This window comes from Caulobacter endophyticus (assembly GCF_003116815.1).
In the GTDB taxonomy this organism is placed as follows: Bacteria; Pseudomonadota; Alphaproteobacteria; order Caulobacterales; family Caulobacteraceae; genus Caulobacter; species Caulobacter endophyticus.
Genome location: NZ_QDKQ01000033.1, coordinates 1 through 53711, shown reverse-complemented (window position 1 = coordinate 53711; position 53711 = coordinate 1). Strand labels below are relative to the sequence as shown.

Sequence of the window (53711 nt, the reverse complement as noted above, 5' to 3'; positions counted from 1 at the left end):
ACGCCGTACTGGGCGGCCAGGTCTTCCAGGGTGGTCGGGTCGTCCTTCAGGCGACGCTCGGTCAGGATGTGCCGCTCGCGGTCGGTCAGCTCGACCATGGCCTCCTCCAGGAGGGTCATGCGGAGCGACTTTTCCTCGTTCTCGGCGACGATGGTCTCTTGCGAAACCTGGTCGTCGTCGGCCAGCCAGTCCTGCCATTCGCTTTCGCCGTCGGCGCGCAGCGGCGCGTTCAGCGAGGCGTCGGGGCCCGACAGGCGGCGGTTCATCGAGATGACCTCGCTGTCCAGCACGCCCAGCTTGGTGGCGATGGCGCTGACCTGTTCGGGACGCAGGTCGCCGTCCTCGAAGGCGCTGATCTGGCTCTTGGCCTTGCGCAGGTTGAAGAACAGCTTCTTCTGCGCGGCGGTCGTGCCCATCTTCACCAGCGACCACGAGCGCAGGATGTATTCCTGGATCGAGGCGCGGATCCACCACATGGCGTAGGTGGCCAGGCGGAAGCCCTTTTCGGGCTCGAACTTCTTGACCGCCTGCATGAGGCCGACATTGCCCTCGGAGATCACTTCGCCGATCGGCAGGCCGTAGCCGCGATAACCCATGGCGATCTTGGCCACGAGGCGCAGGTGGCTCGTCACCATCTTGTGCGCGGCGTCGCTGTCCTGATGCTCCTTCCAGCGCTGGGCGAGCATGAACTCCTCATCCTTCGCCAGCATCGGGAACTTGCGGATTTCGGTCAGGTAGCGCGACAGGCCGCCGTCCGGCGACATCACCGACAAGGAATTCACAGCCATGAGTTCAATATCCCCTGGACTCGGAGCCAACGCGGCTCCCGAAGCCCACTTTCGAATGGGTGAGATAGGTACGGGTTGCGGTTAAGGTAAGGGCGATAACGCATTTGTAATGTCCGACACCGTGGCTCAGGTATTGGACATTTCGATGGCGGAATGAACGTTCATTCTCAAAAAAATGAACGATCATTCTCAAAATTGCAAGCGGGGCCTGAAGGGGGGCGGCGGCGCGCGTCCTTCGAGGCTCGGCGAGGCCTCGCACCTCAGGATGAGGACGTCAGTGCAATCGGCGTCCTCATCCTGAGGCGCGCCGCGCAGCGGGCCTCGAAGGACGCAGCGCCTGCCGGCTCAGCCCGCCGGCGCGTCCAGTTCGGCCCGCACGCCGGGATTGTTGTCGTGACAGGCCAGGGTTCCGGCCAGCTGGCGGACCATGGCGTCCATCATCTTGCTGCCGAAGCCGATGCGCGGACCCTGCTTGCCGCCGCCCTGGTCGGCGACCGAGATATGCACGCGGCCGCCCTGTTCGGTGAGGCCGATGTCGATCCGGCCGGGCCGCCCGCCATAGGCGTACTTCACCGCATTGATCACCAGCTCGGTGACCACCAGGCCGATTGTCACGGCCTTGTCGGTCGAGACCGTGGCCGGGGCGGCGTCGACGCGGATCATCCGCGCCCATTCCTGGCCCAGAGACTCCACCAGCTCCTCGGCCAGTTCCACCAGGTAGCGGTCGAGCGAGACGGTCTCCAGCTGGTCGCCGCGATAGAGGCGGCGGTGGACCAGGCCCACGGCGGTGAGGCGGCGGCTGGCCTCCTCCAGCGGGGCGCGGGCGGCCGGGTCGTCGATGGCCTTCATCTGGATGGTCAGGAAGCCGGCGGCCAGGGCCAGGCTGTTCTGGACCCTGTGATTCACCTCGCGCAGCAGGAAGTCCTTCTGCCGCAGCAGGTCGTCCTTGTCGTCCAGCGTGGCGCGCAGCTGGGTGTTCAGCTCGGCGGTGCGGCGGGCGCGGCGCAGGTCCAGCAGGTCCTGGCGCAGGCGCAGGGCGGCTTCGGTCTGCGAGGCGCTCCACGGCCGCGAGCGGCCGCGCACCGTCTCGGTCCAGGCGTCGAACGAGGCGCGCGGCGTCAGGGCGCCGTCGCCGCCGGCCGCCTTGGCGGTGCGGTAGGGATCGCCGGCCCAGCGCACGACCTCGACCTCTTCGGCGCGGGTCCACAGCACCGCCAGCAGCGGCGTGCGCTCGACCACCACGCCCATCAGGCCCGAGGCCCAGCTCTTGAAGGCGCTGGCGCCGGGGAAGGCGTTCTCGCTGCGATCGGTGGCGATCACCCCGCCGGCGTCGACGTCGAGCAGCCAGTCGCGCAGCATGGCCAGGGCCGTGTGCGGCGGGGTCTTGCCGGCGGTCTCGATGCGGTCCTCGCGGAACACCGCCACGCCGTCGGCCTCGCCCAGGGCGACCAGGTCGGCGGCGTGCTCCTCCAGAGACAGGTCGCCCTCGTCCGACTGGGCCAGCACGGCCGTCAGGTCGTCGCCCAGCGAGCGCAGGCGCAGCTTCTCGCGCCAGGTCTCGGCCTCTTCCTTGGCCTTGATCTGGCGGGCCAGGCCCCCGGCCAGCGCGCGGCAGGCGGCGCGGATCTCGTAGGGCAGCAGGCGCGGGCTGTCGTTGTGACAGGCCACCAGGCCCCACAGCCGGCCGTCCTTGACGATCGACACCGAGGCCGAGGCCGCCACGCCCATGTTGCGCATGTACTGCATGTGCACCGGCGAGACGCTGCGCAGGGCCAGGTCGCTCATGTCGAGCGGCGTATCGGGCGCGGGCTCCAGCGGGGCGGGCGCATAGGCGCAGTTGGGGATCACCCGCACCAGGTTGCGCACATAGAGGGCGCGGGCCTGGCTGGGAATGTCGGAGCCCGGGAAGCGGTGGTTGAGGAAGCTCTTCAGGTGATGGGCGCGATCCTCGCCGACCACCTCGCCGGCGTCGTCGTCGCCGAAGCGGTAGATCATCACCCGGTCGAAGCCGGTCAGGCGGCGGAATTCCAGGGCGGCGCGGTCGTACAGCGTCTTCAGGCCGGGGCAGCGCTCGAAGGCGGCGGCCGCCGCCTCCAGGTGGGTCAGGATCTGCGAGCCGGCCATCGGACGGTCGAGGCCGGGCTCGATCTCCAGAAGCACGAGGTCGCCCTGCACCGTGGCGCTGAGGTCGAGGTTGCGGCCGCCCCGATGCAGCACGCCGATGAAGCCGCCGGCCGGGCGCGAGTTGGAGATGGCCGCGGCCTGTGCCGCCAGACCGTCGCCGATCAAGGCGCCGGCGCTCTGGCCGATGACGGACGAAACCTCCAGCAGGCCGGGGACGTCGCCGGCCGTCATGCGCACCGCAAGGCTGTCGCGGTCGAGGACCAGCAGGCCGCCGTGGGGCTGGATGGCGCCGGGGATGTGGATCGGTTCGCGGTCGCAGGCCTGAATCTGGTCAGACGTCGGGCTCGCGGTCACGCGCGGGGCCGATCGGGGATGAGAATGCGCGGCAGGCGGGCTGTGGTCACGGCGGCGGCTCCATGCGGCCTTGGCCGGTGCTGAACAGTACGCGTCATTGAACAGGTTCACCGTCGTCTTGTCGACATTTCGCATGTCGGGACGCGAAGGGGACTTGTGCGCACCTTTTGCGGGCGTCAGGGTCGGCGCCGACTTCGGGGAGCTTCACATGACCGGCTTTTTCCTGCGCGCCCTGTTCGCGGGCCTGGGCCTGTGGCTGGCCTCGCGCATCGTGCCCGGCATCCACGCCGGCGGCTGGCAGACGATCGCCATCGCCGCCGTGCTGCTGGGGCTGGTCAACGCCGTGGTGCGCCCCGTCGTGGTGCTGCTGACCCTGCCGATCACCCTGGTGACGCTGGGCCTGTTCCTGCTGGTGGTGAACGCCGCCATGCTGGGGCTGGTGGCGTTCATCCTGCCTGGGTTGGCGGTGAACGGCTTCTGGGCCGGAATCTTCGGGGCGATCGTGGTCGGCGTGGTCAGCTGGTTCGGCCACCTCTTGCTGGGCGAGGGCGCCGAGCGGGACTAGCTGGCGGCGACCTCGATCCGCACGCGGACGCGGCCGTCCTCGCCGCGCGTGACCTGGCCCTTGCCGGCGCGGCGGGCGGCGACCTTTTCCTTCATGCCCTCGGGCCAGCGCGAGACCTGGGCCAGGCGCACCTTGCGCGGCACCCGGGCGGCGGCCTTCAGCGGCAGGTCGTCGGCGCTGGCGAAGGTCTTGTCCATGAAGTGGGCCGGGTTCAGCGGCCGGCCCTTGCGGCTGATCTCGAAATGCAGGTGCGAGCCGGTCGAGCGGCCGCTGTCGCCGACCACGGCGATGGGCGTGCCGCGCTTCACATAGACGCCCTTCTTCATGCCGAGGTTGCGGCCAAGGTGCGCGTACAGCGTGGTGAAGCCGTCCTTGTGCCTGACCTCGACGAACCGGCCATAGCCGGGGTCGGTCCCGGTGCGGGCGACGATGCCGTCGGCGGCGACCTTCACCGCCGTGCCGGACGGGGCGGCGATGTCGACGCCCTCGTGCAGGCGGCCGCCTTCTTCCCACGGCAGCTGGCGCAGGCCGAAGGGCGAGGCGACCTCACGGCCGGGCAGGGGCGCGTCGAAGGCGTAGGCGGGCGGGGGCGGAGCGGGTTGCGGCGGCGCGGGGGCGGCGGCGACCGGTTCGACGATCGGGGCCGGCGCGATCAGGTCGGCCAGCGCGCGGGCGGCCGGAACCGAGGCTGCGGCGACGGCCACGGCGAAGCCGAGCGCCAGCGGCAGGGCCAAGTTGCGGGCGGGCGGGGCCTGGATGTCTGGCGCCAAGAAGGAAACCTCGTGGGTCGGTCGCGTGCAATGACCGGCGAGCCGCGCCGTCTTAGAGGCTTGGCCTTTCGCGATCGTGAACGCGGCTATCTGCCCGAGCGATCGGGCGGAAAGGCGGCAGCTGCGCCGTGAAGTCATTTGGAACTTCGCCGATGGTTGTCGCGAAGCTGTCAAACATTACACGAAGTTTAGAACATTAAATACAGTCAATACTGTGAATATGGAGTCATGAACGACACTTAACGGGACTCTTCAAGTATCGTTCAGTACACCTTTGTCCATGGAGGCGCGGCGGACGCGCCCTGGAACAGAGGGAAGACCCCGATGCGCAAGTTCATGATCAGCCTCACCACCATCGCCACCCTGACCCTGGCCGCCGTGCCGCTGATCGGCATCACCCAGGCCGCCCACGCCGGCGAGCGCCCGGTGACCGTGCGGGTCGGCGACCTGAACCTGGCCAACCCGGCCGACGCCGCCGAGTTCGAGGCCCGCTCCAGCCAGGCCGTGCAGAAGTTCTGCCGCGCTCGCGCCAGCAAGGAACGCCTGGACCTGCTGTCGCGCCGCGCCTGCGTCATCGAGGTTCGCGCCGAGATCAACGACAAGCTGTCGGCCAACCAACGCAAGGCCCTGGCCTCGACCGGCCATCAGGCCCCGATCGCGGTGGCGGCCTACTGAGCAGCCCATGCCGATCGATCCGCCGCGGAGGCCCCGGTGAAAACCGGGGCCTTTGCTTTACCGGAAACGAAAAAGCCCCGGCCTTGCGGCCGGGGCCTTCGTCTGTCCGGAGCGTCGCGGGCTCAGAGGCCCTTGACGATGCCTTCGACCATCTTCTTGGCGTCGGCGAACAGCATCATGGTGTTGTCCTTGAAGAACAGCTCGTTCTCGACGCCGGCATAGCCCGAGGACATGCCGCGCTTGACGAAGAGGACAGTGCGGGCCTTCTCGACGTCCAGGATCGGCATGCCGAAGATGGCGCTGGTCGGGTCGGTCTTGGCCGCCGGGTTGGTGACGTCGTTGGCGCCGATCACGAAGGCCACGTCCGCCGTCGAGAACTCGCTGTTGATGTCCTCCAGCTCGAACACTTCGTCATAGGGCACGTTGGCTTCGGCCAGCAGCACGTTCATGTGGCCCGGCATGCGGCCGGCGACGGGGTGGATGGCGTACTTCACCTCCACGCCCTCTTCCTTCAGCTTGTCGGCCATTTCGCGCAGGGCGTGCTGGGCCTGGGAGACGGCCATGCCGTAGCCCGGGACGATGATCACCTTGCTGGCGTTCTTCATGATGAAGGCCGCGTCGTCGGCCGAGCCCTGCTTGACGGGGCGCGTCTCGACCTTGCCGCCCGCGCCGGCCGCCGCGGCGTCGGCGCCGAAGCCGCCCAGGATCACCGAAACGAACGAGCGGTTCATGCCCTTGCACATGATGTAGGACAGGATCGCGCCCGAAGAGCCGACGAGAGCGCCGGTGATGATCAGGGTGGTGTTCTCGAGCGTGAAGCCCAGCGCCGCCGCCGCCCAGCCCGAATAGCTGTTGAGCATCGACACCACGACCGGCATGTCGGCGCCACCGATCGGGATGATCAGGGTGACGCCGATGAGCAGCGAGAGGGCGAAGATCCCCCAGAAGGCCCACTTGGCGTCGCCGCCGGTGATCACCAGCACCACGATCAGGGCGACGATGGCCAGGGCGATCACGATGTTCAGCAGGTGGCGGGCCGGCAGCAGGATCGGCGCGCCGCCCATGTTGCCGTTCAGCTTGGCGAAGGCGATGACCGAGCCGGTGAAGGTGATGGCGCCGATGGCCAGGCCCAGCGACAGTTCGATCAGGCTATTGAGGTGGATATGCCCGTCCTCGCCGACGATGCCGTAGGCGGCGGGCGTGTAGATGGCGGCCACGGCGACCAGGCAGGCGGCCATGCCGACCAGCGAGTGGAAGGCGGCCACGAGCTGGGGCATCGAGGTCATCGGCACCTTGCGGGCGATCACCGCGCCCACGCCGCCGCCGACGGCGACGCCGCCGACGATCAGGCCCAGGGTGACGGCGTCCAGCGCGCCCTGGCTCCACAGCGTGGCCAGGGTGGTGACCACGGCGATGGCCATGCCGACCATGCCGTAGGTGTTGCCCTTGCGGCTGGTCTCGGGGCTGGAGAGCCCGCGCAGCGCGAGGATGAAGAGCACCCCGGAGACGAGGTACAGGACGGCGGCGAGATTGGCGTTCATGTCAGGCCTTGCCCCCCAAGAGCGTTGTCGTGATCGCGGCCGGGCCGCTGTGATTGTCGGTCATTGCGCGCCCGCCTGCTCGGCATGCAGGTCGCTCAGCTTGCGCCGGATCCGCTCGATGTCGCGCTCCAGGGTGGCGCGCTCTTTCATCAGGGCGGCGGTCTCCTCGGCGCGATGGGCCTTGGTCTCGGCGTCGCGCTGCACGTTCGTCACGTGCAGCAGGCCCGCGCCCAGGAACAGGCAGGCGATGGATGTCGCGCGGCGCGACAGGGCGACGGAGCGGCCCGTGCGGCGGGCGCGTGCGGCGTCCAGAAACATCAGGCCAAAACCCGCTGCAGCGGCCGCGAGACCACCCGCCGCCATAAGGGCGAGGTTCACTTCGCCTTGTCCTTCTTCTTGTACATGGCCAGCATCCGCTGGGTGACGAGGAAGCCGCCGAAGATGTTGACCGCCGCGAAGGCCGCGGCGACGGCGCCGGCCCCCTTGGAGATCCACACCGAACCGGCGGCGGCTTCACCCGACGCGCCGTGCGCGGCGGCGGCGAGCAGAGCGCCGACGATGATCACCGACGAGATGGCGTTGGTCACGGCCATCAAGGGGGTGTGCAGCGCGGGCGTCACGCTCCAGACCACGTAGTAGCCGACGAAGATGGCGAGCACGAAGATCGCCAGGCGGAACACGGTGGGGTCGACGGCTTCCATTTACGGCTCCTGAGACGTGGCGGGCGGCGAGACCCGGATTTCAAACGAGGCCTGCTGGACCCGCACGCCCTCGATCTTATGGGGGCTCATGATGTCCAGGGCCGGGTCGCGGAACACCGCCTGGGCGTCGCGGGCCAGGGCGTTGCCGGCGGCGGCGAGCACCTGGAGGTGATCGTCGCGGCCGAAGTTCAGGACCTTGAGCGCGTTGCGCTTCTTGGCTTCATACATGTCGGGGACGAAGGCGACGCTGTTCTTGATGCGGCCTTCGGCCAGCAGGGCGCCCGAGGCGGCGTCCTCGATCCGGAAGCTGCCGCTCAGGATGGTGTTCTTGATCGGAAGCACCTGACCCGGCAGTTTCATCACCGGAAACTTGGCCTGGTCGATCACGATCGACAGGCGCGCGCGGCGGGCCGTCGAACCATCGTCCTTCAGGCGGCCGGCGATGTTGTCGATGGTGAAGAACTCGGCCAGCCGCTCAGCGGCGGTGTCGTCGGTCAGCGTGCGGGTCGCGACGAAGGCCTCGTACCGCGCCTTCTGGTCGGCGGGCATCCGCTGCTCGACATAGGCCTTGGCCTGCACATCGCTGCTGACCGGGATCAGCCCGTCCTTGATCGACACGTCGACCGCGGAGACGGCGAGCGTCTCGCCATAGGCCTGGACGAAGGCGTTCGGCTCGGCCGCGGCGCTCAAGGCCCCGCCGGCCAGGGCGACCGCGGCGCCCAGGAAGAGGGCGGCGCGGCTCATCCCTGCAAATTCGGGTGCACGATCGTCCCGCCCTTGGTGACGACGGCGGCCTGCAGGATCTCGTCCTCGAAGTTGGGCGCGAAGGCGCCTTCCTTGTTCAGGAACAGGGACGACAGCGCGAACAGGTTGCGCGAGTAGAGCGCCGATGCGTCGGCGGCGATGCGGCCGGGCAGGTTGGCGTGGCCGAGGATCTTGGCGCCGTTGGCGGTGACCACGGTCTCGTTCAGCCTGGCGCCTTCCACGTTGCCGCCCTGCTCGATGGCCAAGTCGACCAGGATCGAGCCGGCCTTCATCGACGCCACCTGGGCGGCGCTGACCAGCTTGGGCGCCGGGCGGCCCGGGATCAGGGCGGTGGTGATGACGATGTCCTGCTTGGCGATGTGGCTGGAGACCAGCTCGGCCTGCTTGGCCTGGTACTCGGCCGACATTTCCTTGGCGTAGCCGCCGGCGGTCTGGGCGTTCTTGAACTCCTCGTCCTCGACGGCCAGGAACTTGGCGCCCAGGCTTTCGACCTGTTCCTTGGTGGCGGGGCGCACGTCGGTGGCGGTGACGACCGCGCCCAGGCGGCGGGCGGTGGCGATGGCCTGCAGGCCGGCCACGCCCACGCCCATGATGAACACCTTGGCCGCGGCGACGGTGCCGGCGGCGGTCATCATCATCGGCAGGGCCTTGCCATAGGCCTCCGCGCCCTCGATCACGGCGCGATAGCCGGCGAGGTTGGCCTGGCTGGACAGCATGTCCATCACCTGGGCCCGCGTGATGCGCGGGATGAACTCCATGGCGATCGCGCTGGCGCCGGCCTTGGCCAGGGCGTTCAGCGTGTCCTTGTCCTGATAGGGATTGAGGGCGGCGGCGACGATCGCGCCGCTCTTGAGGGCCGCGATCTCGGCGGCTTCGGGCGCGCGGACCTTGAACAGGACGTCGGCGTCCTTGATCGCCTCGGCGGCCGACCTGGCCAGCCTGGCCCCGGCCGCCTCATAGTCGGCGTCGAGGTAGGAGGCGGCGGTTCCCGCGCCGGCCTCGACCACCAGCGTAAAGCCGGCGGCGGTCAGTTTCTTGACGGTCTCGGGCGTCGCGGCGACCCGCGTCTCGCCTGCGCGGGTTTCTTTCGTGACGGCGATGACGGCCATCGGCATACCTCCCCCGTGAGCGTTGTTCGCTCCCTGGGCCCACGGGCGTCCCGCAGGCTCAAGATCCTAAAGTTGGAGCGATGTTCGGCGAAAACGCTAGCACTTTCGTCGAACGCCGCTCCAGCAGCTTGAGGCGCTCTTTAGGGGAGGTTCTTGCCCTTTGTCGAGGAGCTCCCTCGCGCGAGGCGCAAAAAAATACCGATGTCTACCGGTGTCAGTGCGTCGGGGCGGCCTTCTCGCGAAGGAACACCACGCCCAGGACGGCCAGCACCACGGCCGCGCCGGCCGCGCCGATGAAGCCGGCCGGGGTGCAGAACAGCAGGGTGATGAAGGTGAGCAGCACGGCGATGGCGAGCGAGCCCCACTTGGTCATCTTGCCGAACGCGTCATAGGTCGCGACCTGTTCGTGGATGTCCATTTCACCGCGGTGGTAGTCGCCGGCCATGCTGTTTCGTCCCTGTGGAAAGATTATTGGGATATCGCCGATACAACGCCGCGGCCCGGGGCTCAAGCGTCCACGGCGGACCGATTGACCCAGGTCTCGGCGACGAAGCGGGCGCGCACGGCGTCCACGGCCTGGTCGACGGTGATGTCGGTGATGCGGCCCTGGCCGCCGTCGAGGATCGACAGCCAGCGCGAATAGGCCGGCACCGGGCTGGTGCCCATCAGGCCGACGGCGGGCGTGCCGACGGCGGCGGCGACGTTCAGCGGCCCCGAGTCGTTGCCCAGGAACCCGGCCGACAGGGCGATCAGCGCCGCGGCCTTGTCCAGCGTCAGGTCGCAGGCGACGACGTTGCCGGGCAGGTCGCCGATCGCCGCCCGGGCGCGTTCGGCCTCGTGCGGGCCGCCGATCCAGAACACCGTGCCGAAGAGATCGGAGAGCGCGGCGGCGGCCTGGGCGAAGCGCTCGGCCGGCCAGGTGCGCGGCAGCTCGCTGGCCCCGATGCCCAGGGCCAGCCAAGGGCCGGGCTTGTCGGCATAGCGGGCGGCGACGGCGGCCAGGGCCGCAGGATCGAGTTTCAGGTTAGGCTCGCGGCTGGTCACGACCAGGCCGTGGCTCTTCTCGAAGGCCTCCAGCTTGTCGATCCGGTGGGCCGGCCGCATGGATTTGGGCAGGAACGGGCCGGTGTTCAGCCAGCCCTCCTGGCCGTGGCCCAGGCCAAAGCCCCGGCGCTCGGGCACGCCGGCCAGGGCCGCGGCGATGGCCGGCCGGTCGATCTTCTCCAGGATCCACACCGCGCGCGGCTTCTCGGTGCGGCAGATCTTCAGGAAGTCGAGCACCTCGCGGACGCCCTTGAGCCTGTCCTTGTAGTTGGGGGCGTCGACCACCCTGGCCACCGTCGGCTCGACGGCCAGCACCTCGGCGGCGCGGCTGGCGGGCCGGGCGGCCAGCACCACCTGGCCCTCGGGCGTGGTCGCCGCGATCGCCCGGATGGTCGGCAGGTGCCACATCAGGTCGCCGATGCCGCGGTCGGGCGTGTAGACCAGCACCGGTCCGTTGGATTTCCCGCCCACGGTCAGGCCCAGGCGGCCAGCAGTCCGCGGAGCCCGGCGACGAAGGCCAGGGGCTGGTCGAGCATCACGTGGTGGTCGGCGTCGGGGATGGGCAAGCGCAGCACGTCCTTGGGCATCTGCGCGATCATATAGTCCAAGGTCTCGGCGTGCATAAGCCCGGACCGCTCGCCCCACATCAGGGCGCAGGGGCAGGCGATCTCGCTGAGCAGCAGGCCAAGGTCAGGCATCGAGAAGCGCTGCCAGATGGCCGGGTCGAACTTCCAGGTCCAGCCGCCCTCCACCTCTTTCAGCGAGCGGCGGGCGATGACGTCGGCGATGTAGAGGTTCTCGCAGGGCTGGGGCGGGGCCAGGCGGAAGCGCGCCAGGGCCTCTTTCAGGGTCGGATAGACCCTGGTCCCGAACCCCGAGCGCGGCGGCGGGCCCTTCCAGCGCTTTTCCGGCGGCTGGATGGAGGTGTCGACCATGATCGCCCCGCGCAGCCGCTCGGAATGGCGCGCGGCGCAGAACAGGGTGGGAAAGCCGCCGAACGAGTGGCCGACGAAGATGGGCTTCACCCCTCCGGCCTCCAGCTGGGCGGCCTCGACGGCGGCGAAGGCCTCGGCCGCGAAGGTGTCGGCGCTGTAGGCCTCGCGCCAGCCGCTGCCGCCCATGCCGGCCCAGGAGATCGCCGCCACCCGCCAGTCCTTGGCGAAGAAGGGCGCGATGAAGCTCCACCAGTCGGCATGGGCGCCGTTGCCGTGCAGGAACAGCAGGCCAGGCTTGCCGACCTCGCCCCAGGTCAGAAGCTCGATGTCGACGCCTTCGACCGCGAGGGTCGAGCGCTCGGGCTCGATGGCCATGGCCGCCTCGAACCAGGCCGGGGCGGGCGGGGGCTCGCCGTGGAACGGGCCGAGCAGCGAGGCGGGCAGGGTCTGGTCGTCGGCCATGGCTCAGGCCTCCTCGCGGAAGGCGATCTCGCCGGGGCGCGGCTTGCGGGGCGAGAGGGCCTTGAAGATCCCGGTCCCGGTCATCAGGGTGCGCTCGCCGGTCCAGATGCGGCCGCGCACGGTGAAGACGAGATCTTCCTCCGCCAGCAACTCGCCCCGTCCCTCGACGAACTCGCCCAGCTGCGCGCCCGACAGGAAATCGGTCATCAGCCGCACCGTGACCCAGCTGTAGGACTTCTGCAGCGAGATGATCCGGCCCCAGGCCATGTCGGCGAAGCTCATCAGCATCCCGCCGTGGCAATTGCCCAGGCCGTTGGTGTGGTGCTCTTCCACCCGGAAGCCCAGCGTGGCCTCGCCTGGCCCATCGGTACGCTCGTACAGCGGCCCGATCTGTCGCCCGAACCCCCGTGTCCAGTTCAGCTGGGCGTAGCCGTCGGGGATTGCGGCGCTCTGGGCTTCGGTCAGGTCGTCGGACATGGGAGAAGTCTAACGGCCGTTTGAACTGGTGAGCAAGTTTCCTTTGAGGACGGGTGCTTTCTCCTCCCCCGCTTGCGGGGGAGGGGGACCACGAAGTGGTGGAGGGGGCGAGACTGGGCTCGGCGGCGGCCGTCGCCCCCTCCGTCACGGCGCGTATCCGCACCGCGCCACCTTCCCCGTTTCACGGGGGAGGAGTGGTGAGCGGTCGCGGAGCGACTGAGGATCTTTAGGCGTTCACCTCGCCGAACTTGCCCGCCTGATAGTCCTGGATCGCCTGGATGATCTCTTCCCGTGTCGTCATCACGAACGGCCCGTGCGAGACGACCGGTTCGCCGATCGGGTCGGCGTGGCCCAGCAGCAGCACCGCGCCGTCGGCGGAGGCCAGGTCCAGCCCCTCGCCATCGGTCAGCTCCACCAGGTTGAAGGCCTCGGCCTTGCGGTCGCCGACCGCGATCGACCCGCGCACGACGTACAGGAACACCGCCCGCCCGGCCGGGATCGGCAGCGACAGGGCCGCGCCGGCCGCCAGGCGCACGACGCTCATGGCCACGCCCGTCAGCGACGCGATCGGCCCTTCCACGCCGTCCGTCTCGCCCGAGATCAGCTCGATGGTCGCGCCGTCCTTCCCGATCTTGGGAATGTCGGGCGCCTGCAGGCCGACATAGCGCGGGGCGGTCATCTTCAGCCGGCTGGGCAGGTTGACCCACAGCTGCAGGATTTCCAGCGGCCCGCCGCTCTTCTTGAAGGCCTCGGGCGACAGCTCGGCATGGACCAGGCCGCTGCCGGCGGTCATCCATTGCACCCCGCCCGCGTCGATGACGCTCTCGTGGCCGCCGCTGTCCAGGTGCGACAGCTGGCCCTCGATGATGAAGGTCACGGTCTCGAAGCCGCGGTGCGGATGCGGCCCGAACGGCAAGCCGCGATTGTTCGGGCGGTAGGTCTGCGGGCCGTGGTGGTTGAGGAACAGGAACGGGTCCAGCTGGCCGATCGCCGGGCCGGGCAGGGGGCGACGGGTGAGGAGGTCGCCGATGTCGTCGCGATAGGCGCCGTGCAGGCGGGCGATGGTGCGGGTCATGTTCACTCCTACTCCTCCCCCGCATAGCGGGGGAGGTGGCGCGGCGCTATCAGCGCCGTGACGGAGGGGGCGAGTGACGGCAATGAGCCCAGTCTCGCCCCCTCCACCACTTCGTGGTCCCCCTCCCCCGTTGCACGGGGGAGGAGTTATGAAAGCCCCGCCGCTCCCAGCACCGCCCTCTGCCGCTCCGCCAGCGCCTCCTCCGAGAACCCTTCCAGCGAGACCTCGAACAGGGCGCGCCAGTTGTGGCGGGCGCCCAGGTGCAGGAAGGCCGCGCCCAGGCCGATGGCGGCGCGGTCCATGAACACGAACTCGCGCGGGATGACGATGCCGCCGACCGATTTGAGCGCCTGGCGCACCTTGAAGGCCTCGCGGCGGCCGTATTCGCCGGGCGGGGTGTCGTCGGCCACCGTGCGCACCCGGTCGTCCAGCAGCGGGCCGTAGATGAACCGCGCCCAGACGTTCAGCACGTCGACCAGCTCGTCGGTCAGGTTGGAGAAGCCCCAGCTGCGATAGGCCTCGACCTGGCCGGCGCGGTCGTCTTCCGACAGGGCGCGATAGAGCCGCACCACGCCGCCCACGAAGTGGGGCGGGAACACCCGGATGCAGCCGAAGTCGAGCAGGTTCAGGTGCGCCGCGCCCTCTCCGCCGAAGGTGTAGTTGCCCAGGTGGGGGTCGCCGTGGATGACGCCGATATGGGTCATCGGACCCCACCAGGCCTCGAACAGCAGGGCGGCGATGCGGTCGCGGGTCTCCTGCGGCGCGGTCTTGAAGGCCATCAGCCCCTGGCCGTCGAGCCAGGTCATGGACAGCAGGCGGCGGGTGGAAAGCTCGGGGACGGGGACGGGCGTGCGGATGTCCTCGCGGCCGGCGAAGAAGCCGCCATAGACGGCCATCATCTTCGCCTCGCGATCGTAATCCAGCTCCTCGCGCAGGCGGTCGCCGACTTCTCCGATCATCTGGGTGGGGTCGATCGAGCCGTCCATCCGCTTGAAGAGGCCGATCAGGGCGCGCAGCTGGCCAAGGTCGCTTTCGACGGCGCTCTGCATGTCCGGATACTGCAGCTTCACGGCCAGCCTGCGGCCGTCGGGCGCGAGCGCGCGGTGCACCTGGCCAAGCGAGGCGGCCGCGGCGGCCTCGTGCTCGAAGCTCTGGAACTTCGTCGCCCAGTCGGCGCCCAGTTCGGCGGCCATCCGCCGGCGCACGAACGGCCAGCCCATGGCGGGCGCGTTGGTCTGCAGCTCGGCCAGTTCCTTGGCGAACTCGGGCGGCAGCAGGTCGGGCACCGTGGCGAACATCTGGGCCGCCTTCATCAGCGGACCCTTGAGATTGCCCAGCGCAGCCTTGAGGGCCTTGGCGTTGCGGGCGCTGGCCTCGTCGCCGGCGAAGACGCGATTGGCGCCGTAGCTGACGGCCGCGCCCGACAGGCCCGCGCCCACCTTGGCGAAGCGGGCGAGGCGGCCCGAGAGGCGGTCGCGTTCGGGGTCGGACGCCATCAGGAACCTCCCCCCGTGGGGGAGGCGATCGCGTCAGCGATCGGTGGGGGGAGTGCCGAGCCGGCTAGCCGTGAGGAAGCTGAAAACGGCCCCCCTCCGGCCCTGCGGGCCGCCTCCCCCATAGGGGGAGGTTCCTTGAAAGCGATCCTCACACCAGCGCCTCGAACTCGTCCACCAGCCGCTCCAGCTGCCGGCAGCCCGCCGCCCAGAAGGCCTTGTCGCGCGGGTTCAGGCCGAAGGGCTTGAGCGCCTCGACATAGGTCCGGGCGCCGCCGGCGGCCAGCAGGTCCTCGTAGAGCGGGGCGAAGCCTTGCGGGTCCTCGCGGCGCTTTTCCATCAGGCCGCGCACCAGCAGGTCGCCGAATGCGTAGGCGTAGACGTAGAACGGCGCGTGCACGAAGTGGCTGACATAGGCCCAGTAGTGCTCGTAGCCCTCGTTGAGCACGACGGCCGGCCCCAGGCTTTCGGCCATGGTCTCCATCCACAGCGCGCCGATCTGGTCGGGCGACAGCTCGCCGTCCTGGCGGGCGGCGTGGAACCTGCGCTCGAAGCGGTGGAAGGCGATCTGGCGCACGACCGTGTTGAGGCCGTCCTCGATCTTGCCGGCCAGAAGCCCCTTGCGATCGGCGGGCGCAGCCTCGGCCAGCAGGCGGTCGAACACCAGGCCCTCGCCGAAGATCGAGGCGGTTTCGGCCAGGGTCAGCGGCGTGTCGGCCAGCAGGGTGCCCAGCGGCGCGCACAGGGTCTGGTGCACGGCGTGGCCCAGCTCGTGGGCCAGGGTCAGCACGTCGCGCCGCTCGCCCATGTAGTTCATGAAGACGTAGGGATGGCGGTCGGCGGTGACCGGATGCGAATAGGCGCCCGATTGCTTGCCGGCGCGGGGGCGGGCGTCGATCCAGGGCTGGGTGAAGAAGGTCTGCGCGGTGTCGGCGAACTTCGGGGCCAGGGTCTGGAAGCTTTCCAGCACCACCTCCCTGGCCTCGGCCCAGGGGTAGAGGCGCGGCTGGGCCGCGTCGAGCGGAGCGTTGCGGTCCCAGTAGTCCAGGGTCTTGCGGCCCATGGCCTTGGCCTTCAGCGCATAGTAGCGGTGCGACAGGCGCGGATAGGCCTCGACCACGGCCTGTTCGAGGGCGTCGACCGCGTCGGCGTCGACCTCGTTGGCCAGGTGGCGCGAGTGGGCCGGGTCGTCATAGCGGCGCCAGCGGTCCTCGACCTGCTTTTCGAAGGCCAGGGTGTTCATCACCAGGGCCTGGGTCGAGGCCCGCTCGGACAGGGCCTGGGCCAGGCCGTCGGCGGCGGCCTTGCGGCGGCGCACGTCGGGATCCGACAGGCGGTTCAGCGCCTCGGGCAGGGTCAGGGCCTCCTTGCCGACCTTGGCCGACAGTTTGGCCAGGGTCTCGTCGTAGAGCCGCACCCAGTTGGCCACGGCCGGGCCGCGGTCGACGATGTAGCGCTCCAGCTCGGCCGACAGCTCGTGCGGGCGCGACAGGCGCAGGCGCCGCAGCCACGGCGTCCAGCGGCGGGCCGGCTCGTGGGCCTCCAGCGCCGCATTCAGCTCGGCGTCCTCCAGCTGGTTCAGCTCCAGCGAGAAGAACAGGCTTTCGGCGGCGATCTGCGAGGAACGGGCGCGCAGGTCGGCCTCGAACTTGGCCCAGGCCGGGTCGTCGCGGGCGGTCGAGGCGGCCAGGCCCGCATAGGCGCCCACGCCCCACAGGCCGTTGACGGCCTCCTCATAGAGCCGGATGCCGCGATCGAGCAGCTTGCCCAGGCGCGCAGGCTCGCCGCGTGCTTCCAGGAACATGCCCTCCAGCGAGGCCAGTTCGTCATTGGCGGCCTTGGCGGCGGCCAGGTCGGTTTCGATCTTCGGGTCCTCGCGGCCGGCATAGAGGTCGGCGAGGTTCCACTCGGGGAGGGCGTCGGTCTTGAAGGGCGCGTTCATGGCAGCAAGGGATATTGCGTCTGGAGGGCGGGAGGCAATCGGGCGCGGCGGGTTTCTCCGCTCAGGTCTCGAACGCGGCGATGATGGGACAGGGTCCATGATCGTCGGCGCTGCAGGTCTGGAGCAGGCGCGAGAGGCCCGCACGGGCGGCCTGCAGCTCCTCGATCCTGTGGTCGAGATCGGCGATGCGCTCGCGGGCCAGCTCGCGCGCCCGCACACGGTCCTGGCTGGCATCCAGCGCCAGGAGCTCGCTTATCTGGTCCAGGGTGAAGCCCGAGCTCTGGGCCGAACGAATGAAGCGCAGCCGCCGCACCGCCTCGTCGCCATAGCGCCGCACGCCGCCGGACAGGCCCGAACCCCCGCCGCGCGCCGGCGTCTCCAGCAGGCCCCGCCGCTGGTAGTAGCGGACCGTCTCCACGCCCACCCCGCCGGCCCTGGCCAGGCCCGCGATCGTGGTCGCGCCGTTCGTCGTCGTCATTGCTTGACTCCGTACCATGGTACGGAACCCATATGAGCCGGGTCCCGGTTGCGTACAAGGAGATCCGCCGTGAGCAGCGTCGCCAAGAAGGCCGTCCTCTACCGCATGGTGATGGACAAGCACGTCTGTCCGTACGGCCTGAAAGCGCGCCACCTGCTGCAGTCCAGGGGCTACGAGGTCGAGGACCATCATCTGACGACGCGCGAGGCGACCGAGGCCTTCAAGGCCGAGCATGGCGTGAAGACCACGCCGCAGGTGTTCGTCGGCGGCGAGCGGATCGGCGGGTTCGACGACCTGCGCCGCTGGTTCGGGGCCAAGCCCCGCGATCCCAAGGCCAAGACCTACACCCCGGTCATCGCCCTTTTCGCCATGACCGCCCTGATGGCCCTGGCGGCGACCTACGCGGTGGACGCAACGCCCTTTACGGCGCGGGCCGTCGAGTGGTTCATCAGCTTTTCCATGGTGGTTCTGGCCATCCAGAAGCTGCGCGACGTCGAAAGCTTCTCCGGCATGTTCCTGGGCTACGACCTCTTGGCCAAGCGCTGGGTTCCGTACGGCTACATCTATCCGTTCGCGGAGGGTCTGGCTGGCGTGCTGATGACCGCCGGGGCGCTGACCTGGTTCTCCGCGCCGCTGGCGCTGGTGATCGGCGGCATCGGCGCGGTGTCGGTGTTCAAGGCGGTCTATATCGACAAGCGCGACCTGAAATGCGCCTGCGTCGGCGGCGACAGCAACGTGCCGCTGGGCTTCATCTCGTTGACCGAGAATGTGATGATGGTGGCGATGGCGGTCTGGATGCTGGTTCGCCATTGACCCTCTCCCTGAAGGGAGAGGTGTCGGCGAAGCCGACGGAGAGGGGAGGGACGGCCAGCCTCTGCGGAAGCTGAAAACGGCCCCCCTCCGGCCCTCTGGGCCACCTCCCCCAGAGGGGGAGGATCTATGCCTTAGATGCTCTCCCTCTGGGGGAGCTGTCGCGAAGCGACTGGGGTGTCAGTGAACCCCCAGCGCCTCCGGCGTCACCGCCACAAGGTCCGCATCGCCCAGGGTGACGGCGGCAAGCTGGCCCGGGACCTGGGCCAGCACGCTCTCGGCATAGACCCGCAGCAGCTGGCCGCGCAGGGCCTCGGCTTCCGGCGCCAGGGCGCCCTTGGCCAGCATCCAGCCGCCGACCGTGTCGCCCAGCAGCTTCAGATAGGCCGTAGCCCCGCTCAGGGCGTCCGGCATGGCGCGGGCGCGGCGCTCGACCAGCCAGGCGGTGGCCGAGGCGGCGGCGTCGAGCGCGGCTTCCAGGCGGCCGGCGACCGGGGTCAGCGAGGCGTCGGCGGCCTTCAGGGCCTCGATGGTGTCGCGGATGTCGTCCATCAGGTCGGCCACGGCCTGGCCGTCGGCGAGGCCCAGCTTGCGGCCGATCAGGTCGATGGCCTGGATGCCGTTGGTGCCTTCGTAGATCGGGGTGATGCGGGCGTCGCGATAGTGCTGGGCCGCGCCGGTCTCCTCGATGAAGCCCATGCCGCCGTGAATCTGCACGCCCAGCGAGGCGACCTCGACGCCGACGTCGGTCGACCAGGCCTTGGCGATCGGGGTCAGCAGCTCTTCGCGCAGCTTGGCGGCCGCGCGGGTCGCCTCGTCGGCGGCCGCGTGGGCCAGGTCGGCGGCGACGGCGGTCGACAGGCAGATGCCGCGCGCAGCCTCGATCTTGGCCTTCATCAGCAGCAGGGTGCGGCGCACGTCCGGGTGGTCGAACAGGCGCGAGGGATAGGCGCCTGTCCAGGCCGAGCGGCCCTGCACGCGCTCCAGGGAAAAGTTCAGGGCCTGCTGGTAGGCGCGCTCGGCGATGGCGACGCCCTGGGCGCCGACCTGCAGGCGGGCGGCGTTCATCATCGTGAACATGTGGGCCACGCCGTGGTGCAGCTTGCCGACCAGCTCGGCCTTGGCGCCTTCGAACAGCATGACGCAGGTGGGCGAGCCGTGGATGCCCAACTTGTGCTCCAGCCCGCCGACGCGCACGTCGTTGCCCGCGCCCGGCTTGCCGTCCTCGTCGACCAGAACCTTGGAGGCAAGGAACAGCGAGACGCCCTTCACGCCGGGAGGGGCGTCGGGGGTGCGGGCCAGAACGAGGTGGACGATGTTGTCCGTCGCGTCGTGGTCGCCCCAGGTGATGAAGATCTTCTGGCCGCTGATGGTCCAGCCGCCCTGGCCGTCCGGCGTGGCCATGGTGGTGATGGCCGCCAGGTCCGAGCCGGCCTGGGGCTCGGTCAGGTTCATGGTGCCGGTCCATTCGCCCGAGACCAGCTTGGGCAGGAACACGCTCTTGTGGCGCTCCGTGCCGTGCAGGGCCAAGGCCTCGATGGCGCCCAGGCTCAGCATCGGGCAAAGGCCGAAGGCCATGTTGGCCGCCTGCACCATCTCCAGGGTGGCGATCTCCAGCGCTTTCGGAAGACCCTGGCCGCCATGCTCGGGCGCGGCCGCCAGGCTGGTCCAGCCGGCCTCGGCGAAGGCCTTGTAGGCGTCGGCGAAGCCGGGAGCGCTGCGCACCACGCCGTTCTCCAGCTTGGCGCCCGTAAGGTCGCCCTGGCGGTTGATCGGGGCCAGCACCTCCGAGGCGAAAACGCCCGAGGCCTCCAGCACGGCGTCGACGGTGTCGGCGTCGGCCTCGGGATAGGCGTCGGCCAGCCGGCCGAAGTCGGCCACATGGCGCAGGGCGAAGGCGAGGTCGCGGACGGGAGCGCGGAAAGTCATGCGGGGGCCGATCTGTTCAAGCGTCGGGTTGGGGTATGTGATCCCTGTTTAGATCGCACGGCCTACCGCGCCAAGGACCGCCTGTCGATCACGGCTTCGTGAGGAGACGCCCCTTCAACTGGACGGTGAAGTTCCTAAGTCGGGGTAATCAGCAACCGTCACTATGACAGTTTTGTCAGTTTGGAGATCTGAGACCATGGCTCGCCCCTTCGCCTACGCCATTCTGGCCGGCGCCCTTCTCGCCGCTCCCCTCGCGGCCCCGGTCGCCGCCCTGGCGCAACCGGCGACGGATCCCGCCGCCGCTCCGGCCGGGACCTGGGCCCTGGACAAGCGCCACGCCAGCCTGACCCTGCGCATCAAGCACTTCGGCACTTCGAACTACACCTTCCGCCTGTCGGGCCTCGACGGCTCGTACGCGTACGACCCGGCCAACCCGCTGGCCTCGAAGGTGTCGATCACGGTCGACCCGAAGTCGGTCGACACGGGCCTGGACAACTTCAACAAGGAAATCTCGGACGATCCGAAGTTCTTCGACTCGGCCAAGTATCCGACGATCACCTTCGTCTCGACCAAGATCGAGCAGACCTCGCCCGGCAAGGGCAAGCTGACCGGCGACCTGACCTTCCGCGGCGTGACCAAGCCGGTGACCCTGGACGTCACCTACAACGGCTTCGCCAAGACCCCGTTCGGTTCGCAGATCATGGGCTTCTCGGCCACCGGCAAGATCAAGCGCTCGGAATTCGGCTTCACCCACCTGGTGCCGATGGTTTCGGACGACGTCGACCTGGCGATCGAAGCCGAATTCAACCCGAAGAAGTAAGCGAAGTACCGAGTTAGGGACGGCCCATGACCGCCGAGACGCATTCCAACCCCGCCTCGGCGGCGGGTCCTGTCCGCTATTCGACGGTGGCGATCATCCTGCACTGGCTGATCGCCGCCGCTCTGATCTTCCAGGTGATCCTGGGCTGGCGGGCCGACGACGGCCCCAAGGGCGCGGAAACCTTCGCCCTCTTCCAGCTGCACAAGTCGATCGGCATCACCATCCTGGTGCTTTCCGTCGCGCGCCTGCTGTGGAAGCTGACCCACAAGTCGCCGCCGGCCCCGGCCGGCCAGCCGACCTGGGAAAAGCTCGCCGCCCACGCGGTTCACGTGGGCTTCTACGTGATCATGATCGGCCTGCCCCTGACCGGCTGGATCATCGTCTCGACCAGCCGCATCAACATTCCGACCATCCTGTTCGGGGCCATTCCGTGGCCGCACCTGCCGGGCCTGCCCGAGCTGGCCGCCGGCGCCAAGGACGCCTGGAACAACATCGGCCACCTTGGTCATGGATTGCTGGTCAAGTTCACCTATGTGCTGCTGGCCCTGCACCTGGGCGCGGTGGCCAAGCACCAGATCCTCGACCGCGACGAGGTGTTCGGCCACATGGCCGCCGGCGCCAAGCCGGGGATCAAGGAGCCGCGCCTGTGGCTGGCCGCCGCCGGCTTCGCCGCCGTGGTCGCCGCCGGCTACCTCTACACTCCGGCCAAGGCGAAGGCCCCCGCGCCCGCGGCCGAACAGACCGCCGCCGACGAGCTGGCCCTGCCCGACGAGAGCCCGGCGGCCCCCGCGCCGACCACGGCCGCTCCGGGGGCGCCCGCGACAGCCGAACCGGCCAAGGTCGAAGAGGCCGCCCCGCCCGCCGACAGCGCCCTGAAGGACCCGGTCGCCTGGGCCGTGCAGAAGGGCTCGCACCTCGATTTCAACCTGGCCTGGGCCGATACGCCGATCCAGGGCCGCTTCAGCCGCTGGACCGCCGACATCCTGTTCTCGCCGGAAGCCCTGGACCGCAGCAAGCTGACGGTCAGCATCGACCTGGCCTCGGCCGGCACGGGCGATGGCCAGCGCGACGAGAGCCTGCAAGGCCCCGACTTCTTCAACACCTCGGCCAACCCGAAGGCGACCTTTACGGCGACCAAGTTCCGCAAGACCGCCGAAGGCCGCTTCGTCGCCGACGGCGCGCTGGACCTGCGCGGCGTGAAAAAGCCGCTCAGCCTGCCCTTCAGCCTGAAGATCGACGGCGACACGGCCACGGCGCGCGGTGTAACCACCCTCGACCGGACCGCGTTCGGGGTTGGACAGGGCGAATGGGCGTCGACGGATCAGATACCGGCCAAGATCAAGGTCAGCTTCTCGCTGACGGCCAAGAAGAAGTCGTAAGCCGCGCGGCGCAGGCCCTCGCCAGCGGGGGCCTCGTCCTGCTGCCCACCGAAACCGTCTATGGCCTCGGGGCGGATGCGTCCGATCCCGCGGCCGTGGCGGCGATCTTCGAAGCCAAGGGTCGTCCGCGCTTCAACCCGCTGATCGCCCACGTCGCCGACGTCGCCACCGCCGCGCGCATCGCCGACTTCGACGAGCGGGCGCGCGCCCTGGCCGAGGCCTTCTGGCCCGGCCCCCTGACCATCGTCGCGCCCGTCAAGAATACGGCCGCCGTCTGCGACCTGGCCCGCGCCGGGCTGGAGACGGTCGCCATTCGCGTGCCCAGCCATCCGCTGGCCAGGGCCGTGCTGGCCGCCTTCGGCGGGCCGGTCGTGGCTCCCTCGGCCAACCGCTCGGGCCGTCCCAGCCCCACCACCTTCGCCGACGCAAACGCCGAGACCGGCGACAAGTGCGCCGCCGTGCTCGACGGCGGGCCGTGCCAGGTCGGCCTGGAGTCCACCGTCGTCGCCGTGCTCGACGGTCCCGTGCGCCTGCTGCGCCCCGGCGCCGTCACCCGCGCGCAGCTGGAGGCGGTGGTCGGTCCGCTCGCGGAGGCCGACGACGACGCCAAGCGCTCTCCCGGGCGCCTGGCTTTGCACTACGCCCCCGACGCGCCGGTGCGGATCAATGCGACGGCGCCGAACGCCGGTGAGGCCTATCTCGCCTTCGGTCCCTGGCCGGCGGGGGAGGGGGTGTTCAACCTCAGCCCCGCGGGCGATCTGGCGCAGGCCGCCGCCAACCTCTTCTCCTACCTGCGCGCCGCAGACCGCACCGCGCCGGCGGGCATCGCCGTGGCGCCGATCCCCGACGAGGGCCTGGGCGAGGCCATCAACGACCGCCTGCGCCGCGCGGCAGGGTTCGTGGGGTGAGGCGAACCGTCTAGTTCTTCAGGCGGTAGCCGGTCTTGAAGACCCAGGCGATGATCGCCAGGCACAGCAGCAGCACGCCGCAGGTGGCCGCCAGGCTGACGCCGACGCCCACGTCCGACGTGCCGAAGAAGCTCCAGCGGAAGCCGCTGACCAGATAGACCACCGGGTTGAACAGCGAGATCGTCCGCCACACGCCCGGCAGCATGTCGATCGAGTAGAAGCTGCCGCCCAGGAAGGTCAGGGGCGTGATCACCAGCAGGGGCACGATCTGCAGCTTCTCGAAGCTGTCGGCCCAGATGCCCAGAATGAAGCCGAACAGGCTGAAGGTCACCGCCGTCAGCACCAGGAAGGCGGCCATGAACAGCGGATGCTGGATCTCGAACGGCACGAACAGGCGCGCGGTGGCCAGGATGATGACGCCCAGCATCAGCGATTTCGACGCGGCGGCGCCCACATAGCCCAGCACGATCTCGAACGGCGAGACGGGGGCCGACAGCACCTCGTAGATCGTGCCCGACCACTTGGGCATGTAGATGCCGAACGAGGCGTTCGACAGGCTCTCGGTCAGGATCGACAGCATGATCAGGCCCGGCACGATGAAGGCGCCGTAGGGCACCCCGTCGACGGCGGTCATGCGCGAGCCGATGGCCGCGCCGAAGACCACGAAGTAGAGCGAGGTCGACAGCACCGGCGAGGCGATGCTCTGCAGCAGGGTGCGGAAGGTCCGCGCCATCTCGAAGCGGTAGATGGCGGCGACGGCGTGCAGGTTCATGGCCGGTCCTTCACCAGGCTGACGAAGATCTCCTCGAGGGAGCTCTGGCGGGTGTTGAGGTCGGTGAAGTCGACGCCCTCGGCCGAGAGGCGGCGCAGCAAGGGGGCGATGCCGGTCTCGTCGGCCTGGGCGTCGAAGCTGTAGACCAGCTCGGTCCCGTCGGCGGTCAGTTCAAGGGCGTAGTCCGAGAGCCCGGCGGGCACGGCTTCCAGCGGGGCCTGCAGGTGCAGGGTCAGCTGCTTCTTGCCCAGCTTCTGCATCAGGGCGGCCTTGTCCTCGACCAGGATGATCTCGCCCTTGCGGATCACCCCCACCCGGTCGGCCATCTCCTCGGCCTCCTCGATGTAGTGGGTGGTCAGGATGATGGTCACGCCCGTCTCGCGCAGCTTGCGGACCATCTCCCACATGTCGCGGCGCAGCTCGACGTCGACGCCGGCGGTGGGCTCGTCGAGGAACAGGATCGACGGCTCGTGGCTCAGGGCCTTGGCGATCATCACCCGGCGCTTCATGCCCCCCGACAGGGTCATGATCTTGGCGTCCTTCTTGTCCCACAGCGACAGGTCGCGAAGGATCTTCTCGATCAGCGCGGGGTTGGCCGGCTTGCCGAACAGGCCGCGGCTGAAGGTGACGGTGGCGATCACCGTCTCAAAGGCGTCGGTGGTCAGCTCCTGCGGCACCAGGCCGATCTTGGTGCGGGCCGGGCGGTACTCGCGGGCGATGTCGTGGCCGTCGGCGACGATCGTGCCGGTGCTGGGCCGCACGATGCCGCAGATGATGCTGATCAGCGTCGTCTTGCCCGCGCCGTTGGGGCCGAGCAGGGCGAAGATCTCGCCGCGATTGATGGTCAGGTCGACCTGCCTGAGGGCCTGGTGGCCCGAGGCGTAGGTCTTGGTCAGACCCGACACCGTGATGATGGGTTCCACCCGTCTGTTCCCTCTCGTCCGTGCGGTCCGCGCCCAGATGGGGGCGCGAGGCTAAAAGCGCCAGTGGCGCGCGCGGCGCCTATTTCGATCCCAGGGCGTCGGTCAGGTGGCACGACTTGCCCGCCTTCAGGCCTTCCAGGGCGATGACGTCCAGAGCGTTTCCGTCCTGGCTCTCGATCTCGGCGTACTGGCCGATGACCTCGACATAGACCGGCGCCTTCAGGGTCTTGAGCGTCTCGCGCAGCCTGGCGACCGGCTTTTCCTGTTCTTCGGCGCGATCGCGCAGGACGTAGCGGTTGGCGGCCAGGTCGCAGCGGGTGAGGATCACCTGGTCCTTCTGGACGTCCACCGTGCCGATATAGAGGTCCTGGGCGAGCGCTGCGCCGGCGCTCAGGCCCAGCAGCATCGCGCCGGCCAGCACGCAAAGCGATCTCATCATTGAAACTCCGTCGGGCGGGTCTTGGACTGGGGCTGGCCTAGCCTGTCGCCGCGCCCGGTTCTGTCAGCAGTGGTCAGCTGGCGCGGCGGGCCGAGCGGAGCATGCGGCCAAGTTCGCCGATCGAACAGGGCTTTTGCAGCACGGGGAAAGCCGTGGTGGGCCTCGTCGGCCAGCACCTGACTGTAGCCGCTGTCGGCCGAGTCGACGCGCAGAAGGCAGAGGGTGTCGGCCGAGCCCTCGCCCGAAGGGCGCCGCCGGTTCTTCAACGAACCGTCAGCACCGCCCCGTGAACGCCCACGACCGACACCCGGGTTCCGGTGACCGGGGCGGCGTCGCCCTCGGTTTCGGCCGCCCACTCCTTGCCGTCGACGAACACCCGGCCGCGGCCGTTCTCGAAGGCGGCGACCACCTCGGCCGGACGGCCCGGCAGGCGCAGGGTGGGGTCGTTGAGGTCTGGATCGGGCCCGGCCAGGGCCGGCCGCAGGAAGCGGCGGGCCAGATAGGTGCTGACGATGGTCAGCACCGCGAAGACGGCGATCTCGGCCGGCAGGCCGGTGGGCAGCAGCAGGGCGACGACCCCCACCGCCGCGGCCGAGGCGGCCGGCCACAGCAGCCAGCCGGTGCCGGTGCCCACCTCGATCGCCAGGAACACGGCCGCCGCCGACAGCCACAGCCAGAACGGATGGGCGATATAGAAGTCGATCAGGCCGGTCATGGCGTCAGCCTCCCTTGCGCGGCGCGCTGCTCGGCACGGCGGAGCGCGGCGGGGTCGCGTCCGGCCCGCCCAGCGAGCGGATCAGTTCGCCGACTCCGGCCACCGTGCCGGTGATGCCGGCGAAGTCGGCCGGCACGATCACGGTCTTGGCGTTGGGCGAGCGGGCCAGATCCCCGAACGCCTCGACATATTTCTGGGCCACGAAGTAGTTGATGGCGTTGACGTCGCCGCGGGCGATGGCTTCGGACACGAAGGCGGTGGCTTTCGCTTCCGCTTCAGCTTCGCGCTCGCGGGCCTCGGCGTCGCGGTAGGCGGCCTCGCGGCGGCCCTCGGCCTGCAGGATGGCCGACTGCTTGGCGCCCTCGGCGCGGGCGATCTGGGCCTGCTTCTCGCCCTCGGCCTCGGTGATGACGGCGCGGCGCTCGCGCTCGGCCTTCATCTGCCGGGCCATGGCGTTGGTGATGTCGGCCGGCGGGGTCAGGTCCTTGATCTCGATGCGAGCCACCTTGACGCCCCAGGGGCCGGTGGCGTCGTCGATGGTGGCCAGCAGGCGCGAGTTGATGTGGTCGCGCTGGCTCAGGACCTCGTCCAGCTCCATCGAGCCGACCACGGTGCGCAGGTTGGTCTGGGCCAGCTGGGTGATGGCGTAGATCAGGTTGTCGACGCGATAGGCGGCGGCCGATGCGTCCATCACCTGGATGAAGACGATGGCGTCGACGGTCACCGACACGTTGTCCTTGGTGATGACCTCCTGCTTGGGGACGTCGAGCACCTGCTCCATCATGTTCACCCGCCGGCCGATGGTCTCGACGAAGGGCGTCAGGATGCTGATGCCGGGCTTGAGCGTGCGGGTGTAGCGGCCAAAGCGCTCGACGGTGAATTCGCGGCCCTGGGGCACGATCTTGATGACGTTGACGACCAGCAGGATCGCCAGAACGAGCAGGACCAGGGGAACCAGATAAGCGGCCAAGTCTACGCCTCCCGATAGAGCCGGCCCGGCGGTCCCGCCGCCAGTCGCCCGCGCCCATAGGGGGAATTTAGCGCGCCGCTCGCCCGTCCGCCACGGAATCCGGCGAAGCTTGCTCGGGATCGTTGGTCACCACCGTCTGCGACAGCTTGGAGGCCAGGGCGCGACCGCGCTGGGCGGCCTGGCGCTCGGCCCGGCGGCTCTCGGGGCTGCAGCCTTCCGGATGGCCGGCCTGGCTGGCCGCGAAGCCGCCGTTGAAGCGGTCGCGCAGCTTGTCGGTGAAGGCCGCATCGGACTGCTCGACGTCGATCAGGCGCATCATCCGGGCGCGCCAGAACTGGTCGGCGGCGCCTTCGCAGGCCTGGCGCAGGGCGTGGCTCTGGCCCAGCGCATAGGCCAGGTCGAGCAGCCGCTGGCGATCGGCAGGCTCGCGTTCCTGGGCGTGCGCCGTCAGGGCCGCGGGCGCGGTCAGCAAAAGGGCCGCCAGGGCGGGAACGAGGACGCGCTTGCGAAGCATGGCGCCATTATCGCCGCAAGGCCGCCGCCTGTCATCGCCGCGCCCGCGCCGGGCGAACTGCGCCGTTTCATCCACAGCTCCGCTTGCCCTTTTGGAGTCGAAACTTCGACTCTTCAGGGCCTTGCTATCAACAAGGATCGGGGTCAGGCTGTGGATAAGTCAGGGGCGGCGAGAAACGACCACTCCGACAGACAGAAGGGAGGACGTGTCATGGCCGAAGTGCATTACGGCGTCGTCCAGGTGGGCGACCGGTGGACCATCATCGGCGACCAGCTCCGGTTCGGGGCCTATCGCAATCGCCACGAGGCCGAACGCGCGGCCGCCCGGCTGGCCGAGCAGGCCACGGGTCTGGGCCTGCCGGTGCGCATGCATCTGCAGGACGAAACCGGCCAGCTGCATAGGCCCACCCTGCTGAGCTGACGGCTTCACGCAACGAAAGGCGGCCTCCGCGCGCTTTACCGGTGAGCAAGCGCCGCCGTTGGATGCCGTCATGGCCGACTCCGCAGAACCCAATTCCGATCGTGAGACCCGCGCCGAGCGGGTGTCGCAGGCCTATGCGGGCAATCGCCTGCTGCAGGCCATGCCCGAAGAGGCCCGCGCGGCCCTGAAATCGACCATGTCGATGACGGCCCTGGCGCGCGGCCACGTGCTGTTCGACGTCGGCGAGGACGTGCGCAACACTTACCTGCCGTGCCGGCCGACCATGGTCGCCCTGCTGGTGGTCACCGCCGAGGGCCGCGAGGTCGAGGCCGCCACCATCGGCTGGGAAGGCGCGCTGGGCGGCATCGTCAGCGGCGGGCTGAAGCCCGCCTACGGACGGGCGGTGGTGCAGGCCCCGGGGCCGGCCTTCATCGTGCCTACCGCGCGGCTGGACGAGATGCGCCAGCGTTTTCCGGCCATGGGCGACCTTTTCACCCGCTACGCCGACGCCCTGATCGCCCAGATGATGCAGTCGGTGGCCTGCAACGCCCTGCACACCATCGAGCAACGCTGCTGCCGCTGGCTGCTGTCGGCCCATGATCGTTCTGGCGAGGACGTCGTGCGCCTGACCCAGGAGGCCCTGGCCGACATGATGGGCGTGCAGCGCACCACCGTCACCGCCGCGGCCAAGGTGCTGCAGGCCGACGGCATCATCCAGACCCGCCGGGGCCGGGTGGAGATCCGCGACCGCCGCAAGCTCGAGCGCCGCGCCTGCGAATGCTACGGCCAGGTCGAGGCGCACTTCGAGCGCCTGCTGCCCGAGATCAAGGATTAGCCTCCGCTCTCCCGGCGATTGCGTCGACCGGCGTTACGCGACACTCTCCGCGCCGTTTTCATCCGGGCGCTGGGGAACATGGCCGACACCGTGGTGCTGATCCTGGCCTCGGCGGGGGCGGGGGTAGGGCTGTTCGCCGCCGCCCAGCTGGGCGCGCGCCGCGACTGGCGCACGGCCCCCTCCACGGCCCTGGCGGTATTCCTGCTGCTGAGCGCCCTGTCGGGCCTGGACCTCGTGCTCGACCGCGCCGGCGCCTATGCCGCCGCGCCCTGGGCCACGGGGATGCTGTGGGTCACGTCGCTAGGCCTGGGGCCGGCGATCCTGGCCTATGTGCTGGCCATGACCGGCGATCCCGAGCAGGGCTGGACCCCGGCCAGGATCGCCCGTATCGGCTGGCCGGCGGGCGCAGGCATGCTGCTGGTCATGCCGTTCTTCCTGCTGCCGGTCTCCACCCGGCTGGCGGTCTATACCGGCGTGGGCGCCGACGCCGATCCGCTGGCCGGGCCGCTGCAGCTGGTCTTCGTGGCCCTGTTTCTGGCCGTGACCCTGGGCTATCTCGCCGCCGCCTTCGCCGTGCTGGGCCGCCACGTGCGGCGGGTGCGCGACCTCTTCTCCAACCTTGAAGACCGCACGCTGAGCTGGTTGCGGGCCCTGCTGCTGGTGATGCTGGCCGCCTGGCTGTGGGGCGCGGTGAAGTCGGCCCTGGCCGCCGGCGCCGCCCACGAAGCCTGGCTGGACGCGGCCGCCGCCGCCGTCGAGCTGGCCTGGACCGCCGCCATCGGCCTTTTCGGCCTGTCGCAGAAGCCGATCTACACCCCCCAGACCGAGACGCCCCAGGTGCTGCCGGCGGCCGGCAAGTACGCCCGTTCGGCCATGCCAGAGGCGCGCCAGGTCGAGATCGCCGCCCGTCTGGAGCAGGCCATGCGCGGCCAGGCGCTGTATCGCGATCCGCTGCTGTCGCTGAGCGGCCTGGCCGCGCGCATAGGCGTCACCCCCAACCACCTGTCGCAGGTGCTCAACGAGCACCTGGGCCAGAGCTTCTTCGACTACGTCAACCGCTGGCGGGTCGAGGAGGCGGTGGCCCGCATCGGCGCCTCCGACGAGGCGATCCTGGCCATCGCCTACGAGGTCGGCTTCAACTCGCGCTCGACCTTCAACGCAGCGGTGAAGAAGCACGCCGGCCGGCCGCCCAGCGCCTTCCGGCCGGCCGCCTGACCTTCCAGACCACGTCCTGACCGGCAGGATCGGACGCCCAGGCGGTCCGGGCCTGCCCGTTCGGACGACGCATAAAGCCGTCCCGTCCAGGGTCGTGACCGTCCTCCCACGTTCCGAAAGAGAACCGTCATGATCGATCGCCTGTGCGGCGCCGCCCTGCTGGCCGGCTGCCTGCTGGTCGCCTTCACTCCGTCGGCCCGCGCCCAGGAGGCGCCCGAGCGCCTGTTCCTGCTCGGGGCCGGCGCCTATGCCGCCTCCAATCCCTATGAGAGCGCCAGGGACAAGACCGGGACCGGCGTGCTGCCGCTGTTCTTCTACCAGGACCGCCGCTTCACCGCCGACCTCAACGGCCTGGCGGTGAAGGCCTACGGCGACGACCGCTTCACCCTGGAGGGCCGGATCGCGCCGCGCTTCCAGCTGGTCGATCCGGAGGAGACCCGCGATTTCGCCTTCCTGGAGCGCGACGTCGGCGTCGATGTCGGCGGCCGGGCCAGCGCCGCCTTCGGGCCGGCCACCGTCAGCCTCGAATACCTGGCCGACGTTTCCGGCGAGACCAAGGGCCAGGAGCTCAATCTCGACCTGACCCTGTCGGCCGCCCCCACCGAACGGCTGACGCTGGAGGCCATGGCCGGCCTGTCGTGGAAGGACGAGAAGCTGGCCACCTGGCTCTATGGCCTGCGCGCCGACGAGGTCGGGGCGGGGCGAGCCTACGAGTTTGGCCGCACAAGCGGCGCGCCGTCGGGCGGGGTGGTCGTGCCGTCGCTGGGCGCCCAGGCCCGCTACCGGATCGGCGAGCGGACCTATGTGATCGCCGCCGCCGAGGTCGAGCTGTTCGACGACGACATAACCGACAGTCCCCTGGTGGCCAGGAAGAGCGCCGCCGCCGGCTTCGTCGGCCTGGTCCGCCGGTTCTAGCGTGACCCCGGTGCACGCGACCCTGATCTCGCCCGGCGTGCCGGCGCGGCTCGTCGCGATCGGACGGACGGCGGCGATCCTGCTGATCTGGCTGGCCGCCGTGGCGCCGATGGCGGTGCTGGCCTGGATCGTCACGCCCCGCCTGATCGCGCCGGGCGACCCGCTGCCGGGCCTGGTATTCTGGCGGATGGTGGTGCTGGGCATGGCCTGGCAGACGGTGCTGTCGCTGGTGGTGCTGCGGCTGGAGGGCGTGGCGCTGCGCTGGCCCGACCTGCGCCGGCGCCTGTGGCTGACCGCGCCGGTCTGGCGCTCGACCGGGCGGCCGTTCGTCGGGGCCTTTCTGCTGGTCCCGCTGTTCGTGGGGCTGGGCTTCCTCGGCGACGAGGCCGCCACCCTGCTGTTCCAGGCCACGCCCCTGGGCGAGCGGCTGGCGGCCCAGGCCCCGGCCTTCGCCATGATCGAGCACCTGGTCACGCCCGAGGCCCGGGAGCGGTGGGACATCCTGGGTCTCGCCCTCGTCTCCAGCCTCTTCAACTACGGCCTGGGCGAGGCGCTGCTGTTCCACGGCGTGCTGCTGCCGCGCATGGAGCGGGCCTGGGGGCGATGGGCGTGGCTGGGCAACGGCCTGCTGTTCACCGCCTATCACGTCCACAAGTTCTGGCTGATGCCGGGCCTCGCGATCAGCTGCCTCTGCTACGCCCTGCCGGCCCAGGCCTTCCGCTCCAACTGGCTGGCGGTGGTGATCCACGGCGTGGAGGGGCTGGTGCTGATCGCCGCCGTGCTGGTGGTGATCCTGCAGCCGTAGCGGTCACCGCCCCTACGGCCTGGCCGGGGTCTCGGGCGTCGGGGCGGTGGAGGGATCGGCGGGCGCGCCGGCGGCGAACAGGTGGGTCTCCGGAGCGCCGCCCTTCACCTTTGCGGCGTCCTCGCAGAACTGAGTCTTGTCCTCGATGTGCGAGCCGATCATCGCCCCGCTGGCCATGCCCAGGAACATGACCACCGCGTCGCGCTGGTGGGCCTTTTCGGCGTCGGTCTGCTCGGGCGGGCCGAGCGTCAGCACGGCGTCGACGGCGCGGCCCATCTTCAGGGGATCGACCGCGAGATCGGGACACAGCGACGAGGCGGCCATGAAGTAGCCCATGTTGAGGATGCGGCCCTGCTGCTCGCTGGTGAAGGTCGGCGACATCAGGTCGGCCAGCAGCGCGCCGGTCTCCTGGTGGGCGGCGTCCTTGCCGACCGGGGCCGGCGCGGTGGCGGCCTCCTTGGTCTCGGACTTGGGCGTGCAGCCGGCGGCGAGGGCGGCCGCGGCCAGGGTGATCGTCAGGGTGCGGAGGGTCTGCATGGTCATCCTCACGAGCCTCAGTACCGATAGCCGAATTCGCGCGACGTCCACGACGGCGAGTAGCCGCGGCCGCGTTCGTAGCAGGCTCGCTGCGAGGGATAGCAGTCGACGCCGCGGGCCGGCGAGTAGGGCGGGTCGCGGCGGCGGTCGTCGTCGTCGCGGTAGCGGTCGTCCTCGTGCTTCTTCTTCGACGAGGCGGCGGCCGCGGCCAGTATGCCGATGGCCAGGGCCCCGGCGACGATGGCGCCGGTATTGTCCTTCTTGCCGCCCTTGCCGGCGTTGCATTCCGAGGTCGGGCGGCGGTCGATGGCGTCGTAGCGCCCGTCGTCGACGAACAGGTTGATGCACTCGCGGTTGCCCGGATGCCACCAGTACTGCACGCCGCCGTCGGTGTGATCGAGCTGGTAGCCGCGCGAGCGCAGGCTGCTTTCGCCCTGGCCGGCGCGGGCGCCGACCAGATCGCGCGGCTGGGCGACGGCGGCCAGCGAGGTCGCCAGCACGCTGAAGCCCGCGAGGGCCGCCACGGCGGCCTTCGTCGTCTTTCTCATCGATGGCTCCGGGACAGGAGGGGGGTCAGTAGAAGGCGCCGTAGATCACGTCGACGACGCGGCCGGTGCGCCACTCGACCAGCAGCAGGTCGGGCCCGTAGCGCACCCAGCGATAGCCGTAGGGCGGGCCGCCCAGGCCCAGGCGCCAGTAGTCGTCATAGACATAGCCCGAGGTCAGGAACAGCGCCGGCAGGATGCCGCCGATGGTCCAGCGGCGATAGCGCTGGCCGGGCGGATAGCGCCAGCGGCCGCCCCGGACGGGACGGAAGCCGGGCGGACGACCGCCGCCTGGGCGGTGCGGACCGGTCGGCGGGTTGGGACCCGGGCGATTGGGCGGGCGCTGGCCCGAGGGCGGTCGCGTGGACGGCGGGCGCGAGGGCGAGCCGCCACCGCCGGGGCGACCCGGCTGGGATCCGCCGCCGCCGGGATGCCCGGGGCCATGCCCCTGGCCAGGACCGCCGGAGCCGTGTCCCGGGCCTTGCCCCGATCCCTGGCCGGGCGGACGTCCGCCGGGGCCTGAGCCGCCGGAGCCCTGGCCAGGGCGTTGCCCCTGGCCTTGTCCGGGCCCCTGGTTGCCGGACCCCTGGCCTCCGGGGCCGTGGCCGCCATGGCCCTGGGCCTGCGCCAATCCTGGGAAAGCGGCCAGCAGGCCGAAGGCGAGCAGTTTGCGGCGGTCCATTGGCGGCTCCTGGGAAAACGGGAGGAAGGACGTCATCGCGCCGGCCGCAGCCGGGTAGGAGCGCTAGCAAAGACTCAAACCGGTTCAGCTTCAACCCATGGTTCTGCGTGGACGCACGATTTTGCGCGAAATCGGCAAGGCGGGCGACGAGCCGTTCAATGGGGGCCGACGACGGGACGGGCGTCCGGCGCCGGGGCCTGTTCCAGCGAGCGCACCAGCCGCTGCATCGGACCCTGGTCGATGCGGATCGAGCCGCTGCGGGCCCGGTCCAGATCCAGGATCAGCGTCAGCGCAAGGGTCAGCAGCAGGAACAGCAGTCCCGAGACCAGCCGGTGCTGATGGTGCGCTGCCGGCAGGGTGTAGCCGAGCACGGCCGCCACCACGAGGGCGTAGGTGACCAGCACCATGATCACCGTGGTTGGCAGCGGAGCGTTGTGGGCCGCCTCTCGCTCGACGCCGATCGCCAGGGCGTCGTTTACGCCCTGCACCACCAGCGGCGCGAAGGCGCGGTCGCGGACATTGCGGGCCGCGTGCAGGGTCTCGGCCTGGATCTTCTTGCGCAGCGCCGCCGACTGATCGGCCAGGGGCGGCTTGTCGGCCGAGCCGGCCAGGCCGTAGCGCAGCCGCACCTCGGCATAGTCCCTCACCAGCGCCACCAGCCGTCCCGAAACCGGCTGGTCGAGCAGCCTCACCCGCATGTCGGCGGTGTTCAGGGCGGCGGCCTCGGCGACCAGCAGGTTGTAGCGGGTCTCGTAGCGGTCCAGCGCCAGGCCGAAGGTGAAGGCGATCAGCAGGGCCAGGAGGCCCAGCACCCCCGACAACACATAGCCGGGCTCGGCGATGACGTGCCGCTCGCCCGACAGGCGCCGCGCCAGCCAGGACGCTCCCTCCCGCGCGAGCACGAGCAGCGTGAACAGCGCCACGGCGATGACGATCAGCGATTCCTGATTGAGGAACCGGTCCATCATCGGTCAGTTCGCCGGTCGCACCAGCTGCGCCGTCACCCGGTTGGCCGGCGGCTGGCCCGCCTCGATCTCGCACAGGCTGGCCAGAGTGGTCTGCGCGATCGCCGACAGCGCCTCCTCGGTGAGGAAGGCCTGGTGTCCGGTGATCAGCACGTTGGGGAAGGTCAGCAGGCGCTGGAAGACGTCGTCCTGGATGATCTCGTTCGACAGGTCCTCGAAGAACAGGTCCGCCTCCTGCTCGTAGACGTCCAGCGCCACCCCGCCGATCTTGCGGCTCTTCAGGCCCTCGATCAGGGCGGCGGTGTCGATCAGCGCGCCGCGGCTGGTGTTGACGATGGTCAGGCCCTCGCGCGCGGCGGCGATGGCGGCCGCGTCGATCAGGTAGCGGGTCTGCGGGGTGAGCGGGCAGTGCAGGGTGACGATGTCGGCCTGGCGCAGCAGGGTCTCGCGGTCGACGTACTCGACGCCGATGGCCAGAAGATCGGGATCCTCGACCATGTCGCTGGCCAGCACCCGGCAGTTGAAGCCCAGGCGAAGCGTGCGGGCCACCAGGGCGCCGATGCGGCCCGTGCCGACCACGCCAACCGTGCGGCTCGACAGGTTGCGGCCCATCAGGCCGTCGAGGGCGAAGTTGTTCTCGCGCACCCGGCCCCAGGCGCGGGCGATGTTGCGGTCCAGCGCCAGCAGCAGGCCGACGGTGAACTCGGCCACCGCCTCGGGCGAATAGGCCGGCACCCGCACCACCGTGATCCCCAGCCGCTCGGCCTCGGCGAGGTCGACATTGTTGTAGCCGGCGCAGCGCAGGGCCACGGCCCGCGTACCGCCCGCCGCCAGTATCTTCAGCGTCGCGGCGTCCAGCCGGTCGTTGACGAACACGCAGACCGCCGGATAGCCGGCCGCCAGGGCGGCGGTGGTCGCGTCCAGCCGGGCCTCGAAATAGTCGATGGCGTGGCCGCCGTCGGCGTTGGCCCGGTCGAGGAAGCGGCGATCATAGGCCTTGGTCGAGAACGCGGCGACGCGCACGGGAAAGCTCCAACTGACGAGTTCGCCCGACTATCGATGGTTGGTGCGATTGCGCCTAGTCCATAGCTCAACCTATCCTCGCCGCATCATCCTTCCTGGAGACCGACAATGCTTGCTCGCACCCTGGCCGCGCTCTGCCTGCTGACCGCCGCCGCGCCGGCCCTGGCCCAGGACGGCGCCCGCACCGAGACGGTCCACTTCGCCAAGGGAACCTCGGCAAAGACCATCAAGGGGTCGATCAAGGGCTATGCGTCGGTGAACTACAAGGTCGGTGTCGCGGCCGGCCAGACGCTGAAGGTCGACTTCAAGCCGACCAACGCCTCGGCCTATTTCAACATCACCGCGCCCGGCGCCGACGCGGCGATGTTCGTCGGCTCGACCTCGGGAAACAGCGCCTCGGTGAAGATCCCCTCCAGCGGCGACTACACCGTGCAGGTCTATCTGATGCGCAACGCCGCACGCCGCAACGAGACCGCCGCCTACACCCTGACCATCGCCGCCAAATGAGCCTTTCGAGACGCGAACTAAGCCTCGTCCTGGCCGCGGGCCTGCTGGCGCCGGGCGCGGCCCTGGCCCAGGGCGCCAAGGCCAGTTCGGCGGTCGAGCTGGCCCGCACGGGCGAGACGCTCAAGCCGGGGCAGTGGGTGTGGGCCCCGCAGATCGCGCCCAAGGGCCCGGTCGTGGTGCATGTCGACCTGTCGCGGCAACTGGCCACCGTCTACCGCAACGGCGTGCGCATCGCCGTCTCCACCGTGTCCAGCGGCAAGGAGGGTCATGAGACCCCCACCGGGGTGTTCACGATCCTGCAGAAGGACGCCGACCACCGTTCCAGCCTCTACAACGGCGCCCCCATGCCCTATCAGCAGCGGCTGACCTGGGACGGGGTGGCGCTGCATGCGGGCGGCCTGCCGGGCTATCCGGAAAGCCACGGCTGCGTGCACCTGCCGATGGGGTTCGCCAAGCTATTGTTCGGCATCACGCCGATGGGCGGCACGGTGATCGTGGTCGGCAAGGCCGGCGACCCGCCCGCGACCATGCCGCAGGCGGCCGGCGTGCTGGGCGCGACGTCGGATGTCGAGGCCGCCCCCAGCGACGGCGAGGACTGGCGCTGGACGCCGCAGGCCTCGCAGGCCGGGCCGGTGACCATCATCGCCTCGCGCAGCGACAGCCGGGCCGTGGTGCTGCGCAACGGCGTCGAGATCGGCCGCGCCGACATCGTCTTTCCCGACGAGGATTTCCAGACCCACGTCCTGGTCTGCACCGGCGTCGACAAGGGCGTGCCGCGCTGGGCCTATGTCGGTGCGCCCGGCCACGAGGACGAGGCCGACCAGCCGCTGGATCCCGAACTGATGGCCAAGACCGGCATGCCCGACGGCTTTCGCGCGGCGGTGCGCACGGTGATCGTCGTCGGCGCCACCATACTGGCCACCCAGTCGCCGGTGCTGCATGACACGACCGGCAGGCGTCTGACGGTGCTGTCGTCGGGACGATGAGGCCTCACGCCACCAGCGCTGCGCTGCGCCGGATGGCGGCTTCGGCCTCGGCGACCAGGTCGGCGACGATCTGCCCGGCCGGCAGCACCTGGCGGATCCCGCCGGCGCTCTGGCCCATGGCCAGGCATGAACGGTCGGGATCCAGGCCCTCGGTCTGGCCGCCGATGCCGCCCAGCACGCCTGCCTGCACGCTGGCCATGGCCTGCAGCGGGAAGGGCTGGATATCGCCCGGCCGGGTCTCCCAGTCGTCGACGTAGGGGTTGGCGCGCACCCGCATGGGCTTGCCCGAGTAGCAGCGGGTGCGGACGGTGTCCTCGTCGCGGGCGGCCAGCACGGCGTCGCGATAGACCTCGCCGGCGTGGGCCTCGTGGCTGGCGATGAAGCGGGTGCCCATCCACACGCCCTGCGCGCCCAGGGCCAGGGCGGCCGCCAGGCCGCGCCCGTCATAGAGGCCGCCGGCGGCGATCACCGGGATCTCGACGGCCTCGACCGCCTGGGCGATCAGCGGCAGGGCGCCGACCAGGCCCGTGTGGCCGCCGCCCTCGCCGCCCTGGCAGATCACCGCGTCGCAGCCGGCGTCCTGCGCCTTCTGGGCATGGCGCACCGTGCCGCAGACCACCATCACCTTCAGCCCCGCCGCATGCAGACGTGCGATGATCGGCGAGGGCACGCCCAGGCCGGCGACGAAGGCGCTGGCGCCCTCCTCGATGATCACCTCGACGCTGGCGGTCAGGGCGTCGGGCGTGGCGGCCAGCAGGTCGACGCCGAACGGCCTGTCGGTCAACTCGCGCACCTGCCGCATCTGCCGGCGGATGAAATCGGGCGAGGTTCCGGCCATGCCCAGGACGCCATAGCCGCCCGCCGCCGATACGGCCGCGGCCAGCGGGGCGTAGGACACCCCGCCCATGCCGGCCAGCAGGATCGGGTGCTCGACGTGCAGCAGGTCGCAAAGCGGCGTGCGCAGGGCCATGGCGGGTCTCCCTCTTTCGTTCGAAGCGGCTCTCGGACGGAGCCTTCGCGGCGAGCATGCGCCTCGCATGGCGGGCGGCAATCCTTCCGCGAGGGCAGGTCGACAGTGCAAGTGTGATTGTTCACTTACTTTTCTGTGGCGCGCGAGGCCGCGCCATGATCTCCTCCCTGGGTTGGATCTGGGAGGCCGGCATGACCAGGCGGATCGGACTTGCGGCCCTGGCCGCGCTGCTGCTGGCGTCGGGCGGAGCGCGGGCCGGCGAAGCCGCCATCGGCGAACTGATCGGCCTTTCGCCAGTCGAGGTTCGCGCCCGCCTGACCGGCGCGCCGGCCGACGCGCCGCTGGCGCGCGGCTTCGAGGTCGCTCGCGACGGCGGGGCGGACGCCTATTTCACCCTCGACGTGCTGGTCGCCGATCCCCGCGCGCTGCATCGGCGGATGCTCCAGCGCACCCATGGCGACGAGCCCTACGACCCCGACGTTCCGTCCTGCCGGTCGCGGCTGGCCTCCGAGCCCAGGCCGCCGGCGGCGGGCGATCCGGTGCTGGCGTTCCGGGACGGGCGGCTGGCGGCGGTCCTGCGTCCCGCGCGGGCGCCGCCTAGGTCGCCGGCCCCGTCGATCGACGACCGCAAGGCCTATGAGCGTTGGATCCGCCAGGCCTCGATCGGGCCGTTCCAGACCGGCCTCGGCCAACTGCCGCTGGAAGACGGCGCCGGCTTTCTCGGACGCTGGGAGGCCGGCCGCCTGACGGCCTCCGAGCGGCTGTCGGTCGACTGCGCGCCCCTGCCCAGGCGGCCGCCGATCACGGCGCCGACAAAACGCCGGCCCCTGAACAACAGCGACATGCAGGGCCTGGCCCTGCTGCCCTTCGCGGTGCAGTTGCCGGGCATGAACCGCGACCGGGCGCGGGCGCGCGATTCGGGCGCGGCGACCCTGGCGAGCCTTGGTCTTGGCCAGCGCCTGCCGCAGGATCCGAAGGCCTTCGCGGCCAGCCGCGAGGGGCTGCGCTGGCACGCCTCGGCGCGGCCGGGCTATGGCGTGCTGACGGTCGACCTGGGCGGCGGCAGGACGCGTAATCTCTCGGACGCGCGCGATGCGGTCCTGGTCGGGGTGCGGGACGGGGCGGTGACCTGGATCTCGCCGCCGGACGGCGCGGGGCCTCGCGCGGGCCTGCTGTGCATCGATGCGCAGGGCCTGGCCGGCGCGCCGCGCCCGGGCTGCCATGACTGGGGAAACTATCGGCCGTGACCAAGGTTCGCAGGCATTGACGCCGTTCGGCGGCGCGAGTTTCCGGGATTGCTCTGTCTAGAGTTGCCTGCGCCAATTTCCTTTAGCGTCCCTGGATTGCAACAATATTGAAATCTCGCGACGCGGATCGTTATGTTCTGAATTTGCTCGTCTTTTGTCGGCGTTTATCTTTGATATTCACTGTCGATTAGCGACGATCCGCGCAAGCTGCACCGGAAGCTGAGCAGGAGTTGGGGCGTGACGGGCGGGCGTATACATCTGATCGATGCGGTCCGCGGCTATTGCCTGGTCAACATCTTCGTCAACCACATCGGCGCCGGGGTCCTGACCCATCTGTCGCCATCGAACGTCGGTTTCTCCGACAGCGCCGAGCTGTTCGTGTTCCTGGCCGGCATGTCGGCCTATCTGTCGTCGAGCGGCCTTGCCCCGGCGCAGCGGTTCGACAAGTTCTGGCGGCGGGCCGGCACGCTTTATCTGTGCAACCTCGTGCTCATCGCCTTCAGCCTGGCAGGCCTTCTGCTGCTGCGCCGGTTCGTCGATCCGGCGCTGATGCAGCAGAGAGCGGTGCTGGACGCCCTGGCGGGCAACGGCCTGGCGATCGATCTGGCGCATCTGGCCGGGCTGAGGCAGTCGGTCGGCTTTTCGATGGTGCTGCGGCTGTATGTGGCCCTGATGCTGGCCGCGCCCCTGCTGGTCTGGGCGGCGTCGCGGCGCTGGTGGCTGGCGGTCGCCGTCGCCCTGCCGGTCTGGGCGCTGGCGGGCCATTTCAAGCTGGTGCTGCACGACAGCCTGACCGGCGCGCCCCTGGCCCTGACCATCCTGCCCTGGACGCTGATCTTCGCCTGCGGGGTGGCCGCCGCCGCCGCCCTGAAGCAGGGCGTCCGGGTTCCGCGGTCGCCGTGGCTGGTCGCCGGGGCCGCGGGGGTGGTGCTGAGCTATCTGCTGCTGATCGCGGCGGCGCCCCATGCGCCGACCGTCGTGGCCTGGGCCGCCGGTCGCAACGAGCATTTCTGGCTGGGCGCCAGCAAGAGCTTCCAGTCGCCGCTGCGGGTGCTGCACGCCCTCAGCCTCGTTTATCTGGCCATCGTCCTGGCCAGGGCGCCAGTGGTCCGGCTGCTGCACGCGGCGGGCGGCGACAGCCTGCTGGCGCGGCTGGGCAGGCGGTCGCTGCCGGTGTTCGTGGCCAGCTCGATCTACGCCACCCTGGCCAACGAGCTGGTCAACCTGGCCAATCTGAAGTGGGGCGCGGCCTCGGCGGGCGCGCTGGCGACCGAGGCGGCCCTGGTCGGCGCAGGTCTGGCGGCGATGGCCTGGATGGCGGGGCCGGGTCCGGCGCGCTGGGCGCGGGCGCTGGCCGAACTGCGCGCAGCCCGCGCCCCGGTCGAGTCCCGCGAGCCGCTGAGCGCCTGACGCGCTCTAGCGGTCTTCGTCGAGAATGCGCTCGGGGTCCAGTTCCGGGGTCCAGAAGCAGGCGGCCATGGCCGACAGCATCAGCGCGATCATCGCCAGAAGTCCGCGCGGCGGGGCCAGGCCCACGATGTCTTGCGGGGTCATCTCTCTTACGTTTCCTCGTGAACCGGCGCCGCGCTCTGACGTCGAGGCTGACGGTCACGAGGAAAGCGTCTCATCGAAGCTTCGATGAGACAAGTCCATAAAATCCAAAGGCTTATTCTGGACTCTCGGGTCTAGAAAACGGCCGCGGGCTCCTCGGCGCGGCCCGGCTCCCCGCTCGAGCGGGCGGCGCGGACCGCCGCCAGCTTGGCGCGAACTTCATGAGCGTAGTCGGCCAGGTCGCCCCGGGTCCTGATGGCGGCGACCCGCGCCTTGACGGCCGCCGCCGCCGCCGCGTCGCCGCCGGACAGGTGGGTGTCGCGCTTGGCCAGCAGCAGCAGCAGGCCGATGGCGTTGCCCTGCTCGGGCAGGGGCTGGGCGGCGAGAACGGCCGGGTCCGGCCTGGCCGCCTCGAGATCGTCGTCGCCCGAGCCGGGCTTGGTCTGCGGGGCCAGCGGCGGCAGGGTCATGGGGCAGTCGGTGCGCAGCGTCCCGGTCAGCAGGCCGGTCAGGTCGGCGGCCTGGGCGTCGCGGTCGGTCATGGTCCCGGTACCGAACAGGGCGTTCAGCGTCGCCGACACCGAGGCATGGTCGTAGATCGTGGAATCGACCCCCGCCTGGATCTGGGGTGAGACGATCACCGCCGGTACGCGCACGCCATAGACGTCGAACAGGAAGCCGGCCTTGTTCTGGGAGGCGTCCTTGGGGCTGCCGTCGTTGGGCGGCGGCGCCTGGCCGGGGGAGACGCTGTCGTAGAAGCCGCCGTGCTCGTCATAGGTGATGATCAGCAGGCTGTTCTCCCACAGCGGCGAGCGGCGGATGGCCTCGTAGGTCGCCTTGATCAGGGCCTCGCCGCGGACCATGGAGTCCATCGGATGCTGCGAGGAGCCGCCCTCGTAGGTCCCCAAGACCGTGTCGCCGTAGTTGGGCTCGATGAAGGTGTAGGCGTAGGGGTAGGGACCCATGACGTCCCAGGCGAAATCCTTGAACGGCTGGCTGTCGTCCACGCCCTTGATCGCGGTGACCTGGGGCGTGGCGCCGACGTACGATCCGGATTCGTCCTGGTAGATGCGCCAGGTCAGCTGCTTGTGGTTCAGCTTGTCGTAGATCGAGGCCCCGCTGGGGTAGGTGAAGCCGCTGACGTATTCCCAGACGCCCATCGTCCAGCTTCCCGGCGAGTCGGCCCAGCCGCCCGACGAGGCGCCGTGCACGAAGAAGCGATTGGGCCAGGTGGGGCCGGGCAGCGACGAGAACCAGTGGTCGCAGATGGCGAAGTTGGTGGCCAGGGCGTTGATGATCGGCAACTGCGCGGGCGTGTCGAAACACATCATGACAGCACCGCGCTGCTTGGCCGACGGCTTCAGGAAAGGATTGTCCGCCGGCGCCTCGGTGGTGCTGTTGGCGTAGTCGTAGACGAAGCCGCTGTTGTCGATCGGCTGGTTATAGGCAGTCCAGGGCACGCGCCAGTTCGGCGGCGGCGGAACGCTCGAAGGCGGGCCGCACAGCTGCACCAGCACGTCGTAGAACTCGTGGCCGGGGTCGGTGGGCATAGCCCACGGCGCGGGCGAGCTGGGGTGATAGGTGACGCCGCCGAAGCTGTTGCTGTCGCTCGTGGTCGCCGCCTTGATGTTCGGAATGCCCGAGAAGGCGAAGATGTTGTCGAACGAATGGTTCTCCAGCATCAGCACGAAGACATTGTGGACGCCGCTTGCCGTGTTGGGAGCCACCCACCGCATGTTGGCCGTCGTTTGTTGGATCCCGCTCTTGGCCGGCATGGGGATGAGCAGGTTCGCAGCGTCGACGATGAAGGTGATCGACTGGCCATCGGCGTAGGACGTCAACTGTCCGGCGCTCCAGTTGTCGGTGCTCCCGCTCTGATAGACGCCCGCGCCGGCGCCGTTCAGGACCGTGAGCTTCACCGACCAGAGATCGGTCTCCCCGTCGCTGGGGTCGAACGCGACCTGCATGGGGGTGGGCGTCGACTGGTTGGCGCTGACATAGGTCCAGCTCTGGCTTTGCATCTTCTTGCCGCGGCGACGCCACAGCGTGATGTTGGCGACGCCGCTCCCGGCGTATTCGACATAGATGTCGGCGGTCTGGGTCGACATGCGCTGCGCCTCCCGTCGTCCGCCGGCCGCGGACGTGCGATGCCCGGCCGGCGTCGAGCGACGGCGCGCGAACGGCCGACGTCGAAAGCCGACGATCGAAGGAAACTCACTGGGTGATCGAGCCACGCCCCCGCGGCTCGCCTATCAATCTATGATCGCGCCCTAGATTGCGCAATCTTAAATTGTCTCTTGATGCGCCGCCTACCGCCGGAACAGGTCGTAGGTCTGGGCGATGACCTGGCGGGTCAGGTCCCATTCCACCGCCGCCATGGCCTCTTCGCGGGTGAAGAAGCGGGCGTCGGCGGCGTCGTCGCCGGCGTGGGGCTCGCCGCCGGTCCACTCGGCGGCGTAGTCGAACATCACGAAGTGGCGGGTGGTCTGCCCGGTCTCGCGCGAGGTGAAGACGCCGTCCACGACGTCGATCAGGCCCAGCAGGCGGGCCTCCACGCCCGTCTCCTCGCGCAGTTCGCGCAGCGCGGCCGCCTCTGCGGTCTCGCCGAACTCGATGCGCCCGCCCGGCAGGCTCCATTGGCCAAGGCGTGGCGGGGTGCCGCGCTTGATCAGCAGCACCTCATGCCCCCGCAGGCAGATGACGCCGGCGGTGGGAGAAGGGGTCGGAGCGGGGGTAATCATGCGAAACCAGACTTCAGATCTACCGTCGAGCGTTCGCCCACCTGGGACATGCACTCGCCGAGCCAGTCTTCCGCCGCCTTGCGCCCACGGGCCTTGAGGTCGGTCAGGAAGCTCCACTCGGTATTGAACTTGGACGCCAGCGACAGGTCGGCCAGCGGCCCGTCGGCCTTGATGGCGTGAACGAGCATGCGCCGATAGCGCCCCCGGGCATTGTCTTTCAAGAGGCCTTCGTCGAGCAGCTTCTGCACGAAGCCGATGGCGCGAAGCTCCGAGGACAACGCCGCGTTGAAGGTGATCTCGTTCAGGCGGTCCATGATCTCGCCCGGGGACTTGGGCGTCTCGTCGCGGACGAAGGGGTTGAGGCTGACCAGCAGGATGTCGTCCGGCGTCTGGTCATAGAACAGCGGCCACAGCGGCGGGTTCGCGAGAAAGCCGCCGTCCCAGTAGGGCTCGCCATCGATCTCGACCGCCTGGAACACCTGCGGCAGGCAGGCGCTGGCCATCACGTGGCGGGCGGTCAGCTCGGTCTCGCGAAACACCTTGGCCTTGCTGGTGCGCACCGCCGTCGCGGCGATGTAGAGCTTGACCGGCGAGCGCTCGCGCAGGGCGGCAAAGTCGATCGTCTCGTCGAGAATGTCGTGCAGCGGGTTCAGGTTGAACGGATTGAACTCGTAGGGGCTCAGCGACAGGGCCAGGGTCTCGGCCATCCGCCAGCCGGGGGTGTTCTTGATCCAGTCGGCCGCGCCCCCGAAGGCGCTCGTCCAGATGCTGGTGTCGCCGAAGACGTTGCGGCCGCCGTTGCGGTTGACCTGTTTCCAGAAGTCGTCGAGCGCGGCCCTGGCCCCGTCGCGGCCGCCGGCGATCAGGCCCGAGGTGAAGGCCACCGCGTTCATCGCCCCGGCCGAGGCGGCGGTGACAGCCTGGATCTCCAGGCCTTCCTCCTCCAGCAGGCGGTCGATGACGCCCCACTCGAAGGCGCCGTGCGCCCCGCCGCCCTGCAGCGCCAGGCTGATCGGGCGCGGCCCCTTGGGCTTCCTTTTCAGCGGCGCGATAGGCATCGAAGAACTCCGCCTACTGAGCCGTCCAGCCGCCGTCGATCGTGAAGGCCGCGCCGTTGGCCGAGGCCCCCAGGTCGCTGACCAGATAGAGCAGCTGGCCGGCCAGCTGCTCGACGGTGACGAACTGCTTGGTGGGCTGGGCGGCCAGGATCACGTCCTTCATCACCGCCTCCTCGCTGATGCCGCGGGCCTTGGCCTGGTCGGCGATCTGGGCCTCGACCAGCGGGGTCTTCACGAAGCCCGGGCAGATGGCGTTGCAGGTGACGCCCTGCTGAGCCACCTCGAGCGCGATGGTCTTGGTCAGGCCCAGGATGCCGTGCTTGGCCGCCACATAGGCCGACTTGTAAGGCGAGGCGATCAGCCCGTGGGCCGAGGCGATGTTGACGATCCGCCCGCGGCCCTGCTCCTTCATGATCGAGATCGCCGCCTTGGCGGCGTGGAACGCCGACGACAGGTTGATGGCGATGATCAGGTCCCACTTGTCGTCGGGAAACTCGTCGACCGGGGCCACGTGCTGGACGCCGGCGTTGTTCACGAGAATGTCCAGCTCACCGAACTCGGCCTTGGCCGCGCGCACCATGTCGGCGATCTCGACCGGCTTGGTCATGTCGGCGCCGTGGTACAGCACCTCGACGCCGTGCTTCTCGGCCATCTCGGCGCGGGTGCGCTCGATGGCGTTCATTTCGCCCAGGCCGTTGAGCACGATGTTGACGCCCTGGCCGGCGAGGGCGTCGGCGAGGGCGTGACCGATGCCGCTGGTCGAGCCCGTGACGATCGCGACCTGCCCCTGCAACCCGAAATCCACCGCCATGGCGCTCTCCTGCTGGCCTCGTGGGCCGCTGAAATTGTTGCAACGCAACATATAGCCCGCCGTTGCGAAAGAACGAGGGGCTATAAATTCATCGATAGATGAATTCAGGGCTGCGGGCGAGCGAAAACCCAGTCGGCGTCGGTGGAGAGGTCTGGGCGGAAGCGGTAGCCGTCGAGGTCGAAGGCCTTCAGGTCCTGGGCCTTCTCGACGCGACCCTCGATGGCGTAGCGCGCCATGCGGCCGCGGGCCTTCTTGGCGTAGAAGCCCAGCACTTTCAGGGCCCCGGCCTTCTCTTCCTTGAAGTGGCAGGTGACGACCGGCAGCTTCAGGGCCTTGGCGTCGACGGCGCCGAAATATTCCTGGCTGGCCAGGTTCACCAGGGTCGGGTCGGCGTGGTCGGCGGCCGCCTCGTTCAGCGTCTTGGCGATGGTCTCGCCCCAGAAGTCGTAGAGGTTGGCGCCGCGCTTGGTCTTCAGGCGCGTGCCCATCTCCAGGCGGTAGGGCTGCAGGGCGTCGAGCGGCCGCAGCACGCCGTAGAGGCCCGACAGGATCCGCAGGCTGCCTTGCGCCCATTCCAGGGCCGGGCGGTCCAGTTCGCGCGCGGCCAGGCCCGCATAGACGTCGCCGTTGAAGGCGATGACCGCCTGGAGCCCGTCTTCGACCTCGGGGTCGAAATGTTGGAACCGTTCGCGGTTCAGGTCGGCCAGCTTCTCGGAGATGTGCATCAGCCGGCGCAGATCGGCGGCCGTCAGCTTGCGGGTGACCTTGGCCAGTTCCGCGATCTGCGGCTTCAGGGCCGGGGTGGTCAGGGGCAGGACCTGATCCGGGGCGGTGAAGTCTAGCGACTTGGCGGGGGAGATGACCATCAGCATGGGGGTGCAGATAGAGGCTTTGGTCCCGCTTCGCCAGCGTCGGGGGCGCTTCTTCGGCCCGTAAGGGTCAAGCCAGCGTCAGCACCAGCGGGCCGTTCCGCGTCGCCACCAGGGTGTGCTCGTACTGAACCGTGGCCTCGCGTCCTGGCGGGCGCAGCGTCCAGCCGTCGTCCAGTTCCTCGACCCAGTCCGCGCCCAGCGACAGGAACGGTTCGATGGTGAAGACCAGGCCCTCGGTGATCACCCGCCGGTCGCGCGGCTCGCGCCAGGTGGGGATCTCCTTGGGCTCGTCGTGCAGCGAGCGGCCGACGCCGTGGCTGGCGAGGTTGCGCACCAGGCTGTAGCCGTTCTTGTCGGCGAAGGCCTCGATCTGGCGGCCGATCTCGTTCAGCCGGCCGCCGGGCCGCACCGCGCGGATGCCGGCCCACATCGCCCGGCGGCCGTCGCGGCACAGGCGCTCGACGCGCCTGGTCGTCGGCGGCACGGAGAAACTGGCTCCAGTGTCGCCGAAGAAGCCGTCCAGCTCGGCCGAGACGTCGATATTGATCAGGTCGCCGGCCTTGATCACCGTGTCGCCGGGAATGCCATGGGCGCAGTCGGGACCCACCGAGATGCAGGTCGCGCCGGGGAAGTCGTAGGTCAGCTCCGGCGCCGAGCGGGCGCCTTCGGCCTCCAGCAGGGAGCGGCCGAGGTCGTCCAGCTCGCGGGTGGTCATGCCCGGCTCCAGCGCAGCCCCCATGGCCGCCAGCGTGCGGGCCACCAGATTGCCGACGGCGCGCAGCTTCTCCAGCTGGTCCTCGTTGTCGATCGTCATGGGGCGCTGGTCGCCGCGACGGGGGCGAGGTCGGGGGCGTCGACGCCGGCCTCCTTCAGCTCGCGGGCCACCAGCTCCTGGAAGGTCAGGCCGGGGTTCAGCTCGCTGAGCATACCGATCCTGATCCAGAACGCCGCCTGGCCGTTGATCGACCGGTACGAGGCCTTGCTGGCCCGACGCAGCTGCTCGTGCAGCTCGTCCTCGATGTTGACGATGCCCATGGCCTCGCTCCGGCATATACGTTTCGTATATGTCTTATATGGTCGAGCGAGGGGGCGCCGCAAGGGCGTGGATTCAGCTCGCCTGGGCCGGCGCCGGGATCTGTGCGGGCGATTGCGCCTGGGCCGCCGCCGTCAGGCGCTTGGCGTGGGTCTGCACCTGGCGCAGCGTGGCGCGCGACATGGCCGCGGTGGTCTCGGTGAGCGCATCATCGACGCCGACATAGGTCGGGTAGGCCGCCAGGTGATTGGCGACGATCAGGCCGAAATAGCCCTGCAGGCTGTTGTAGTCGACGTCGGGCGGATCGGCGGCGAAGGTCTGGTGGGCGATCGGCTGGTAGGTGTTGAAGCCGATCAGGCCATGGGCCAGGCCGTCCAGCGAGGCCAGCAGGGCGTCCATGGCCAGCTTGAAGGCCAGGTCCCCGGTGTTGGTGAAGAAGCCGGTCAGCTTCACGTCGTTCCAGGCGGTGGGCACCACGTCGTGGACGTTCACCAGGTCGGTGTTGAACGGCACGGGGCCGGCGTTGGCCGAGCCGGGAGCCGGCGTCGGGAAGAAGTGCGTGTAGAGCGCCGCGAAATCGGGATTGCCCGGCGTCGGTCCGGCGCTGGGCAGGGTCAGCAGGGTGGTGTCGGCGAACGGGCCGCCGTTCTGGCTCACGGTCGCCATGGCCAGACTCGGCGACAGCGCCCCGCCCAGGCTGTGGCCGGTGAAGATCACCGTGCCGCCGGGATTGGCCTTGGTCCAGTCGCCGACGAAGGCCTGGATGCCGCCGGCCTTGGGATCCTTCATCGCCAGCAGGTCGGCGACGCCTGTCGCCGTGGCGTGCGAGATCTTCGGCGTCGCCGCGCCGTCGAAGCCGCCATTGCCGTAGGGCCAGTCGATCTGCCGGACGATCGAGAAGTCTTCCGCCAGCCAGTCATAGGCGTCGTCCTCGTTGGTGCCGGCCATGGCCACCACCAGGCAGGGCGCGCCGTTCACCGACGCCGAGGCCGCGTACAGCATGTTGTCGGCGTAGTAGAGCGCGGTCGGGTCGGCCCCCTCGTGGCTGGACGCGACCGGGCCCCAGGCGATCGACCAATCGGCGACACGGCCGGCGTTGTCGGCCGTGAAGGCCTGCACGGACTGGCGCACGTGGGCTTCCAGGTTGGCCAGGGTGTCGACCTTGTCCGAAGCGGCGTTCGACAGCCACGACAGGCAGAAGGCCTGCTGCTGGAGGGTCAGGCTGGTCGCGGGCGTCTGCGGCATGGTCGCCTCCGGCGGCTGGTCTCATGGGCGTTTCGCGGCGACCCTACCACGGCTTCAACTTCAAGATGTGACCGGCCGCACACCCGTCCGGCGCATGCGAGGCTTTGAGCTTGCGCGGGCGCCCGCTAGGAAGATCGCATGAACGAAACCCTCGCCCTCGTGGCCGCCCTGGCCTGGCCGCTGCCGATGATCGTGGCCCTGTATTTCGTGGCTCGCACCAGGACGCTGAAGCTGCGTGTCATCTGGGCGGTGCTGTGCTTCGTCGGCGTCGGCGTGCTGTGGATGCATACGGCGACCGGCAAGTGGGGCCTCGCGCCCTTCGCGGTCAACATCCTGGGCCCAGGCCAGCAGCCGGGCGTCCTGAAGTCGACCTTCCCGGCCGGCGCGGTGCTGTCGCTGATCGCCGTCTATTTCGCCCGCCGCAAGGCCAGGGCGGCGCAGGTCGACGTCGCCTAGAACAGGACCCGCGGGTTCATGATCCGCTGGGGATCCAGCGCGGCGCGGATGGCGCGCAGGGCGGCGACCTCTACGGGGTCCTTGTAGGCAAGGGCCTCGGCCGACTTCATCGCGCCCAGGCCATGCTCGGCGCTGATCGAGCCGTGGAAGCCCGCGGCGATGTCGTGGACGATGCGGGCGCCGGCTTCGCGGGCGGCGTCATGGGCGTCGTCGTCGCCGCCCTGGGGTTTCAGCACGTCGTAGTGGACGTTGCCGTCGCCCACGTGGCCGAAGGCGACGATGCGGGTTCCGGGGAAGGTCTTCTCGATCGCCGCGTCGGCCTGGTCGATGAAGTCGGGAATCTTGGAGACCGGTACGGAAACGTCGTGCTTCCACACCGCGCCTTCCGGCTTCTGGCCGGCCGAATGACCCTCGCGGATGTGCCAGAAGGCCTTCATCTGGGTCTGCGTCTGGGCCACCGCCGCATCGGCGATTAGGCCGCTTTCCAGGGCGCCGGCCAGCAGACGTTCCAGCGCCGCCTCGGCCGCGCCGGGTTCGCCGCTGGCGATCTCGATCAGCACGTACCAGGCATGTTCCGTGGGCAGAGGATCGCGCAGGCCCGGCACGTTCCTGACGGTCAGGGCGAAGCCCAGCCGGCCCATCAGCTCGAAGGCCTCGACCGCGCCGCCCGTCTCGTCCTTGGCCCGCGCCAGCAGCTGGATGGCGTCGGCGGGCGAGGCGAGGCCCACGATGGCCACGGCCCGCGAGGCCAGGGGCGCATGCAGCTTCAGCGCCGCGGCGGTGACGATGCCCAGCGTGCCCTCGGCGCCGATCAAGAGCTGCTTTAGGTCGTAGCCGGTGTTGTCCTTGCGCAGGCGCTTGAGCCCGTTCCAGATCTCGCCATTGGGCAGGACGGCCTCGATCCCCAGCACCTGCTCGCGCATCATGCCGTAGCGCAGCACGGCCGTGCCGCCGGCGTTGGTCGAGATCAGTCCGCCGACGGTGCAGGAGCCTTCCGAGGCCACGCCCACCGTAAACCGGCGGCCGACGGCGGCGGCCTGCTGGTGGGCTTCGAACAGGGTGACGCCGGCTTCCAGCACCATCACGTCGTCCAGGGCGTCGACGTCGCGCACGGCGCGCAGCTTCTCGGTCGACAGCAGGATCTCGCCCTGCGGGATCTGGCCGGCGACGAGGCCGGTATTGCCGCCCTGCGGGGTGATCGCCACCTCATCGGCGGCGCAGATTCCGACGACGGCCGCCACCTCGGCGGTGGTGCGCGGGATGACCAGCAGCGGCGTCTCGCCTTTCCAGCGCCCGCGCCACTCGACCAGCTTCGGCGCCAGCCGCTCGGGATCCTGGCTCCATCCTCCTTCGCCCAGCACGGACTTCAGGCGCGAGACGACATCGGCGGGAACGGGCTTGGTCATGATCGGCGAGGATAGGGCGGAACGGGGGAGGGGTGAAGGCGGCGCGGGCTTCAAGCGCCGTCAGATTTGATATATGTTAGACAAAATAGAAAATTGTTGAACGAGGCGACGGTGGCCAAGGGCGCGAGCGGAATGAGGGAAGCTGCCGGCGCCGCTCCGATCGCACCTCGCGCGCGGCCGGCGGCCAGAGTCGAGGCGGTGATGGCCAGCGCCGAAAGGTCCGGCTTGCTCGCCGACAAGGACGGCCGGATCGGGGGCCGTCTCAGCGCGGCCCTGATCGAGCAGGCCAAGGCCAATACCGGCATCGCCACCGATACCGAGCTGCTGGAGTTCGCCCTGGCCAGCCTGGCTCTGGAGGATCGCTTCGCCGAGGCTTTCGAAGCGGTTGGAGGCACGGTCGATCCAGACCTGAAGCTGGGCTTCTGAGGTGGCGAGCTTCGATTTCGACGCCGCCCGCCGCTGGACGCGCTTCGATCCTGGCCGCACCCTGGCGCGCCGTGACGACGCCGCGCTACCCTTCGCCGATGAGGGCGAGCTGGCGGGGGCGGCGCTGCTGCTCGACACCTGCGTCTACATCGACCGGATGCAGGGCCGCGCGCCCGGTGTTCTCAGCGGCTTGGTCGCGACCCGGCAGGTCAACCACTCCACCGTGGCCGTCCAGGAACTGATGCATGCGGTCGGCGTGCTGCGGCCCGACGATCCGCGCACCGCCGCCGCGATTGGGGCCATCGAGCGGCAGGTCAAGGCCATGCCCGACCATCGCCTGTTCGAGCCCGACGCCGAGGTGCTGAGCCGCGCCGCCCTGCTGGCCGGCATGCTGTGCCGTCTGCAAGGCTATCGCGACGACGCCCGCCTCAAGGCCTTGCAGGACAGCGTGCTGTTCCTGCAGGCGCTGAAGCTCGGCCTCACCGTCCTGACGGCCAACGTGCGGGAGTTCGATGTCCTGCTGCAGCTCGTCCCGACGGGACGGGTGCTGTTCTACCGAAAGGCCTAGCCCCGATCGCGGAACGGGTCGGCCGGATAGACGCCCAGGATCTCGAACTTCTCGGAGAAGAACTTCAGCTCGTCGAAGGCCAGGGCCAGGCTGCGGTCCTCTGGGCGGCCGTCGACCTCGGCGTAGAAGAAGGTCGCCGTGAAGGCGCCGTTCTCCATGTAGCTTTCCAGCTTGGTCATGTTGACGCCGTTGGTGGCGAAGCCGCCCAGCGCCTTATAGAGCGCGGCCGGCAGGTTGCGCACCCGGAAGACGAAGCTGGTCACGCAGCGGTGGGTGAACGACGGGGCCGGCGGGGCCGGGTCGGCGGTCATCACCAGGAAGCGGGTGGTGTTGTGGCGCTCGTCCTCGATGTCGCGCGCCAGGATGTCGAGATCATAGATCTCGGCGGCCAGGGCGGGGGCGACGGCGGCGCGGGCTGGGTCGGGCTTGGCGGCCAGGGCCTTGGCGGCGCCGGCGGTGTCGCCCGCGCCCTCGGTCGAGAGGCCCAGGCGCTTGAGGCTGTGCCGGCACTGGGACAGCGCGATCGGCATCGAGACGGCGGTCCTGACGCTGTCGAGCGTCACGCCCTTGTTGGCCATCAGCTGGAAACGGATCGGCTTGAAGCGCTCGCCGATGATCTTCAGGCCCGAGGCGGGCAGCAGGTGGTGGACGTCGGCGACGCGGCCGGCGATCGAGTTCTCGATCGGGATCATGCCCAACTGCGCAGCCCCGGTCTTGATGGCCTCGAACGCCTCCTCGAAGGTGGCGCAGGGCAGCACTTCGTAGTCGGGGAAGTAGGTGCGGCACGCCTCGTGGCTGTTGGCGCCGAGTTCGCCCTGGAAGGCGATGGTCTTGAGGGTGCTCATCTAGTTCTTCAGTTCTTTTCGGCGTGGTCGCGGGCGGCCTGCAGGTCGGACGGATTGTCGACGGAGATCGGGGCCTCGTCCGCCACCGCCGCGCGGATGGTCAGGCCCAGCTCCATGGCCCGCAGCTGCTCCAGCTTCTCGCGCTGTTCCAGCGGGGAGGGGGCGGCGGCGTTGAAGGCCTCCAGCGCGGCGCGGCGATAGCCGTAGATGCCGATGTGGCGCCATACCGGCGCATCGCCATAGAGGGTCGAGCGGGTGAAGTAGAGGGCGCGACCGCCCTGAGCGCTCCCCTGGCCGCCCGGATCCATGGCCAGCACGGCCTTGACCACGTCGGGATTGGAGCGGTCGGCGCTCGAGGCCTCCGGGGCCACGACGGTGGCGATGTCGGCGTCGGCGTGGTCGGCCAGCTGTCGGGCGCAGGCGGAAAGCACCGCCGGATCGACGAAGGGCATGTCGCCCTGCAGGTTGATGATCACGTCGTGAACGCCGGCGGGGTCCAGCACCGCCAGCGCCGCCAGTATGCGGTCCGAGCCCGAGGGCAGGGCCGGATCGGTGAGCACGGCGCGGCCGCCGGCGGCTTCCACCGCCGCGACGATCTCGGGATCGCCCGCCGCCACGGCCACGGGGCCGATGTTCGCCGCCTGCGCCTGGCGCAGCACGCGCACGATCATCGGCAGCCCGCCGATATCGGCCAGCGGCTTGTTGGGCAGGCGGGTGGCCGCCATGCGGGCGGGGATGAGGACGATCGGGTTCATGGTGTCACGTCTGGAAGGCGAAACGCGGTTCGCCCGGGTTGCGCACGGGGCGGTAGCGTGTCAGAGACCGGAGCGCAACACGCGCGTGGGGAGACCATGGGGGGACCCGCGCTCATAAATCGGCTCCGTCCACGCAAGACGGGTCTATAAAGAGGCTGACAAGGCTGAGATGAGCGACCTTACGTTCAACAAGATTTTCGGCGGCGTGCTTCTGACCGGTCTGGTCATCTTCGGTCTGCGCGAGGCCTCCGACATCGTCTTCAAGAAGCACGACGTCGAAAAGCCCGGCTACGCGATCGCCGTCGAGGAAGACACCGGCGGCGAGGGCGCCCCGGCCGCCGAGGTTCCGCCGGACTGGGGCTCGGTCCTGCTGCTTCCCGCCAACATCGAGGCCGGCAAGGCCGTCTCGGCCAAGTGCGCCTCGTGCCACACCTTCACCTCGGGTGGTCCGAACGGCACCGGTCCCAACCTCTTCGGCACCCTGGGCAAGAAGCCCGGCACGCACCCCGGCTTTGGCTATTCGGGCGCGATGACCGACTTCGGCGGCAAGAACCCGGTGTGGGACTACGACCACGTCGACCAGTTCCTGAAGGCGCCTGGCAAGTACATCTCGGGCACCAAGATGACCTTCGCGGGCCTGAAGAAGCAGGAAGACCGCATCGCGATCATCGCCTACCTGCACAGCCTGGGTTCGACCCTGCCGGTGCCGGCGCCCAAGCCCGCCGCCGCGGCCGCTCCGGCCGCCGATGCGGCTGCGGCTCCGGCCGCTGAAGGCGCCGCCGCTCCCGCCGCGGGCGCTCCGGCTTCCGCCGCGG

60 protein-coding genes (1 of these 60 running past the window's edge) are annotated in these 53711 nt (G+C 69.8%); 19 read left to right on the top strand and 41 right to left on the bottom strand.

Annotation, left to right across the window (positions count from 1 at the left end; translation table 11 throughout):
* Both rpoH and DDF67_RS08295 read right to left on the bottom strand, forming a co-directional pair.
* Positions 1-797, bottom strand: partial view of an RNA polymerase sigma factor RpoH gene (gene rpoH / locus DDF67_RS08300; RefSeq protein ID WP_109100510.1) — the 5' portion only. It extends 100 nt beyond the left edge of the window; 797 of the gene's 897 nt are visible here — the first part of the coding sequence; its start codon is at positions 795-797; its stop codon lies off the left edge, out of view.
* A gap of 336 nt (positions 798-1133) precedes the next feature.
* A complete protein-coding gene (locus tag DDF67_RS08295) occupies positions 1134-3266 on the bottom strand; it encodes a histidine kinase dimerization/phosphoacceptor domain -containing protein (RefSeq protein ID WP_199229187.1) in 2133 nt (710 codons plus the stop codon).
* Positions 3267-3474: 208 nt separating this feature from the next.
* On the opposite strand from DDF67_RS08295, the gene DDF67_RS08290 reads away from it, so the two are divergent.
* Positions 3475-3831 (top strand): phage holin family protein, encoded by a 357-nt coding sequence (locus DDF67_RS08290; RefSeq protein WP_109100421.1) that lies wholly within the window; start codon positions 3475-3477, stop codon positions 3829-3831.
* Here the strand turns inward: DDF67_RS08290 and DDF67_RS08285 are convergent.
* Entirely contained in the window at positions 3828-4601 is a 774-nt protein-coding gene (locus tag DDF67_RS08285) for a M23 family metallopeptidase (protein WP_233247578.1), read from the bottom strand. The two genes, DDF67_RS08290 and DDF67_RS08285, sit on opposite strands and share 4 nt — an antisense overlap.
* Before the next feature lie 324 nt (positions 4602-4925).
* On the opposite strand from DDF67_RS08285, the gene DDF67_RS08280 reads away from it, so the two are divergent.
* Entirely contained in the window at positions 4926-5276 is a 351-nt protein-coding gene (locus DDF67_RS08280; RefSeq protein WP_109100419.1) for a UrcA family protein, read from the top strand.
* 122 nt (positions 5277-5398) lie between these two features.
* Here DDF67_RS08280 and DDF67_RS08275 read toward each other — a convergent pair whose 3' ends face one another.
* The 13 genes from DDF67_RS08275 to DDF67_RS08210 all read right to left on the bottom strand — a co-directional run bounded on the left by DDF67_RS08275 (position 5399) and on the right by DDF67_RS08210 (position 17298).
* Positions 5399-6817, bottom strand: coding sequence for an NAD(P)(+) transhydrogenase (Re/Si-specific) subunit beta (locus DDF67_RS08275; protein WP_109100418.1), 1419 nt, complete (start codon positions 6815-6817; stop codon positions 5399-5401).
* A gap of 60 nt (positions 6818-6877) precedes the next feature.
* Complete coding sequence (locus DDF67_RS08270; RefSeq protein ID WP_146197978.1) at positions 6878-7195, bottom strand: hypothetical protein; 318 nt, start codon at positions 7193-7195, stop codon at positions 6878-6880.
* The gene (locus DDF67_RS08265) at positions 7192-7518 is read right to left on the bottom strand and encodes an NAD(P) transhydrogenase subunit alpha (protein ID WP_109100416.1); all 327 of its coding nucleotides are present in this window, start codon (positions 7516-7518) and stop codon (positions 7192-7194) included. Before DDF67_RS08265 ends, DDF67_RS08270 begins: the two co-directional genes overlap by 4 nt.
* Positions 7519-8262: a hypothetical protein gene (locus tag DDF67_RS08260; protein WP_109100415.1), complete on the bottom strand. Its 744-nt coding sequence runs from the start codon at positions 8260-8262 to the stop codon at positions 7519-7521.
* Positions 8259-9398: a Re/Si-specific NAD(P)(+) transhydrogenase subunit alpha gene (locus tag DDF67_RS08255; protein WP_199229186.1), complete on the bottom strand. Its 1140-nt coding sequence runs from the start codon at positions 9396-9398 to the stop codon at positions 8259-8261. Before DDF67_RS08255 ends, DDF67_RS08260 begins: the two co-directional genes overlap by 4 nt.
* Before the next feature lie 208 nt (positions 9399-9606).
* Positions 9607-9837: an aa3-type cytochrome c oxidase subunit IV gene (locus tag DDF67_RS08250; protein ID WP_109100413.1), complete on the bottom strand. Its 231-nt coding sequence runs from the start codon at positions 9835-9837 to the stop codon at positions 9607-9609.
* Between the two features lie 62 nt (positions 9838-9899).
* Complete coding sequence (locus DDF67_RS08245) at positions 9900-10844, bottom strand: glycosyltransferase family 9 protein (protein ID WP_109100509.1); 945 nt, start codon at positions 10842-10844, stop codon at positions 9900-9902.
* A gap of 65 nt (positions 10845-10909) precedes the next feature.
* Complete coding sequence (locus tag DDF67_RS08240) at positions 10910-11833, bottom strand: alpha/beta fold hydrolase (RefSeq protein WP_109100412.1); 924 nt, start codon at positions 11831-11833, stop codon at positions 10910-10912.
* Positions 11834-11836: 3 nt separating this feature from the next.
* Positions 11837-12310 carry a PaaI family thioesterase gene (locus DDF67_RS08235; RefSeq protein WP_109100411.1) on the bottom strand — a complete coding sequence of 158 codons (474 nt, stop codon included), beginning with the start codon at positions 12308-12310 and terminating at the stop codon, positions 11837-11839.
* A gap of 226 nt (positions 12311-12536) precedes the next feature.
* Positions 12537-13385, bottom strand: a complete 849-nt coding sequence (locus DDF67_RS08225; RefSeq protein WP_109100508.1) for a pirin family protein — start codon at positions 13383-13385, stop codon at positions 12537-12539.
* A 146-nt stretch (positions 13386-13531) separates the two neighbouring features.
* Complete coding sequence (locus DDF67_RS08220) at positions 13532-14881, bottom strand: ABC1 kinase family protein (protein WP_109100410.1); 1350 nt, start codon at positions 14879-14881, stop codon at positions 13532-13534.
* 148 nt (positions 14882-15029) lie between these two features.
* Positions 15030-16820 (bottom strand): M3 family oligoendopeptidase, encoded by a 1791-nt coding sequence (locus tag DDF67_RS08215; RefSeq protein ID WP_109100409.1) that lies wholly within the window; start codon positions 16818-16820, stop codon positions 15030-15032.
* A gap of 61 nt (positions 16821-16881) precedes the next feature.
* Positions 16882-17298, bottom strand: coding sequence for a MerR family DNA-binding protein (locus tag DDF67_RS08210; RefSeq protein ID WP_109100408.1), 417 nt, complete (start codon positions 17296-17298; stop codon positions 16882-16884).
* A gap of 69 nt (positions 17299-17367) precedes the next feature.
* Between DDF67_RS08210 and DDF67_RS08205 the strand changes: the two genes are divergently transcribed.
* Positions 17368-18111 (top strand): MauE/DoxX family redox-associated membrane protein, encoded by a 744-nt coding sequence (locus DDF67_RS08205; protein ID WP_233247577.1) that lies wholly within the window; start codon positions 17368-17370, stop codon positions 18109-18111.
* 177 nt (positions 18112-18288) lie between these two features.
* Here DDF67_RS08205 and DDF67_RS08200 read toward each other — a convergent pair whose 3' ends face one another.
* The gene (locus tag DDF67_RS08200; protein ID WP_109100407.1) at positions 18289-20037 is read right to left on the bottom strand and encodes an acyl-CoA dehydrogenase; all 1749 of its coding nucleotides are present in this window, start codon (positions 20035-20037) and stop codon (positions 18289-18291) included.
* Between the two features lie 196 nt (positions 20038-20233).
* Here DDF67_RS08200 and DDF67_RS08195 point away from each other — a divergent pair, with 196 nt between their 5' ends.
* The 3 genes from DDF67_RS08195 to DDF67_RS08185 are packed head-to-tail and all read left to right on the top strand — an operon-like array spanning position 20234 to position 23144.
* A complete protein-coding gene (locus DDF67_RS08195) occupies positions 20234-20857 on the top strand; it encodes a YceI family protein (protein ID WP_109100406.1) in 624 nt (207 codons plus the stop codon).
* A 26-nt stretch (positions 20858-20883) separates the two neighbouring features.
* Entirely contained in the window at positions 20884-22236 is a 1353-nt protein-coding gene (locus DDF67_RS08190; protein ID WP_109100405.1) for a YceI family protein, read from the top strand.
* Positions 22164-23144, top strand: coding sequence for an L-threonylcarbamoyladenylate synthase (locus DDF67_RS08185; protein ID WP_109100404.1), 981 nt, complete (start codon positions 22164-22166; stop codon positions 23142-23144). The genes DDF67_RS08190 and DDF67_RS08185 overlap by 73 nt, the downstream gene beginning before the upstream one ends.
* A gap of 10 nt (positions 23145-23154) precedes the next feature.
* Here DDF67_RS08185 and DDF67_RS08180 read toward each other — a convergent pair whose 3' ends face one another.
* The 6 genes from DDF67_RS08180 to DDF67_RS08155 form a co-directional block, all read right to left on the bottom strand.
* Entirely contained in the window at positions 23155-23916 is a 762-nt protein-coding gene (locus DDF67_RS08180; protein WP_109100403.1) for an ABC transporter permease, read from the bottom strand.
* Positions 23913-24839: an ABC transporter ATP-binding protein gene (locus DDF67_RS08175; RefSeq protein ID WP_109100402.1), complete on the bottom strand. Its 927-nt coding sequence runs from the start codon at positions 24837-24839 to the stop codon at positions 23913-23915. Before DDF67_RS08175 ends, DDF67_RS08180 begins: the two co-directional genes overlap by 4 nt.
* 79 nt (positions 24840-24918) lie before the next feature.
* Positions 24919-25275 (bottom strand): hypothetical protein, encoded by a 357-nt coding sequence (locus DDF67_RS08170; protein ID WP_109100506.1) that lies wholly within the window; start codon positions 25273-25275, stop codon positions 24919-24921.
* A gap of 265 nt (positions 25276-25540) precedes the next feature.
* Positions 25541-25993, bottom strand: coding sequence for an NfeD family protein (locus DDF67_RS08165; RefSeq protein WP_109100401.1), 453 nt, complete (start codon positions 25991-25993; stop codon positions 25541-25543).
* A gap of 4 nt (positions 25994-25997) precedes the next feature.
* Entirely contained in the window at positions 25998-26951 is a 954-nt protein-coding gene (locus tag DDF67_RS08160) for an SPFH domain-containing protein (RefSeq protein WP_199229190.1), read from the bottom strand.
* A gap of 79 nt (positions 26952-27030) precedes the next feature.
* On the bottom strand, positions 27031-27477 hold the full coding sequence (locus DDF67_RS08155) for a TIGR02301 family protein (RefSeq protein WP_109100400.1): 447 nt from the start codon (positions 27475-27477) through the stop codon (positions 27031-27033).
* Between the two features lie 210 nt (positions 27478-27687).
* On the opposite strand from DDF67_RS08155, the gene DDF67_RS08150 reads away from it, so the two are divergent.
* From DDF67_RS08150 to DDF67_RS08130, 5 genes are all read left to right on the top strand, one after another.
* Entirely contained in the window at positions 27688-27897 is a 210-nt protein-coding gene (locus DDF67_RS08150) for a hypothetical protein (RefSeq protein ID WP_101711549.1), read from the top strand.
* Between the two features lie 70 nt (positions 27898-27967).
* Positions 27968-28732, top strand: coding sequence for a Crp/Fnr family transcriptional regulator (locus DDF67_RS08145; protein WP_109100504.1), 765 nt, complete (start codon positions 27968-27970; stop codon positions 28730-28732).
* A 78-nt stretch (positions 28733-28810) separates the two neighbouring features.
* Positions 28811-29947 (top strand): helix-turn-helix domain-containing protein, encoded by a 1137-nt coding sequence (locus DDF67_RS08140; protein WP_109100399.1) that lies wholly within the window; start codon positions 28811-28813, stop codon positions 29945-29947.
* Between the two features lie 129 nt (positions 29948-30076).
* Positions 30077-30862, top strand: a complete 786-nt coding sequence (locus tag DDF67_RS08135) for a MipA/OmpV family protein (RefSeq protein WP_109100398.1) — start codon at positions 30077-30079, stop codon at positions 30860-30862.
* 1 nt (position 30863) lies between these two features.
* Positions 30864-31667 (top strand): CPBP family intramembrane glutamic endopeptidase, encoded by an 804-nt coding sequence (locus DDF67_RS08130; protein WP_233247576.1) that lies wholly within the window; start codon positions 30864-30866, stop codon positions 31665-31667.
* A 12-nt stretch (positions 31668-31679) separates the two neighbouring features.
* Here the strand turns inward: DDF67_RS08130 and DDF67_RS08125 are convergent, their stop codons facing one another.
* The 5 genes from DDF67_RS08125 to DDF67_RS08105 form a co-directional block, all read right to left on the bottom strand.
* Positions 31680-32204 carry a hypothetical protein gene (locus DDF67_RS08125; RefSeq protein ID WP_146197977.1) on the bottom strand — a complete coding sequence of 175 codons (525 nt, stop codon included), beginning with the start codon at positions 32202-32204 and terminating at the stop codon, positions 31680-31682.
* Between the two features lie 17 nt (positions 32205-32221).
* Entirely contained in the window at positions 32222-32752 is a 531-nt protein-coding gene (locus DDF67_RS08120) for a hypothetical protein (RefSeq protein ID WP_109100396.1), read from the bottom strand.
* Between the two features lie 25 nt (positions 32753-32777).
* Positions 32778-33431, bottom strand: coding sequence for an RcnB family protein (locus DDF67_RS08115; protein WP_109100395.1), 654 nt, complete (start codon positions 33429-33431; stop codon positions 32778-32780).
* A 155-nt stretch (positions 33432-33586) separates the two neighbouring features.
* On the bottom strand, positions 33587-34399 hold the full coding sequence (locus DDF67_RS08110; protein ID WP_109100394.1) for a bestrophin-like domain: 813 nt from the start codon (positions 34397-34399) through the stop codon (positions 33587-33589).
* A 3-nt stretch (positions 34400-34402) separates the two neighbouring features.
* A complete protein-coding gene (locus tag DDF67_RS08105) occupies positions 34403-35419 on the bottom strand; it encodes a 2-hydroxyacid dehydrogenase (RefSeq protein ID WP_109100393.1) in 1017 nt (338 codons plus the stop codon).
* Between the two features lie 108 nt (positions 35420-35527).
* Between DDF67_RS08105 and DDF67_RS08100 the strand changes: the two genes are divergently transcribed.
* Positions 35528-35926: a DNA breaking-rejoining protein gene (locus tag DDF67_RS08100; RefSeq protein ID WP_109100392.1), complete on the top strand. Its 399-nt coding sequence runs from the start codon at positions 35528-35530 to the stop codon at positions 35924-35926.
* Complete coding sequence (locus DDF67_RS08095; RefSeq protein ID WP_109100391.1) at positions 35923-36912, top strand: L,D-transpeptidase family protein; 990 nt, start codon at positions 35923-35925, stop codon at positions 36910-36912. Before DDF67_RS08100 ends, DDF67_RS08095 begins: the two co-directional genes overlap by 4 nt.
* A 4-nt stretch (positions 36913-36916) precedes the next feature.
* Here the strand turns inward: DDF67_RS08095 and DDF67_RS08090 are convergent, their stop codons facing one another.
* Positions 36917-37882 (bottom strand): NAD(P)H-dependent flavin oxidoreductase, encoded by a 966-nt coding sequence (locus tag DDF67_RS08090; protein ID WP_109100390.1) that lies wholly within the window; start codon positions 37880-37882, stop codon positions 36917-36919.
* A 191-nt stretch (positions 37883-38073) separates the two neighbouring features.
* Here DDF67_RS08090 and DDF67_RS08085 point away from each other — a divergent pair, with 191 nt between their 5' ends.
* Together DDF67_RS08085 and opgC are read left to right on the top strand one after the other, a co-directional pair.
* Entirely contained in the window at positions 38074-39129 is a 1056-nt protein-coding gene (locus DDF67_RS08085; RefSeq protein ID WP_146197976.1) for a hypothetical protein, read from the top strand.
* A gap of 237 nt (positions 39130-39366) precedes the next feature.
* A complete protein-coding gene (opgC, locus tag DDF67_RS08080; protein ID WP_158278013.1) occupies positions 39367-40539 on the top strand; it encodes an OpgC domain-containing protein in 1173 nt (390 codons plus the stop codon).
* Between the two features lie 6 nt (positions 40540-40545).
* Here opgC and DDF67_RS25715 read toward each other — a convergent pair whose 3' ends face one another.
* The 9 genes from DDF67_RS25715 to DDF67_RS08040 all read right to left on the bottom strand — a co-directional run bounded on the left by DDF67_RS25715 (position 40546) and on the right by DDF67_RS08040 (position 48440).
* Entirely contained in the window at positions 40546-40683 is a 138-nt protein-coding gene (locus DDF67_RS25715; protein WP_199229184.1) for a hypothetical protein, read from the bottom strand.
* Between the two features lie 131 nt (positions 40684-40814).
* Positions 40815-42788 carry an alkaline phosphatase family protein gene (locus tag DDF67_RS08075; RefSeq protein ID WP_199229183.1) on the bottom strand — a complete coding sequence of 658 codons (1974 nt, stop codon included), beginning with the start codon at positions 42786-42788 and terminating at the stop codon, positions 40815-40817.
* Positions 42789-42989: 201 nt separating this feature from the next.
* On the bottom strand, positions 42990-43421 hold the full coding sequence (locus DDF67_RS08070; RefSeq protein WP_109100387.1) for an NUDIX hydrolase: 432 nt from the start codon (positions 43419-43421) through the stop codon (positions 42990-42992).
* A complete protein-coding gene (locus DDF67_RS08065; RefSeq protein WP_109100386.1) occupies positions 43418-44479 on the bottom strand; it encodes a patatin-like phospholipase family protein in 1062 nt (353 codons plus the stop codon). The genes DDF67_RS08070 and DDF67_RS08065 overlap by 4 nt, the downstream gene beginning before the upstream one ends.
* A gap of 13 nt (positions 44480-44492) precedes the next feature.
* Positions 44493-45290 carry a 3-hydroxybutyrate dehydrogenase gene (locus tag DDF67_RS08060; RefSeq protein ID WP_109100385.1) on the bottom strand — a complete coding sequence of 266 codons (798 nt, stop codon included), beginning with the start codon at positions 45288-45290 and terminating at the stop codon, positions 44493-44495.
* Positions 45291-45394: 104 nt separating this feature from the next.
* Positions 45395-46162, bottom strand: coding sequence for a peroxide stress protein YaaA (gene yaaA / locus DDF67_RS08055; protein WP_109100384.1), 768 nt, complete (start codon positions 46160-46162; stop codon positions 45395-45397).
* A gap of 67 nt (positions 46163-46229) precedes the next feature.
* Positions 46230-46976, bottom strand: coding sequence for a type I methionyl aminopeptidase (gene map, locus DDF67_RS08050; protein WP_109100383.1), 747 nt, complete (start codon positions 46974-46976; stop codon positions 46230-46232).
* Positions 46973-47197: a ParD-like family protein gene (locus DDF67_RS08045; RefSeq protein WP_109100382.1), complete on the bottom strand. Its 225-nt coding sequence runs from the start codon at positions 47195-47197 to the stop codon at positions 46973-46975. The genes map and DDF67_RS08045 overlap by 4 nt, the downstream gene beginning before the upstream one ends.
* 73 nt (positions 47198-47270) lie before the next feature.
* The gene (locus DDF67_RS08040; RefSeq protein WP_109100381.1) at positions 47271-48440 is read right to left on the bottom strand and encodes a lipase family protein; all 1170 of its coding nucleotides are present in this window, start codon (positions 48438-48440) and stop codon (positions 47271-47273) included.
* A 138-nt stretch (positions 48441-48578) separates the two neighbouring features.
* Here DDF67_RS08040 and DDF67_RS08035 point away from each other — a divergent pair, with 138 nt between their 5' ends.
* A complete protein-coding gene (locus DDF67_RS08035; RefSeq protein ID WP_109100380.1) occupies positions 48579-48896 on the top strand; it encodes a hypothetical protein in 318 nt (105 codons plus the stop codon).
* Here the strand turns inward: DDF67_RS08035 and DDF67_RS08030 are convergent.
* Complete coding sequence (locus DDF67_RS08030; RefSeq protein WP_109100379.1) at positions 48893-50302, bottom strand: FAD-binding oxidoreductase; 1410 nt, start codon at positions 50300-50302, stop codon at positions 48893-48895. The two genes, DDF67_RS08035 and DDF67_RS08030, sit on opposite strands and share 4 nt — an antisense overlap.
* Positions 50303-50503: 201 nt before the next feature.
* On the opposite strand from DDF67_RS08030, the gene DDF67_RS08025 reads away from it, so the two are divergent.
* Entirely contained in the window at positions 50504-50728 is a 225-nt protein-coding gene (locus tag DDF67_RS08025) for a hypothetical protein (protein WP_109100378.1), read from the top strand.
* Between the two features lies 1 nt (position 50729).
* A complete protein-coding gene (locus tag DDF67_RS08020) occupies positions 50730-51296 on the top strand; it encodes a type II toxin-antitoxin system VapC family toxin (protein ID WP_109100377.1) in 567 nt (188 codons plus the stop codon).
* Here the strand turns inward: DDF67_RS08020 and DDF67_RS08015 are convergent.
* Together DDF67_RS08015 and DDF67_RS08010 are read right to left on the bottom strand one after the other, a co-directional pair.
* Positions 51293-52141 carry a prephenate dehydratase gene (locus DDF67_RS08015; protein ID WP_109100376.1) on the bottom strand — a complete coding sequence of 283 codons (849 nt, stop codon included), beginning with the start codon at positions 52139-52141 and terminating at the stop codon, positions 51293-51295. The two genes, DDF67_RS08020 and DDF67_RS08015, sit on opposite strands and share 4 nt — an antisense overlap.
* An 8-nt stretch (positions 52142-52149) precedes the next feature.
* Complete coding sequence (locus DDF67_RS08010; protein ID WP_109100375.1) at positions 52150-52896, bottom strand: 3-deoxy-manno-octulosonate cytidylyltransferase; 747 nt, start codon at positions 52894-52896, stop codon at positions 52150-52152.
* Positions 52897-53065: 169 nt separating this feature from the next.
* On the opposite strand from DDF67_RS08010, the gene DDF67_RS08005 reads away from it, so the two are divergent.
* On the top strand, positions 53066-53711 hold a 646-nt coding region (locus tag DDF67_RS08005), incomplete at its 3' end, for a c-type cytochrome (RefSeq protein WP_109100374.1).

Coding starts and splice junctions, on each gene's coding strand:
- DDF67_RS08290 (WP_109100421.1), top strand. CDS start 3,475: ATGACCGGCTTTTTCCTGCGCGCCCTGTTCGCGGGCCTGGGCCTGTGG.
- DDF67_RS08280 (WP_109100419.1), top strand. CDS start 4,926: ATGCGCAAGTTCATGATCAGCCTCACCACCATCGCCACCCTGACCCTG.
- DDF67_RS08275 (WP_109100418.1), bottom strand. CDS start 6,817: ATGAACGCCAATCTCGCCGCCGTCCTGTACCTCGTCTCCGGGGTGCTC.
- DDF67_RS08265 (WP_109100416.1), bottom strand. CDS start 7,518: ATGGAAGCCGTCGACCCCACCGTGTTCCGCCTGGCGATCTTCGTGCTC.
- DDF67_RS08260 (WP_109100415.1), bottom strand. CDS start 8,262: ATGAGCCGCGCCGCCCTCTTCCTGGGCGCCGCGGTCGCCCTGGCCGGC.
- DDF67_RS08255 (WP_199229186.1), bottom strand. CDS start 9,398: ATGCCGATGGCCGTCATCGCCGTCACGAAAGAAACCCGCGCAGGCGAG.
- DDF67_RS08250 (WP_109100413.1), bottom strand. CDS start 9,837: ATGGCCGGCGACTACCACCGCGGTGAAATGGACATCCACGAACAGGTC.
- DDF67_RS08245 (WP_109100509.1), bottom strand. CDS start 10,844: ATGTGGCACCTGCCGACCATCCGGGCGATCGCGGCGACCACGCCCGAG.
- DDF67_RS08240 (WP_109100412.1), bottom strand. CDS start 11,833: ATGGCCGACGACCAGACCCTGCCCGCCTCGCTGCTCGGCCCGTTCCAC.
- DDF67_RS08235 (WP_109100411.1), bottom strand. CDS start 12,310: ATGTCCGACGACCTGACCGAAGCCCAGAGCGCCGCAATCCCCGACGGC.
- DDF67_RS08225 (WP_109100508.1), bottom strand. CDS start 13,385: ATGACCCGCACCATCGCCCGCCTGCACGGCGCCTATCGCGACGACATC.
- DDF67_RS08220 (WP_109100410.1), bottom strand. CDS start 14,881: ATGGCGTCCGACCCCGAACGCGACCGCCTCTCGGGCCGCCTCGCCCGC.
- DDF67_RS08215 (WP_109100409.1), bottom strand. CDS start 16,820: ATGAACGCGCCCTTCAAGACCGACGCCCTCCCCGAGTGGAACCTCGCC.
- DDF67_RS08210 (WP_109100408.1), bottom strand. CDS start 17,298: ATGACGACGACGAACGGCGCGACCACGATCGCGGGCCTGGCCAGGGCC.
- DDF67_RS08200 (WP_109100407.1), bottom strand. CDS start 20,037: ATGACTTTCCGCGCTCCCGTCCGCGACCTCGCCTTCGCCCTGCGCCAT.
- DDF67_RS08195 (WP_109100406.1), top strand. CDS start 20,234: ATGGCTCGCCCCTTCGCCTACGCCATTCTGGCCGGCGCCCTTCTCGCC.
- DDF67_RS08190 (WP_109100405.1), top strand. CDS start 20,884: ATGACCGCCGAGACGCATTCCAACCCCGCCTCGGCGGCGGGTCCTGTC.
- DDF67_RS08185 (WP_109100404.1), top strand. CDS start 22,164: ATGGGCGTCGACGGATCAGATACCGGCCAAGATCAAGGTCAGCTTCTC.
- DDF67_RS08180 (WP_109100403.1), bottom strand. CDS start 23,916: ATGAACCTGCACGCCGTCGCCGCCATCTACCGCTTCGAGATGGCGCGG.
- DDF67_RS08170 (WP_109100506.1), bottom strand. CDS start 25,275: ATGAGATCGCTTTGCGTGCTGGCCGGCGCGATGCTGCTGGGCCTGAGC.
- DDF67_RS08165 (WP_109100401.1), bottom strand. CDS start 25,993: ATGACCGGCCTGATCGACTTCTATATCGCCCATCCGTTCTGGCTGTGG.
- DDF67_RS08155 (WP_109100400.1), bottom strand. CDS start 27,477: ATGCTTCGCAAGCGCGTCCTCGTTCCCGCCCTGGCGGCCCTTTTGCTG.
- DDF67_RS08150 (WP_101711549.1), top strand. CDS start 27,688: ATGGCCGAAGTGCATTACGGCGTCGTCCAGGTGGGCGACCGGTGGACC.
- DDF67_RS08145 (WP_109100504.1), top strand. CDS start 27,968: ATGGCCGACTCCGCAGAACCCAATTCCGATCGTGAGACCCGCGCCGAG.
- DDF67_RS08140 (WP_109100399.1), top strand. CDS start 28,811: ATGGCCGACACCGTGGTGCTGATCCTGGCCTCGGCGGGGGCGGGGGTA.
- DDF67_RS08135 (WP_109100398.1), top strand. CDS start 30,077: ATGATCGATCGCCTGTGCGGCGCCGCCCTGCTGGCCGGCTGCCTGCTG.
- DDF67_RS08125 (WP_146197977.1), bottom strand. CDS start 32,204: ATGCAGACCCTCCGCACCCTGACGATCACCCTGGCCGCGGCCGCCCTC.
- DDF67_RS08120 (WP_109100396.1), bottom strand. CDS start 32,752: ATGAGAAAGACGACGAAGGCCGCCGTGGCGGCCCTCGCGGGCTTCAGC.
- DDF67_RS08115 (WP_109100395.1), bottom strand. CDS start 33,431: ATGGACCGCCGCAAACTGCTCGCCTTCGGCCTGCTGGCCGCTTTCCCA.
- DDF67_RS08110 (WP_109100394.1), bottom strand. CDS start 34,399: ATGATGGACCGGTTCCTCAATCAGGAATCGCTGATCGTCATCGCCGTG.
- DDF67_RS08100 (WP_109100392.1), top strand. CDS start 35,528: ATGCTTGCTCGCACCCTGGCCGCGCTCTGCCTGCTGACCGCCGCCGCG.
- DDF67_RS08095 (WP_109100391.1), top strand. CDS start 35,923: ATGAGCCTTTCGAGACGCGAACTAAGCCTCGTCCTGGCCGCGGGCCTG.
- DDF67_RS08090 (WP_109100390.1), bottom strand. CDS start 37,882: ATGGCCCTGCGCACGCCGCTTTGCGACCTGCTGCACGTCGAGCACCCG.
- DDF67_RS08085 (WP_146197976.1), top strand. CDS start 38,074: ATGACCAGGCGGATCGGACTTGCGGCCCTGGCCGCGCTGCTGCTGGCG.
- DDF67_RS25715 (WP_199229184.1), bottom strand. CDS start 40,683: ATGACCCCGCAAGACATCGTGGGCCTGGCCCCGCCGCGCGGACTTCTG.
- DDF67_RS08075 (WP_199229183.1), bottom strand. CDS start 42,788: ATGTCGACCCAGACCGCCGACATCTATGTCGAATACGCCGGGAGCGGC.
- DDF67_RS08070 (WP_109100387.1), bottom strand. CDS start 43,421: ATGATTACCCCCGCTCCGACCCCTTCTCCCACCGCCGGCGTCATCTGC.
- DDF67_RS08065 (WP_109100386.1), bottom strand. CDS start 44,479: ATGCCTATCGCGCCGCTGAAAAGGAAGCCCAAGGGGCCGCGCCCGATC.
- DDF67_RS08060 (WP_109100385.1), bottom strand. CDS start 45,290: ATGGCGGTGGATTTCGGGTTGCAGGGGCAGGTCGCGATCGTCACGGGC.
- yaaA (WP_109100384.1), bottom strand. CDS start 46,162: ATGCTGATGGTCATCTCCCCCGCCAAGTCGCTAGACTTCACCGCCCCG.
- map (WP_109100383.1), bottom strand. CDS start 46,976: ATGACGATCGACAACGAGGACCAGCTGGAGAAGCTGCGCGCCGTCGGC.
- DDF67_RS08045 (WP_109100382.1), bottom strand. CDS start 47,197: ATGGGCATCGTCAACATCGAGGACGAGCTGCACGAGCAGCTGCGTCGG.
- DDF67_RS08040 (WP_109100381.1), bottom strand. CDS start 48,440: ATGCCGCAGACGCCCGCGACCAGCCTGACCCTCCAGCAGCAGGCCTTC.
- DDF67_RS08035 (WP_109100380.1), top strand. CDS start 48,579: ATGAACGAAACCCTCGCCCTCGTGGCCGCCCTGGCCTGGCCGCTGCCG.
- DDF67_RS08030 (WP_109100379.1), bottom strand. CDS start 50,302: ATGACCAAGCCCGTTCCCGCCGATGTCGTCTCGCGCCTGAAGTCCGTG.
- DDF67_RS08025 (WP_109100378.1), top strand. CDS start 50,504: ATGGCCAGCGCCGAAAGGTCCGGCTTGCTCGCCGACAAGGACGGCCGG.
- DDF67_RS08015 (WP_109100376.1), bottom strand. CDS start 52,141: ATGAGCACCCTCAAGACCATCGCCTTCCAGGGCGAACTCGGCGCCAAC.
- DDF67_RS08010 (WP_109100375.1), bottom strand. CDS start 52,896: ATGAACCCGATCGTCCTCATCCCCGCCCGCATGGCGGCCACCCGCCTG.